Annotated in this window: 52 protein-coding genes (2 of these 52 cut by a window edge); 21 read left to right on the top strand and 31 right to left on the bottom strand. The window is 70.2% G+C overall.

Going from position 1 to position 56834, the window contains the following annotated elements; genetic code table 11:
• The 3 genes from treS to glgB all read left to right on the top strand — a co-directional run.
• A protein-coding gene (gene treS / locus ABZ880_RS21100) for a maltose alpha-D-glucosyltransferase (protein ID WP_361264966.1) crosses the window boundary here: on the top strand, window positions 1-1209 show its 3' portion. 492 nt of this gene lie to the left of the window's left edge; the window shows 1209 of its 1701 coding nt (coding positions 493-1701); its start codon lies beyond the left edge, outside the window; it ends in the stop codon at window positions 1207-1209.
• 96 nt (window positions 1210-1305) lie between these two features.
• Window positions 1306-2694 (top strand): maltokinase, encoded by a 1389-nt coding sequence (locus ABZ880_RS21095; RefSeq protein WP_361264963.1) that lies wholly within the window; start codon window positions 1306-1308, stop codon window positions 2692-2694.
• 32 nt (window positions 2695-2726) lie between these two features.
• The gene (glgB, locus tag ABZ880_RS21090) at window positions 2727-5369 is read left to right on the top strand and encodes a 1,4-alpha-glucan branching enzyme (protein ID WP_361264960.1); all 2643 of its coding nucleotides are present in this window, start codon (window positions 2727-2729) and stop codon (window positions 5367-5369) included.
• Window positions 5370-5418: 49 nt separating this feature from the next.
• Here the strand turns inward: glgB and ABZ880_RS21085 are convergent, their stop codons facing one another.
• The 6 genes from ABZ880_RS21085 to ABZ880_RS21060 form a co-directional block, all read right to left on the bottom strand.
• Window positions 5419-6822 (bottom strand): cytochrome, encoded by a 1404-nt coding sequence (locus ABZ880_RS21085; protein WP_361264957.1) that lies wholly within the window; start codon window positions 6820-6822, stop codon window positions 5419-5421.
• 104 nt (window positions 6823-6926) lie between these two features.
• Window positions 6927-9143 carry an ATP-dependent DNA helicase gene (locus ABZ880_RS21080; protein WP_361264954.1) on the bottom strand — a complete coding sequence of 739 codons (2217 nt, stop codon included), beginning with the start codon at window positions 9141-9143 and terminating at the stop codon, window positions 6927-6929.
• A 168-nt stretch (window positions 9144-9311) separates the two neighbouring features.
• Window positions 9312-9626 (bottom strand): thioredoxin domain-containing protein, encoded by a 315-nt coding sequence (locus tag ABZ880_RS21075; RefSeq protein WP_361264951.1) that lies wholly within the window; start codon window positions 9624-9626, stop codon window positions 9312-9314.
• Window positions 9623-10009: a MerR family transcriptional regulator gene (locus ABZ880_RS21070; RefSeq protein WP_361264948.1), complete on the bottom strand. Its 387-nt coding sequence runs from the start codon at window positions 10007-10009 to the stop codon at window positions 9623-9625. The genes ABZ880_RS21075 and ABZ880_RS21070 overlap by 4 nt, the downstream gene beginning before the upstream one ends.
• A 49-nt stretch (window positions 10010-10058) precedes the next feature.
• Window positions 10059-11648: an ATP-binding protein gene (locus ABZ880_RS21065; RefSeq protein WP_361264945.1), complete on the bottom strand. Its 1590-nt coding sequence runs from the start codon at window positions 11646-11648 to the stop codon at window positions 10059-10061.
• A 200-nt stretch (window positions 11649-11848) separates the two neighbouring features.
• Window positions 11849-12085 (bottom strand): hypothetical protein, encoded by a 237-nt coding sequence (locus ABZ880_RS21060; protein ID WP_361264942.1) that lies wholly within the window; start codon window positions 12083-12085, stop codon window positions 11849-11851.
• Window positions 12086-12581: 496 nt separating this feature from the next.
• Here ABZ880_RS21060 and ABZ880_RS21055 point away from each other — a divergent pair, with 496 nt between their 5' ends.
• The gene (locus ABZ880_RS21055) at window positions 12582-12773 is read left to right on the top strand and encodes a hypothetical protein (protein ID WP_361264939.1); all 192 of its coding nucleotides are present in this window, start codon (window positions 12582-12584) and stop codon (window positions 12771-12773) included.
• On the opposite strand, the gene ABZ880_RS21050 is transcribed toward ABZ880_RS21055, so the two are convergent.
• Entirely contained in the window at window positions 12770-13546 is a 777-nt protein-coding gene (locus tag ABZ880_RS21050) for a DUF2127 domain-containing protein (protein ID WP_361264936.1), read from the bottom strand. The genes ABZ880_RS21055 and ABZ880_RS21050 overlap by 4 nt on opposite strands.
• A 156-nt stretch (window positions 13547-13702) precedes the next feature.
• Complete coding sequence (locus ABZ880_RS21045; RefSeq protein ID WP_361265004.1) at window positions 13703-15115, bottom strand: cation:dicarboxylase symporter family transporter; 1413 nt, start codon at window positions 15113-15115, stop codon at window positions 13703-13705.
• A gap of 205 nt (window positions 15116-15320) precedes the next feature.
• Between ABZ880_RS21045 and ABZ880_RS21040 the strand changes: the two genes are divergently transcribed.
• Window positions 15321-16958 (top strand): sensor histidine kinase, encoded by a 1638-nt coding sequence (locus tag ABZ880_RS21040; protein ID WP_361264933.1) that lies wholly within the window; start codon window positions 15321-15323, stop codon window positions 16956-16958.
• A complete protein-coding gene (locus tag ABZ880_RS21035; RefSeq protein ID WP_361264930.1) occupies window positions 16955-17644 on the top strand; it encodes a response regulator in 690 nt (229 codons plus the stop codon). Before ABZ880_RS21040 ends, ABZ880_RS21035 begins: the two co-directional genes overlap by 4 nt.
• On the opposite strand, the gene ABZ880_RS21030 is transcribed toward ABZ880_RS21035, so the two are convergent.
• A complete protein-coding gene (locus tag ABZ880_RS21030) occupies window positions 17637-18170 on the bottom strand; it encodes a hypothetical protein (RefSeq protein ID WP_361264927.1) in 534 nt (177 codons plus the stop codon). The two genes, ABZ880_RS21035 and ABZ880_RS21030, sit on opposite strands and share 8 nt — an antisense overlap.
• A gap of 454 nt (window positions 18171-18624) precedes the next feature.
• Between ABZ880_RS21030 and ABZ880_RS21025 the strand changes: the two genes are divergently transcribed.
• The 3 genes from ABZ880_RS21025 to ABZ880_RS21015 are packed head-to-tail and all read left to right on the top strand — an operon-like array spanning window position 18625 to window position 21823.
• On the top strand, window positions 18625-20007 hold the full coding sequence (locus ABZ880_RS21025; protein ID WP_361264924.1) for an extracellular solute-binding protein: 1383 nt from the start codon (window positions 18625-18627) through the stop codon (window positions 20005-20007).
• A gap of 16 nt (window positions 20008-20023) precedes the next feature.
• A complete protein-coding gene (locus tag ABZ880_RS21020) occupies window positions 20024-20977 on the top strand; it encodes a sugar ABC transporter permease (RefSeq protein ID WP_361264921.1) in 954 nt (317 codons plus the stop codon).
• 6 nt (window positions 20978-20983) lie between these two features.
• A complete protein-coding gene (locus tag ABZ880_RS21015) occupies window positions 20984-21823 on the top strand; it encodes a carbohydrate ABC transporter permease (RefSeq protein WP_361264918.1) in 840 nt (279 codons plus the stop codon).
• Window positions 21824-21829: 6 nt separating this feature from the next.
• On the opposite strand, the gene ABZ880_RS21010 is transcribed toward ABZ880_RS21015, so the two are convergent.
• The gene (locus ABZ880_RS21010) at window positions 21830-22279 is read right to left on the bottom strand and encodes a PPOX class F420-dependent oxidoreductase (RefSeq protein ID WP_361264915.1); all 450 of its coding nucleotides are present in this window, start codon (window positions 22277-22279) and stop codon (window positions 21830-21832) included.
• A 343-nt stretch (window positions 22280-22622) separates the two neighbouring features.
• Between ABZ880_RS21010 and ABZ880_RS21005 the strand changes: the two genes are divergently transcribed.
• Window positions 22623-23252, top strand: coding sequence for an XRE family transcriptional regulator (locus ABZ880_RS21005; RefSeq protein ID WP_361265001.1), 630 nt, complete (start codon window positions 22623-22625; stop codon window positions 23250-23252).
• Between the two features lie 10 nt (window positions 23253-23262).
• Here ABZ880_RS21005 and ABZ880_RS21000 read toward each other — a convergent pair whose 3' ends face one another.
• A complete protein-coding gene (locus tag ABZ880_RS21000) occupies window positions 23263-24288 on the bottom strand; it encodes an ATP-dependent 6-phosphofructokinase (RefSeq protein WP_361264912.1) in 1026 nt (341 codons plus the stop codon).
• Window positions 24289-24524: 236 nt separating this feature from the next.
• Between ABZ880_RS21000 and pta the strand changes: the two genes are divergently transcribed.
• From pta to pyk, 3 genes are all read left to right on the top strand, one after another.
• The gene (pta, locus tag ABZ880_RS20995; protein WP_361264909.1) at window positions 24525-26624 is read left to right on the top strand and encodes a phosphate acetyltransferase; all 2100 of its coding nucleotides are present in this window, start codon (window positions 24525-24527) and stop codon (window positions 26622-26624) included.
• Window positions 26621-27823 (top strand): acetate kinase, encoded by a 1203-nt coding sequence (locus tag ABZ880_RS20990; protein ID WP_361264906.1) that lies wholly within the window; start codon window positions 26621-26623, stop codon window positions 27821-27823. Before pta ends, ABZ880_RS20990 begins: the two co-directional genes overlap by 4 nt.
• Window positions 27824-27941: 118 nt before the next feature.
• Window positions 27942-29372, top strand: a complete 1431-nt coding sequence (gene pyk / locus ABZ880_RS20985; RefSeq protein WP_361264903.1) for a pyruvate kinase — start codon at window positions 27942-27944, stop codon at window positions 29370-29372.
• A 97-nt stretch (window positions 29373-29469) separates the two neighbouring features.
• Here the strand turns inward: pyk and ABZ880_RS20980 are convergent, their stop codons facing one another.
• The 4 genes from ABZ880_RS20980 to ABZ880_RS20965 form a co-directional block, all read right to left on the bottom strand.
• On the bottom strand, window positions 29470-30786 hold the full coding sequence (locus ABZ880_RS20980; protein WP_361264900.1) for a hypothetical protein: 1317 nt from the start codon (window positions 30784-30786) through the stop codon (window positions 29470-29472).
• Complete coding sequence (locus tag ABZ880_RS20975) at window positions 30776-31333, bottom strand: DUF6114 domain-containing protein (RefSeq protein WP_361264897.1); 558 nt, start codon at window positions 31331-31333, stop codon at window positions 30776-30778. Before ABZ880_RS20975 ends, ABZ880_RS20980 begins: the two co-directional genes overlap by 11 nt.
• Before the next feature lie 144 nt (window positions 31334-31477).
• Window positions 31478-32110 carry a DUF6230 family protein gene (locus ABZ880_RS20970; protein WP_361264894.1) on the bottom strand — a complete coding sequence of 211 codons (633 nt, stop codon included), beginning with the start codon at window positions 32108-32110 and terminating at the stop codon, window positions 31478-31480.
• A gap of 646 nt (window positions 32111-32756) precedes the next feature.
• Window positions 32757-33737, bottom strand: a complete 981-nt coding sequence (locus ABZ880_RS20965; protein ID WP_361264891.1) for a tetratricopeptide repeat protein — start codon at window positions 33735-33737, stop codon at window positions 32757-32759.
• A 231-nt stretch (window positions 33738-33968) separates the two neighbouring features.
• Here ABZ880_RS20965 and ABZ880_RS20960 point away from each other — a divergent pair, with 231 nt between their 5' ends.
• A complete protein-coding gene (locus ABZ880_RS20960; RefSeq protein WP_361264888.1) occupies window positions 33969-34598 on the top strand; it encodes a TetR/AcrR family transcriptional regulator in 630 nt (209 codons plus the stop codon).
• A gap of 45 nt (window positions 34599-34643) precedes the next feature.
• Here the strand turns inward: ABZ880_RS20960 and ABZ880_RS20955 are convergent, their stop codons facing one another.
• The 4 genes from ABZ880_RS20955 to ABZ880_RS20940 form a co-directional block, all read right to left on the bottom strand.
• Entirely contained in the window at window positions 34644-36344 is a 1701-nt protein-coding gene (locus tag ABZ880_RS20955; RefSeq protein WP_361264885.1) for a methylmalonyl-CoA mutase family protein, read from the bottom strand.
• A gap of 74 nt (window positions 36345-36418) precedes the next feature.
• Entirely contained in the window at window positions 36419-36757 is a 339-nt protein-coding gene (locus ABZ880_RS20950) for a DUF3817 domain-containing protein (protein ID WP_361264882.1), read from the bottom strand.
• A gap of 43 nt (window positions 36758-36800) precedes the next feature.
• Complete coding sequence (locus tag ABZ880_RS20945) at window positions 36801-37310, bottom strand: MarR family transcriptional regulator (RefSeq protein WP_361264879.1); 510 nt, start codon at window positions 37308-37310, stop codon at window positions 36801-36803.
• 21 nt (window positions 37311-37331) lie between these two features.
• Window positions 37332-38600 (bottom strand): MFS transporter, encoded by a 1269-nt coding sequence (locus ABZ880_RS20940; protein ID WP_361264875.1) that lies wholly within the window; start codon window positions 38598-38600, stop codon window positions 37332-37334.
• A 77-nt stretch (window positions 38601-38677) separates the two neighbouring features.
• On the opposite strand from ABZ880_RS20940, the gene ABZ880_RS20935 reads away from it, so the two are divergent.
• Both ABZ880_RS20935 and ABZ880_RS20930 read left to right on the top strand, forming a co-directional pair.
• Window positions 38678-39661: a DUF5937 family protein gene (locus ABZ880_RS20935; RefSeq protein WP_361264872.1), complete on the top strand. Its 984-nt coding sequence runs from the start codon at window positions 38678-38680 to the stop codon at window positions 39659-39661.
• A 115-nt stretch (window positions 39662-39776) separates the two neighbouring features.
• Window positions 39777-40787 (top strand): glycoside hydrolase family 6 protein, encoded by a 1011-nt coding sequence (locus ABZ880_RS20930; protein WP_361264869.1) that lies wholly within the window; start codon window positions 39777-39779, stop codon window positions 40785-40787.
• Here ABZ880_RS20930 and ABZ880_RS20925 read toward each other — a convergent pair.
• The 7 genes from ABZ880_RS20925 to ABZ880_RS20895 form a co-directional block, all read right to left on the bottom strand.
• Window positions 40780-42729: a kelch motif-containing protein gene (locus ABZ880_RS20925; protein ID WP_361264866.1), complete on the bottom strand. Its 1950-nt coding sequence runs from the start codon at window positions 42727-42729 to the stop codon at window positions 40780-40782. The two genes, ABZ880_RS20930 and ABZ880_RS20925, sit on opposite strands and share 8 nt — an antisense overlap.
• Window positions 42730-42733: 4 nt before the next feature.
• A complete protein-coding gene (locus ABZ880_RS20920; protein WP_361264863.1) occupies window positions 42734-44566 on the bottom strand; it encodes a cellulose synthase catalytic subunit in 1833 nt (610 codons plus the stop codon).
• A 343-nt stretch (window positions 44567-44909) separates the two neighbouring features.
• Window positions 44910-45560 carry a TetR/AcrR family transcriptional regulator gene (locus ABZ880_RS20915; RefSeq protein ID WP_361264860.1) on the bottom strand — a complete coding sequence of 217 codons (651 nt, stop codon included), beginning with the start codon at window positions 45558-45560 and terminating at the stop codon, window positions 44910-44912.
• Complete coding sequence (locus tag ABZ880_RS20910; RefSeq protein ID WP_361264857.1) at window positions 45557-46243, bottom strand: DUF4166 domain-containing protein; 687 nt, start codon at window positions 46241-46243, stop codon at window positions 45557-45559. The genes ABZ880_RS20915 and ABZ880_RS20910 overlap by 4 nt, the downstream gene beginning before the upstream one ends.
• A complete protein-coding gene (locus ABZ880_RS20905) occupies window positions 46243-47001 on the bottom strand; it encodes a hypothetical protein (protein WP_361264854.1) in 759 nt (252 codons plus the stop codon). The genes ABZ880_RS20910 and ABZ880_RS20905 overlap by 1 nt, the downstream gene beginning before the upstream one ends.
• Before the next feature lie 159 nt (window positions 47002-47160).
• On the bottom strand, window positions 47161-47454 hold the full coding sequence (locus ABZ880_RS20900) for an MTH1187 family thiamine-binding protein (protein WP_361264851.1): 294 nt from the start codon (window positions 47452-47454) through the stop codon (window positions 47161-47163).
• Window positions 47451-47795, bottom strand: coding sequence for a DUF3817 domain-containing protein (locus ABZ880_RS20895; protein ID WP_361264848.1), 345 nt, complete (start codon window positions 47793-47795; stop codon window positions 47451-47453). The genes ABZ880_RS20900 and ABZ880_RS20895 overlap by 4 nt, the downstream gene beginning before the upstream one ends.
• A 159-nt stretch (window positions 47796-47954) precedes the next feature.
• Here ABZ880_RS20895 and ABZ880_RS20890 point away from each other — a divergent pair, with 159 nt between their 5' ends.
• From ABZ880_RS20890 to ABZ880_RS20875, 4 genes are all read left to right on the top strand, one after another.
• Entirely contained in the window at window positions 47955-48587 is a 633-nt protein-coding gene (locus ABZ880_RS20890; protein ID WP_361264999.1) for an AIM24 family protein, read from the top strand.
• Window position 48588: 1 nt separating this feature from the next.
• Window positions 48589-49239 carry an AIM24 family protein gene (locus ABZ880_RS20885; RefSeq protein ID WP_361264845.1) on the top strand — a complete coding sequence of 217 codons (651 nt, stop codon included), beginning with the start codon at window positions 48589-48591 and terminating at the stop codon, window positions 49237-49239.
• Window positions 49240-49241: 2 nt separating this feature from the next.
• Window positions 49242-50039, top strand: a complete 798-nt coding sequence (locus tag ABZ880_RS20880) for an AIM24 family protein (RefSeq protein WP_361264996.1) — start codon at window positions 49242-49244, stop codon at window positions 50037-50039.
• A gap of 95 nt (window positions 50040-50134) precedes the next feature.
• Window positions 50135-50611 (top strand): MarR family transcriptional regulator, encoded by a 477-nt coding sequence (locus tag ABZ880_RS20875; protein WP_232652354.1) that lies wholly within the window; start codon window positions 50135-50137, stop codon window positions 50609-50611.
• On the opposite strand, the gene ABZ880_RS20870 is transcribed toward ABZ880_RS20875, so the two are convergent.
• Both ABZ880_RS20870 and ABZ880_RS20865 read right to left on the bottom strand, forming a co-directional pair.
• On the bottom strand, window positions 50608-52035 hold the full coding sequence (locus tag ABZ880_RS20870; RefSeq protein ID WP_361264842.1) for a HAMP domain-containing sensor histidine kinase: 1428 nt from the start codon (window positions 52033-52035) through the stop codon (window positions 50608-50610). The two genes, ABZ880_RS20875 and ABZ880_RS20870, sit on opposite strands and share 4 nt — an antisense overlap.
• Entirely contained in the window at window positions 52032-52688 is a 657-nt protein-coding gene (locus ABZ880_RS20865) for a response regulator transcription factor (protein WP_361264839.1), read from the bottom strand. Before ABZ880_RS20865 ends, ABZ880_RS20870 begins: the two co-directional genes overlap by 4 nt.
• A gap of 180 nt (window positions 52689-52868) precedes the next feature.
• On the opposite strand from ABZ880_RS20865, the gene ABZ880_RS20860 reads away from it, so the two are divergent.
• The gene (locus ABZ880_RS20860; protein ID WP_361264836.1) at window positions 52869-53465 is read left to right on the top strand and encodes a PepSY domain-containing protein; all 597 of its coding nucleotides are present in this window, start codon (window positions 52869-52871) and stop codon (window positions 53463-53465) included.
• A 7-nt stretch (window positions 53466-53472) separates the two neighbouring features.
• Here the strand turns inward: ABZ880_RS20860 and ABZ880_RS20855 are convergent, their stop codons facing one another.
• The 3 genes from ABZ880_RS20855 to ABZ880_RS20845 all read right to left on the bottom strand — a co-directional run.
• Window positions 53473-54762, bottom strand: coding sequence for an MFS transporter (locus tag ABZ880_RS20855; RefSeq protein WP_361264832.1), 1290 nt, complete (start codon window positions 54760-54762; stop codon window positions 53473-53475).
• A gap of 173 nt (window positions 54763-54935) precedes the next feature.
• Window positions 54936-55892 carry a methylmalonyl Co-A mutase-associated GTPase MeaB gene (meaB, locus tag ABZ880_RS20850; protein ID WP_361264829.1) on the bottom strand — a complete coding sequence of 319 codons (957 nt, stop codon included), beginning with the start codon at window positions 55890-55892 and terminating at the stop codon, window positions 54936-54938.
• A 56-nt stretch (window positions 55893-55948) separates the two neighbouring features.
• On the bottom strand, window positions 55949-56834 hold the 3' portion of the coding sequence (locus ABZ880_RS20845) for an acetyl-CoA C-acetyltransferase (protein WP_361264826.1). Its footprint extends 317 nt past the window's final position; the window shows 886 of its 1203 coding nt (coding positions 318-1203); the start codon falls outside the window, past its right edge; the stop codon is at window positions 55949-55951.

Raw genomic sequence — 56834 nt, 5'->3', positions numbered from 1 at the left:
GCCTCCAACTGGACCTTCGACCCGGTCCGCAAGCAGTACTTCTGGCACCGCTTCTTCTCCCACCAGCCGGACCTCAACTACGAGAACCCGGCGGTCCAGGAGGAGATGATCTCCGCCCTGCGGTTCTGGCTCGACCTGGGCATCGACGGCTTCCGCCTCGACGCGGTGCCGTACCTCTACCAGGAGGAGGGAACCAACTGCGAAAACCTTCCGGCCACGCATGAGTTCCTGAAGCGGGTGCGGAAGGAGATCGACGCCTCCTACCCGGACACGGTGGTCCTGGCGGAGGCGAACCAGTGGCCGGAGGACGTCGTCGACTACTTCGGCGACTTCGAGAGCGGCGGGGACGAATGCCACATGGCGTTCCACTTCCCGGTCATGCCGCGCATCTTCATGGCCGTACGACGGGAATCCCGCTACCCCGTCTCGGAGATCCTCGCCAAGACCCCGGCGATTCCCTCGAACTGCCAGTGGGGCATCTTCCTGCGCAACCACGACGAGCTGACGCTGGAAATGGTCACCGACGAGGAACGCGACTACATGTGGGCCGAATACGCGAAAGACCCGCGTATGCGCGCAAACATCGGCATCCGCCGCCGCCTCGCACCCCTGCTCGACAACGACCGCAACCAGATCGAGCTCTTCACCGCTCTCCTGCTGTCGCTGCCGGGCTCGCCGATCCTCTACTACGGCGACGAGATCGGCATGGGCGACAACATCTGGCTCGGCGACCGCGACGCCGTACGCACACCGATGCAGTGGACACCGGATCGCAACGCAGGTTTTTCGTCCTGTGACCCCGGGCGGCTGTTCCTGCCGACCATCATGGACCCCGTCTACGGCTACCAGGTCACCAACGTCGAGGCGTCGATGTCGTCGCCCTCCTCGCTGCTGCACTGGACCCGCCGCATGATCGAGATCCGCAAGCAGAACCCGGCCTTCGGGCTCGGGTCCTACACGGAGCTCCAGTCGTCGAACCCGGCGGTCCTGGCCTTCCTGCGGGAGTACGAGGACGATCTCGTGCTGTGCGTGCACAACTTCTCGCGGTTCGCGCAGCCCACGGAGCTGGACCTGAGGATCTTCAACGGGCGGCACCCGGTGGAGCTGTTCGGCGGGGTGCGCTTTCCGGCCATCGGTGAGCTGCCGTACTTGCTGACCCTCGCGGGGCACGGCTTCTACTGGTTCCGGCTCCGCAAGGACCTCGCGTAGGAGTCCCGCAGAACCCGGGATGGGACGGTTTCCCCTGTCCCACCCGGGGCACGCATACGTAACACCCCGCCCACCCGGGGAAAGGAATGTGACGTTATGGCGGAAACTGTCACACTTTCCGGCAAGACCAGTCCTGGCCTGCTGGCGTCCCTGGACCCACTGCTCAGGGAATGGCTGCCACGGCAGCGCTGGTTCGCGGGCAAGGGACGTCCGGTCACCGGGTTCTCGCTGGTCGCGGCCACCGAACTGCTGCCGCTCGAGAACCGGCTCGGCCTGTACCACCTGCTGGTGCGCGCCCATCAGCCGCTCACGCTCGGTGCCGAACCGCATCCGGGCGACTGCTACCAGCTGCTGATAGGGGCGCGCGAGGCGCTGCCGCCCCGGTTGGCGCCCGCGCTGATCGGACACGTGGAGGAGGGCCCGCTCACCGGACGCACGGTGTACGAGGCCCTGTACGACCCCCGGCCCGCCGAGGTGCTCCTGGAGGCGCTGCGCTCCCAGGCCCGCATCGGCGGGCTGCACTTCGAGAAGGAGCCGGGCGACGAGATCCGGCCGGGCCTCGTCCCCCGGGTGGTGACCGCCGAGCAGTCGAACTCGTCGGTCGTCTACGGAGATACGTTCATCCTCAAGCTGCTGCGCCGCATCGTGCCCGGCGTCAACCCCGACCTGGAGCTGCCGCTGGCGCTCGCCCGCGAGGGCTGCCCGCGGGTGCCGGCGCCGACGGCATGGCTGCAGGCCGAGCTGGCCGGGGAATCGTATGTGCTCGGCGTGCTCCAGCCGTTTCTGCAGGGCGCGTCGGACGGCTGGGAGCTGGCGCTGCGCGAACTGGCCAAGGGCGAGGACTTCGCCGCCGAGGCGCGGGCGCTGGGCCGGGCCACCGCCGAGGTGCACACCGCGCTCGCCCACGCACTACCGACCGTCACGCTCGGCCACACCCAGCTGCAGGTGCTCGTCGACGGCATGATCGAGCGCCTCGACCTGGCCGCCCAGGCGGTGCCCTCGCTGCGGCCGTACGCGCCCGCGCTGCACTCTGCGTTCACGGCGCTGGCCGACCTGGCGGCGGAGGGCCGTACCTGGACCGCACAGCGCATCCACGGGGACCTGCACCTCGGGCAGTGCCTGCGCTCGCCCGCCGGTCAGTGGTGGCTGATCGACTTCGAAGGCGAGCCGTCGAAGCCGCTGGCCGAGCGGCGGATGCCACAGCCGACGTTGCGGGACGTCGCGGGGATGCTGCGGTCCTTCGACTACGCGGCCCATTCGGCCGGAGGGCATGCACAGGGCTGGGCCGAGGCATGCCGGGCGGCTTACTGTTCCGGGTATGCGGAGGTCAGCGGCCGCGATCCGCGCACCGACCCGGTACTGCTGCGCGCCTACGAGACGGACAAGGCGATCTACGAGGTCGTCTACGAAGCCCGCCACCGTCCCGACTGGCTGCCGGTACCCATGGCGGCGATCGAGCGTTACGCCACGTCCGACCTGATCTGAACGACCAGACTTTCGCCTAGGAGGCGCCGCCCGTGACCCCCCGCCCCACGCCCAGCGGTTCGGATCCGAAGAAGAAGGCCGAGGAGACGGCCAAGAAGGCCGCTAAGAGTGTGAAGAAGGCGGCGGAGAAGGCCGTCGCGCCGAAGCCGAAGAAGGCGACGGCCGACAAGGGGACGGCGAAGAAGGCCGCCACGAAGAAGACCGCCGTGAAGAAGGCTGTGGCTGAGAAGGCCGTAACCGCGAAGGCACCCGCAAAGAAGGCCGCGGCCGAGAAGACCGCGGTGAAGAAGACCGCGGCCGAGAAGACCGCGGTGAAGAAGATCGCCGCAGAGAAGACTCCGGCGAAGAAGGCGGCCGTCAAGAAGGCGGTGACGGCCAAGGCCGCCGCGCAGAAGGCGACCACCGCCGCGAAGAAGTCCGCCGTCAAGAAGACCGCCAAACCGGCCGGGAAAGCCGCCGCGAGCACGGCTGCGCCGCCGGCCGTCGTCTCGCCCGCCCTGGACGCCGGTGACCGCGAGCGGCTGCTCGCCGGTACGCATCACGACCCGCACGGGGTGCTCGGCGCCCACCCGGTGCCCGGCGGGGTCGCCTTCCGGGTGTTCCGGCCGTACGCGCTGTCCGTGACCGTCGTCGCCGGGGAGCTGCGGGCGGAGCTGCACGACGACGGGGACGGCTTCTTCTCGGGGCTGCTGCCGCTGTCCGAGGTCCCCGCGGCGTACCGGCTCCTCGTGGCGTACGAGGGAACGGTCCAGGAGGCCGAGGACACGTACCGCTTCCTGCCCACACTGGGCGAGCTCGACCTGCACCTCATCGGCGAGGGCCGGCACGAGTATCTGTGGCAGGTGCTCGGCGCGCACCCGATGACGCACCAGGGCGTGAGCGGCACCCGCTTCTCGGTGTGGGCGCCGAACGCCCGCGGTGTGCACGTGGCCGGCACCTTCAACTTCTGGGACGGCACCGGCCATCCGATGCGCTCGCTCGGCTCCTCCGGCGTGTGGGAACTGTTCGTGCCGGGGATCGGCGAGGGCGAGCTGTACAAGTTCGAGATCACCCGCCCCGACGGCTCGAAGACCCTGCGCGCCGACCCGCTGGCCCGCCGCACGGAGGCGCCGCCGAACACGTCGTCCGTCGTCACCGCCTCCCGCCACGAGTGGCACGACGAGGCCTGGCTGGAGCGCCGCGCGGACCGCCCCGCGCACAAGGCGCCGTTCTCCGTCTACGAGGTCCATCTTCCGTCGTGGCGCCCCGGGCTGACGTACCGTCAGCTCGCCGAGCAGCTCCCCGCGTACGTGAAGGACCTGGGCTTCACCCACGTCGAGCTGATGCCGATCGCGGAGCATCCCTTCGGCGGCTCCTGGGGCTACCAGGTCACCGGTTTCTACGCACCGACGGCCCGCCTCGGCACCCCCGACGACTTCAAGTACCTGGTCGACGCGCTGCACCAGGCGGGCATCGGCGTGCTGATGGACTGGGTGCCCGCGCACTTCCCGCGCGACGACTGGGCGTTGGCGGAGTTCGACGGACGGACGCTGTACGAGCACGAGGACCCGCTGCGGGCCGCGCACCCCGACTGGGGCACGCTGGAGTTCGACTACGGCCGCCGCGAGGTGCGCAACTTCCTTGTGGCGAACGCCATTTACTGGTGCGAGGAGTTCCACATCGACGGCCTGCGGGTGGATGCCGTGGCCTCGATGCTGTACCTCGACTACTCGCGCGAACCGGGCCAGTGGATCCCGAACGAGCACGGTGGCCGGGAGAACCTGGACGCGGTGGCGTTCCTGCAGGAGATGAACGCGACGGTGTACCGGCGGGTGCCGGGGGTCGTGACGATCGCGGAGGAGTCGACGGCCTGGGACGGCGTCACCCGCGCCACGCACCACCGGGGGCCGGGCGGCTTCGGGGGCCTGGGCTTCGGCCTGAAGTGGAACATGGGCTGGATGCACGACTCGCTCGACTACATGAGCCACGAGCCGGTGCACCGCAAGTACCACCACAACGAGATGACGTTCTCGATGGTGTACGCGTACAGCGAGAACTATGTCCTGCCGATCTCGCACGACGAGGTGGTCCACGGCAAGCGCTCGCTGGTGTCGAAGATGCCCGGCGACTGGTGGCAGCAGCGCGCCAACCACCGTGCCTACCTGGGCTTCATGTGGTCGCACCCGGGCAAGCAACTGCTCTTCATGGGCCAGGAGTTCGCGCAGGGTGCGGAGTGGTCGGAGGCGCACGGCCCGGACTGGTGGCTGCTGGACCCGGCGTACGGGGCGGAGCCCGACCACCGCGGGGTGCGGGACCTGGTGCGCGACCTCAACACGGTCTACCGGCACTCGCCCGCGCTGTGGGAACAGGACACGGACCCGGCCGGCTTCCAGTGGATCGTGGGCGACGCGGCGGACGACAACGTCTTCGCGTTCCTGCGACTGGCGACGGACGGCACCCCCCTGCTGTCGATCTCGAACCTCTCCCCGGTCGTCCGCCACGACTACCGCCTGGGCGTCCCGGACGACGTCCCTGCCTGGCACGAATGCCTGAACACCGACGCGGCCCGCTACGGCGGCGGCGACATCACCAACCCGGACATCATCAAGCCGGAACCCCAGCCGTGGCACGGCCGCCCGGCGAGCGTCCGCCTGACGCTGCCGCCACTGGCGACGGTGTGGCTGCGTCCGGCCTGATCGGAAGGGTGCGGCCGGCCTGAACCGCAGGTGGCCGCTCCCAGCCGTCCTACTTCGCGCCGAACATCAGCCGACGCAGCGCCGCCAGCAGGCCCTTCGCCTGACTGTCGGCGCCGCGGCCGTTGTCGGTGGGCGCCGTGTGCTCGCGCGGTCCCGGCCCGGGCGGACGCACCCGGCCACTCAGCTCGTACCGCACCGGCAGCACCTTCAGCCCCCGCACCACCGGCCCCGACCGCCACGGCAACTGGTCCGGCGGCAGCGTGAGTTCGGCCTTGCTGAAGTGGTCGAAGACCCGCCCCACCGCGGTGGTCACGATCATGCCGCCCAGCTCGCGCGCCGCGCTGGGGCAGCCGTGCGGTCCCGCGCCCCACCCCAGATGGGCGCGCGTACTGACCGTCGACCCGACCATCGGCGACGACCCGATCGCCAGCAGGTCCTGGTGCGCGGCCGCCGCCGACGGCGAGACGACATCCCCGGCCCGCACCCAGAAGTTGCCCAGCCGCACGTCCCGCGCCGCGAACCGGAAGCACATGTTGGCGACGGGAGGGTTCACCAGCGCCGCCCGGTTGATCGTTTCGCCGAGCTGCCCCGCCGACAGACTGCGCCGCACGGTCGCGTTGCCGCGCAACACCTCCAGCAGGGTGTTCATCACCATGTTGCCGGTGATGTCGTTGAGATAGACCGCGTTCATGAACAGCTCCCGGCCCAGCTGTTCGTCCGACATCCCCGGATCCGCGAGCAGCATGTACGACGTCAGGTCGTCCCCCGGCCGCGCCCGGCGGTGCGCCACGAGCCGGGTCATCGCCGCCAGCGCCCGCCCGGTCGCGGGCCCCGCGTCCGGCCCGCCGTCCAGCATCCGCCACAGATCCATGACCAGCTCGTCGCCGAGCTCCACCGGACAGCCGAACAACTTCGTGGTGACCATCAGCAGCAGCGGTCTGGTGTACTGCGCGCCCAGGTCCGCGAACCCGGCCGCCCCCGACTCCGCCGCCAGCATCCCCACCAGCTCGTCCGCAAAGCTCGCGACGGTCGCCCGCAGCTCCCAGCCCTGCGGACTGCGCGCCTCCTGGAAGGGCCCCAGCGCCGAGTGCAGCGAGGCGCGGGCCGCCCGGTGCTCGTCCTCGTCCATGAACATGGTCTGCCGCACCTCGTAGCCGGCGAGCAGCGGCCAGTCGTACGGCAGCCGTCCCTCGGCCCGTGCCCGCCAGTACCGGATGTCCCGCCGCCACAGGCTCTCGTTCCGCAGGACCTCCAGCACCTCGCGGTAGTCGAGAACCAGCCACGCGGGCACGCCCATCAGAGCGACAGGCGCGACCGGCCCGTACTGTCGTCGCAGCCGCTGGTACACCGCCCCCGGATCGACGTCGAACTCCGAGGTGAGCAACGGCTGGACGGGAAGCGACTCGAGCGACGGGCTGTCGGCCGGCGCGGTCGCGTACGGATGGGCTTCCATAACGCACACGCATACCGCACCGACCGTGCACGAGCAGTGACCGTGGCGCGAACTGTTACGCCTTGGTGATACCCGGTGACCCGGGCCGTGGTGGAACCTGTGATTCAGGTGGTGACCAGCCCCTTCGGCAGCCGACCGGTGTGCAGCACCCCCAGCCGCTGCGTGGCCCGTGTCAGCGCCACGTACAGATCGCTCGTGCCGTACCGCGCCGGCTCCACCACCAGCACCGAGTCGAACTCCAGCCCCTTCGACTGCCGCGGATCCAGCAGTACGACGGTCCGCGTCAGGTCGGGCTCCGCGCCCGCCGTCACCCCGTCCAGCCGTGCGGCCAGCTTGCGGTGCAGATAGCGCGGGGCGATGACCGCGAGCCGGCCCTCGGCGGGGGTCATCTCCTTGACGGCCTCGGCCACCGCCCCCGGCAGGTCGTCGGTCGCGCGCACCCAGGGCCGTACCCCTGTGGAACGCACCGAACTCGGCGGTTCGAAGTCGGGGTTCTCGGCCCGCACCACGCCCGCCGCCAGGTCCATGATCTCCGCGGGCGTGCGGTAGTTGACGCCCAGGCGGGTGTGCTCCCAGCGGTCCTCGACGTACGGGGCGAGGATGTCCGCCCAGGAGCCGACGCCCGCCGCCTCCGCGGTCTGCGCCGGGTCGCCGACCAGCGTCATCGACCGGGTCGGGGTGCGCCGCATGAGCAGCCGCCACGCCATCGGTGACAGCTCCTGCGCCTCGTCGACGATGATGTGCCCGAACGCCCAGGTCCGGTCGGCCGCCGCGCGCTCGGCGGCGCTGCGGTGGTCGTCCTCCTCCTGCCGCTCGGCGAACCGCTCGGCGTCGATGATGTCGTGCGCGGACAGGACCTCGGAGTCCTCCTCGTCCTTGTCCTCGAACTCGTAGGTCCGGGAGGCGTACGAGACGTCCAGCACGCCCTGCGCGTACGCGACCTGCGTCTCCCGCTCCCGCTCCGCCAGCGCCCGCGCCAACCGCTCGTCCACGCCGAGCAGTTCGGCCGCCTCGTCCAGCAGCGGTACGTCCGACACCGTCCATGCCCGGGTCACCGGGCGCCGGATGGCGGCCGCGTCGTCGTCGGAGACATAGCCCACGGGGTCGGCGAGGAAGTCCGCGACCAGCCGCTGCGGGGTCAGGCGCGGCCACAACTGGTCGATGGCGGCCCAGACTTCGCGGTTCTCGGCGATCTCGTCGCGGATCTGGGTGATGTCGCTCGGGTCGAGCAGACTCGTGCCGTCGTACGGGTCGGTGCCCACGCGTTCGGCGTATAGCTCGGTGAGGGTGTTGAGGATGTGGCCCTCGAAGTGCTCGCGCGCCACGTTGTGCGGCAGGTCGGCGGCGCGGGTGCGCTCGCGGGCGACCTTCACCAGGCCGTCGTCGAGCATCAGGACCTCGCGGTCGTGCTCGATCGCGATCACCGGGTCGGGCAGCGCCTGCCAGTCGCGTACGACGTCGGCCAGCACGTCCGCCATATCGGCGCGGCCCTTCACCGCGGCGGCCGCACGGGTGTCGGCGGCCGTCGCCTTCACGCCGGGGAACAGCTCCCCGACCGTCGCGAGCAGCACACCCGTCTCGCCCAGCGAGGGCAGCACCTCGCCGATGTAGCCGAGGAAGGCGGGGTTGGGGCCGACGATCAGCACGGCACGCTTGGCGAGCAACTCCCGGTACTCGTACAGCAGGTACGCGGCCCGGTGCAGCGCGACGGCCGTCTTGCCGGTGCCCGGGCCGCCCTCGACCACCAGCACTCCGCGGTGCGGGGCGCGGATGATCTCGTCCTGCTCGGCCTGGATGGTCTGCACGATGTCGTGCATACGGCCGGTGCGGGCGGCGTCGAGCGCGGCGAGCAGCACGGCGTCGCCGGTGGGGTCCTCGTGGCCGGTCCGTTCCTGGTCGCCCAGGTCGAGGATCTCGTCGTGCAGGGCGGTGACCCGGCGCCCCTCGGTGGTCAGATGCCTGCGCCGGCGCAGGCCCATCGGGGTGTGACCGGTGGCCAGGTAGAAGGGCCGGGCGACATTGGCCCGCCAGTCGATCAGGATCGGCGTGCGCTCCGCGTCGTCCGTACGCAGTCCGATACGGCCGATGTGGTGGCTCGTGCCCGCGGTCAGGTCGATCCGGCCGAAGCAGAGCGAACCGTCGACGGCGTTCAGCGCGGCGAGCAGCCCGGACCGCTCGGCGACCAGGATGTCCCGCTCCAGCCGGGCCTGCATCGGCGTGTTGCCCTGCGCGAGCGCGTCCGTGACACCGGCCTCGGTGTCCCCGCGCAGGGCGTCCACGCGCGCGTACAGTCCGTCGATGAATTCCTGCTCGCGCTGCAATTCATTGTCTGGAAAACCGGTGTTTGACAATTCCGCTCCCGCCCGGATATACTGTGCCTACTGAACTTCTTTGCGACCCAATCTTCTTGAAGTCGCGAACCATTGAATATACGCAAAGAAATCCCCCGGGCGCAATTACCCCGGGGGATTTCTTCATATTCGGCGAGGTCAGAGCACGTCGGCGATTTCCTCCAGCAGCCGCCGCTTGGGCCGCGCCCCCACCATCGCCTTGATCGGCTCACCGCCGCGGAAGACCATGAAGGTGGGCATCGACAGCACCCTGTACGCGTTCGTGGTCTCCGGATTGGTGTCCACGTCAAGCTGCACGACCTTGAGCCGGTCGCGCTCCTCCTCCGCGAGGGCGTGCAGCACCGGCCCCATCTGCCGGCACGGCGGGCACCAGTCGGCGGTGAACTCCACCAGCACCGGCAACTCGGACCGGATCACCTCGGCCGCGAAATCCGCGTCCGTCACATCGATCACAGCTCCTGCCCTCCCAGTTCGCACAACGGTGGTGGCTCCTCGACGGTCGCCAGCCGCACGCCGATCTCCGCCCGTACGGCCTGCAACTCGCCGATCAGCGCGTCGAGTTCGGCCAGCTTGCGTCGGTAGACCGCGAGCGAGGCCGGGCACGAGTCGCCCTCCGGGTGCCCGGCCCGCAGACACTCCACGAACGGCCGCGTCTCCTCCAGGTCGAACCCGAAGTCCTGCAGCGTCCGGATCTGCCGGATCAGCTTCAGGTCGCTCTCGTCGTACGTCCGGTAGCCGTTCCCGGAGCGCCGCGCGGGCAGCAGGCCCCGCGACTCGTAGTACCTGAGCGTCCGCGTCGTGGTCCCGGCCCGTGCGGCCAGCTCGCCGATTCGCATGCCTACGAACGTAATCCTTGACGCCGACGTCAGGGCAAGGGCGGATTCCTCAGCGGCGGGGCGGGCGACCGGGGCGAGGGCCCAGCAGCCACTCCCCCGACGGCGGTCCCCCGTGCACCTCCATGTCGTCCTCCTCCTCGTCCTCGTCGTCCTCCGAGAACCACTCCTCGTCCTCGCTGCCGTCCCGCACGCCCAGCAGCCGGCGGGTGAGCCGGTCGCGGTCGGACAGGAGCTCGTCGAGGGCCTCGCGGACGTCGGCCGGTTCGGTGCGGGGCGACTCGCGCTCCGCCGCGATCAGCACCGACCGCCGTACGAGTTCCTTGGTGAAGGACGCCGTCGTGCCCTCCGTACGGGCCACCACCTCCTCGGTGATGTCCTCGCCGAGGGCGAGCCCACAGCCGTAGAGCGCGAGAAGGGCGGCGCGGCCCTCCGCGTCCGGCAGGGGGATCTCCACGGCGAGGTCGACTCGGCCCGGGCGCTGGACGAGGGCCGGTTCGAGGAGGTCGGCCCGGTTGGTGGTGAGGAGGAAGGCCACGTCGGCGTCGTCGCCGAGGCCGTCCATCTCGTTCAGCACCTGGAAGAGCAGGGGCTGTTCGCCGTTGCCGTAGTCGCGGGCCTCGGCGATCAGGTCGCAGTCCTCCAGGACGACGAGCGCGGGCTGGAGCATACGGGCCATCGCGCACGCCGGGGCGATGGCGTCGATGCTCTCGCCGGAGAGGATCACCACCGTGAACTGCGGAAGGTGGGAGAGGAGGTAGCGGATCGTGTGGGTCTTGCCGGTGCCGGGAGGGCCGTAGAGGAGGAGACCGCGGCGCAGGTGCTGGCCCGCGGCGCGGAGCTGTTCGCGGCGGCGGGCCACGCCCACGACCTGGCGTTCGACGCGCTCCAGGAGGCCGGCCGGCAGCACGATGTCGTCGCGGGTCAGGCCGGGGCGGCGGTGGAAGCGGAACGGGCCGAGGCCGTGCCCGAACTGGGAGCCCTCGAAGGAGAGGACCTGGCCGCGGAAGATGTTGTGCTCGCGCATCAGGGCGTCGAGCTCGGCGAGCAGCCGGTCCGCGAACTCCTTCTCCGCCGCGAGGACTTCGACCTCGACCTTGTTGCGTCCGTACTCGTCCTGCGGGCCGCGCAGGAGGACGGCGAAGCGCTCCTCGCCCTCCGTGCCGAGGTAGAACCCGCAGGAGACGCAGGGCAGTTCCTCGTCCGGGGAGACCGGCATGTGCGCGTAGTCGACGGCGCCGACCACGAAGCGGTCGTAGCGGTCCGCGGCCTCGATGATGTCGCCGAGGGTGAGCTCGCCGTGGTGCTGGGCGCCACGCATGCCGATCAGCTCGTGGGAGCGGCCCTCCGCGGCGAACCAGCGCTCCAGGGCGAGGTGGACGTTGGGCAGGTCGTAGGGCGGGTACGCCGCCTTCACCACGGGGCGGTCCGTCGGCGCCGAGCCCAGGTGGTCGCGCAGTCGCTGAGCGAGGTCACGGCTGCCGTCGGCGTCGCTGCGCTTCGGGCGGGCGACCGCCGTCAGGAACTCGTGGAACAGCTCGTTGATCCGCTCGAGCGAGAGCGGCGAGGGCTCGCGCCCGGCGCCGTACTTCGCCTCGTACTGCTCGCTGCTGAGGATCTCCACCCCGTCGGGCTCCCCCATGTCCGCCTCCGTGCGTCCGGCCGTGCCCCCGAGCCTCTCCAGCCTGGGGCCCAACCGCCCAACGGGTCAAAGGATTTGGGGCAAGTGCCGCCAAACGGTCCAGTCGGCCGCTCGAGACCGGTCGTCCGAAGCGGCGGGCCCGGCTTCGGGCCCGCCGCTTCGTTCCCCCGCGGCTCCCCCGTTCGATTCCCCCGTGGCCCTCACTGCTCGTGCGCGCCGGCCCGCCCGAACCAGGTGCGGGCCGCCTCCGGTCGCCCGGTGAGCAGCAGGAGCAGGGCGGCGATCGGGCCGCGGATCTCCTCGCCCTCGCCGCGCGTCCACGCGATGTCGGTGGCGACGAGCCGGGCCTTCGGGAGGGGCCACGGCCGGGGCGGTACCCGCATGGTCCACACCCGGTCGGCGGCGTCGCGGGCGGCCTCGGGGGGCATCTCGCGCATTCGGCCGAGCGAGGGCGATGTCCTGGCCGTGGACGAGGACGTCGAGCAGGGACTCGCGGGGCGTGGTGAGCATCGCCATGCGGCGGGAGCCGACGATGGAGCGCAGGTTGGCGACGATCGCCTCGACGGGTGCCCGGCCTTCACGGACCGAGGCGTCGTGGATCATCCGGTCGATGTTCCCGCGTCCCGGACCAACTCCCGCAGCACCCAACGGTAGTTGGAACGCGCCCCCGTAGTCGGATGCGCGGCGACATCCCGCACCCGCCAGTCCCCGCGCGGGCGCTGCGCTTGCGAAAGCGCGGGATGCCGCCGGAGCGTTCGCGGGGGAGCCGGCGCGGAGCTGTATCGACGTGCGGCTCCGCCGCGTGGCGCGACCAGCCACCACGAACCCGGGGCCGACGGCCAAGCGGCAAGGTGCAGTGTCGATCGCCCAACCAGCGGAGCGCGCCCACGGGCTACGACGACTTCACGCCCGCCCAGGCCCGGGTCCTGCAGCGTGTCGCGCCGGACGGCGCGGCTCACGGAGCTGGCCGAGCAGGCGCAGATCACCAAGCACGCCAAGGAGATCGCCGACGGTGTCGTCGCCGAGGTCGAGAAGGAGTGGCAGGCCCACCTCGGCAAGCGACGGATGAAGCAGCTGCGCGAGGCGCTGACGCTCTTGCGGGAGATCACCGATCCCTGGGCCTAGACGGCGTGAGTTGCCGGAACCCCGGCCGACTCCTCCACCTCGAGCAGCGACGCGCTCCGGCGTTCCGCCTCGAAGGCCTTGTGGCCGCCCCGGAGGCCGAACAGGCGCTTGGCCAGGAGGATGTAGAGGACGGCCAGGATGTTGAGGACCAGCGTGCCGATCTTCAACCAGCTGACGTGCTCGGTGAGTTCGTAGATCTCCAGGGGGAGGAACGCGGCGGTGGCGACCACGGTGAGGTACTCCGCCCAGCGCTTGGCGTACCAGAGCCCGACCGCCTCGACCAGTTCGATCAGCGCGTAGGCGAGCAGCAGCGCGGCCACCAGCAGCAGGGTGTTGTGCTTGTAGCCGAAGGTCTTCTGGATGGTGCCGACGACCGGTGAGTGGTCGAGGTCGTAGTGGAAGTGCTTGAAGACCGGCCGGAAGACGTCGAGGTACTCGTCGAACAGCCTGCGCACCGAGTCCTGGCTGTTGCTGAACTTCCAGACCGCCAGCGCCACCAGCACGATGAAGACACCGCGCACGGCCCGTTCGATCGCCAGGAACCGCAGGATGAACAGGTCGCGCAGGACCTTGCCGCGCGGCACGAGGGGCGCCTCGGCGGCCGGTCCCGAACCGTGCGGCTCGCCGAGCGCGAAGTCACCGCAGCGCAGGCAGCGCCAGACGTCTCCGAGGGCGGTCTCGGCGTGCAGTCGCACGCGGAGGCGGGGGTCGTCCGGCGCGTAGGTGACATGACCCTTGCGTGCACACGTCCGCCGGTCCCAGTCGATCTTCATTCCCCCGTGCCTCCAAAAACGAACGTGCCGCACCAGTACTGGACCGGCGCGGCACGCTAGTGGACTTCGGTAAGAGATCGGTGAGGATCGGGAAGGACCGGACGGCTGAGCGACGGGGGGACACCCAGCCGTCCGGCGACTCGGTGGCGGGGCGGGCTACGCCTTCGCCAGTTCCTTCTCGCCGCCCTGCTCGGGCACCTCGGCGCGGACGTCCTCGTGCTCGTCCTGGAGGGTCGTCTCGTCGAAGGGCAGATCGCCGGCGAGGACCGCCTTGACGCGCTCCTTGTCGATCTCCTTGGTCCAGGTGCCGACCAGGACGGTGGCCACCGAGTTGCCCGCGAAGTTCGTCAGGGCGCGGGCCTCGCTCATGAAGCGGTCGATGCCGACGATCAGACCGACACCGTCCACCAGGGCCGGCTTGTGCGACTGCAGACCACCGGCCAGCGTGGCCAGACCGGCGCCGCTGACACCCGCCGCGCCCTTCGAGGCGAGGAGCAGGAAGAGCAGCAGCGGGATCTGCTCGCCGATGGACATCGGGGTGCCCAGGGCGTCGGCGATGTAGAGGGACGCCATGGTCATGTAGATCATGGTGCCGTCGAGGTTGAAGGAGTAGCCGGTCGGGACGGTGATGCCGACGACGGGCTTGCTGACGCCCAGGTGCTCCATCTTCGCGATGAGCCGCGGCAGCGCGGACTCGGAGGAGGAGGTGGACAGGATCAGCAGGAACTCCCGGGCCAGGTACTTGAAGAGCACGAAGATGTTCAGCCCCGCGACCACCCGCAGCAGCGTGCCGAGCACGATGAAGACGAACAGCACACAGGTGACGTAGAAGCCGAGCATCAGTACGGCGAGGCTCTTGAGCGCGTCGAGACCGGCGGAACCGACCACGGCGGCGATGGCGCCGAAGGCACCGATCGGGGCGGCCCACATCACCATGGCGAGGATGCGGAAGACGAGGCGCTGGATGTGCTCGAGACCGCGCAGGATCGGCTGTCCGGCCGAGCCCATGGCCTGCAGCGCGAAGCCGGTGAGCAGCGCGATCAGCAGCACCTGCAGCACCTGCTCCTGGGCGAAGGCGGAGAGGAAGGTGACCGGGATGATCGACAGGACGAACTCGACCGGCGGCAGCGCCTCGTCGGAGACCTGGTCGTGGCCGGAGGCCTTGATCGCGTCGGTCAGGTGCAGCCCGTCGCCCGGGTGCAGGATGTTGCCGACGACCAGCCCGATGGTCAGCGCGACCAGGGACATCACCAGGAAGTAGCCGAGCGCGATACCGCCGACGGCGCCGACCTTGGCGGCCTTCCGTACCGATCCGATGCCGAGCACGATGGTGCAGAAAATGATCGGCGCGATCATCATCTTGATCAGGCTCACGAAGCCCGTGCCGAGCGGCTTGAGCTCGACGCCCACCTCCGGCCAGATCAGGCCCACGGCGATACCGAGCGCCACCGCTGCGATGACGGCGATGTAGAGATAGTGGGTGCGGTCCCGCTTGACTGCGGGTGCGGCAGGTGCCGTATCGGGGGTGCTGGCGGCCACGGCTGCCCTCCTTGACGTCGTCGTCGGCATCACCGGCGTGCGGCTCACGTCCGGGGAATGGGGAGATGGGGACGGGGGTGCGGATCTCTGTGCTTTCGGTGCCGGAAGCGTTGGCCGGAACCGATTGGCCCGCTTCCGCTCTCGCACTCAATGCGGTGACTATCCCGTGCCCTGTGAGGCCGGTCACCCTTCCGTTCATTTAGTTCACACTTAACGTGCGAGGCACACTGACGACATGCACATGCGCGTCCCGAGACCTCGCAGCCTGGCCGCCCAGCTCTTCGCCATGCAGGCGGTGCTGATAGCGGTCGTCGTGGCCGGATACGCGCTGTTCACGTACGTCAGCGACCAGCACCAGGCCGAGGACGCGGCGCGCCGCCAGGCCCTGGCGGTGGCCCGCTCGATCGCGGACTCCCCGTCCGTACGGGAGGCGATCGCCACCCCCCACCCCAGCGCCGAGCTCCAGCCGTACGCGCTGAAGGTGATGAAGGACGCCGACGTCGACTTCGTGACGATCATGAACCCCAAGGGCATCCGCTGGACCCACCCGAACCCGAAGCAGATCGGCAAGCACTTCGTCGGCAACATCCAGCCGGCCCTTCGCGGCACGCCCTTCACCGAGACCTACACGGGCACCCTGGGCGCCTCGGTCCGCGCGGTCACCCCGATCAAGGACGGCAAGGAGATCGTGGGTCTCGTCAGCGCGGGCATCAAGGTCAAGGCGATCAGCAAGCAGGTGCAGAGCCAGGTCTCGGCGCTGCTCGGTGTCGCGGCCGGCGCCCTGGCGCTCGGCGCGATCGGCACGTACGTCGTCAACGCGCGCCTGCGCCGCCACACCCACGGCATGAACGCGGCCGAGCTCAGCCGGATGCACGACTACCACGAGGCGGCGTTGCATGCGGTGCGGGAGGGGCTGCTGATGCTGGACGGGCAGTACCGGGTGGCGCTGATCAACGACGGTGGGCGGGAGTTGCTGGGGCTGCCGGGCGAGGAGGACGTGGTCGGCAGGTCGGTCGCTGAACTGGGCCTGCCGGCTCCCCTCACGGGAGCGCTGCTGGCTTCCGAGCCTCGGGTGGACGAGGTGCATCTGACGGCGGACCGGGTGCTGGTGGTGAACACCTCGCCGGTGTCGGGCGGCGAGCGCCGGGGCACCGTGGTGACCCTGCGGGACGTGACCGAACTGCAGTCCCTGATGGGTGAGTTGGACTCCGAGCGCGGCTTCACCCAGGCCCTGCGCTCGCAGGCGCACGAGGCGGCGAACCGGCTGCACACGGTGGTGTCCCTGATCGAGCTGGGCCGCGCCGAGGAGGCGGTGGACTTCGCGACGGCGGAGCTGGAGCTGGCGCAGGCGCTGACCGACCAGGTGGTGGCGGCGGTGAGCGAACCGGTCCTTGCGGCCCTGCTGCTGGGCAAGACGGCCCAGGCCAACGAGCGGGGCGTGGAGCTGGTGGTGTCGGAGGACAGCCGCCTCGACGACGGGCTGCTCCCGGAGTCCCTGCCCTCGCGCGACCTGGTGACGATCCTCGGCAACCTGATCGACAACGCGGTGGACGCGGCTCAGGGCAGCGTCGGCGCGCGGGTGACGGTGACGGCGTACGCGGAGGGTGCCGAGCTGGTGATGCGGGTCGCGGACACCGGCACGGGGGTGGATCCCGCCCATGCCGAGCTGGTATTCCAACGGGGGTTCTCGACGAAGCCGGCCGGACCCGGCGGGCGGGGGCTCGGGCTGGCGCTGGTGCGGCAGGCGGTCACCCGCCAGGAAGGGACGTTGACGGTGGCGGAGGGCACGGACAGTGGCGCGGTGTTCGAGGTGCGGCTGCCGCTGCGCACGGCCGACCTGACCGGGCAGGCCGGCGTGAGAGGTGAAGTATGACGACCCAGCAGCCCATCCGTGTCCTGGTCGTGGAGGACGACCCGGTGGCCGCCGACGCGCACGTCATGTACGTCGGCCGGGTGCCGGGCTTCGTGGCCGTCGGCAAGGCGCACACGGGCGCGGAGGCCCGCCGCCTGCTGGACCGTACGCCGGTGGACCTGCTTCTGCTGGACCTGCACCTGCCCGATGTGCACGGCCTGCAGTTCGCACGCTCCCTGCGGGCCGCCGGGCACCACGCGGACGTGATCGCGGTGACGTCGGCGCGGGATCTGACGGTGGTGCGGGAGGGGGTCTCGCTGGGCGTCGTCCAGTACGTACTGAAGCCCTTCACCTTCGCGACCCTGCGCGACCGCCTGGTCCGCTACGCCGAGTTCCACGCGGCGGCGGGCGAGGCGAGCGGCCAGGACGAGGTGGACCGGGCACTGGCGACGCTGCGGGCACCGTCGCCGGCGGCCCTGCCCAAGGGGTTGAGCGCGCCGACGCTGGAGCGGGTCACGGTGGCACTGCGCGACTGCACGGAGGGGTTGACGGCGACCGGGGTGGCGGAGGCGGTGGGCATCTCGCGGATCACGGCCCGCCGCTATCTGGAGCACCTGGTGGACGCGGGGCGGGCGGCGCGGAGTCCGCAGTACGGGACGGTGGGGCGGCCGGAGCTGCAGTACCGGTGGGTGAGCAGCCCTAACTGAACGGCCTTGCGTACAGCACGACTTGCACCCCGAGGCCGATGACGGCGAGCGCTTCGAGCGCCGAGAGGAACAGCAGCCCGGCGGTGGTCTGTCCCGCGGCCCAGTACACGGTGAGGCCGGCGAGGGGGACGACGCAGAAGGCCAACAGGTCGACGGCGCACTGGATGGCTTTACGGGAACGCCGGCGGGCGTCACCGCGGTGCACCGTCTCCCAGGCGAAAGCCCCCTCGGCATGGGCGAGTTGGGCCAGCCGCGGGCCGAGATCGTCACGGACGAACCTGCCGATCGCGGAGATCTTCTCGTCGTTGACGAGGTAGGTCCAGCCGAGGACGACGGTGACGGGCGGGAGCGCGAGCAGCATGGCGGGCTGCCTGGCCTGGGCGGCCGCGGCGATGACTGCGGCGACGACGGCGAGGGTGACGTAGAGAAGGTTGTCCCGGAAGCCGATACGGGACTTCTGCTCGTCCTTGACGGTCTGGTACTCGGCGAGGAGCAGTTGGCCGGTGGTGACCCCTTGTTCCGGCATGCGTTCCCTCTCCCCCCGGTCGGTGCGTCGGTGCGTCGGTGCCAACACGACGTCTGTGCAGGTCACTTGGAAGTACCTTAAAGGGGTGACGCAACCCACTGCGGCGGTGCTGACCGCGTTGTCGTCGGAGTACACGGCGGTACGGGGAGGGCTCGGACTCCGAGGAGGGGCCCCATCGGGCGACGTACGGAGGGGATCACCTCGACTTCCGGGGGAGCGTCCTCAGCGGGCCGTTCGTTGCCAAGCGGGTTGAACGGGGGTACGAGGGGCGGTAGTTCGGGACCGGGCGGCCAACCGGAGGCGGCCACCCCGCTCACCCGATCGAGGCCTGTGCCCACGGGCGCCGCCCCGCCGACGCCCAATCCCGCGCACACGCATTGACCTGACTAGACCACTCCACTTACGTTCACCGGGCAGTCATCCCGGCCACAACGAAGTGAAGCCGCAGGAGGTCATGCCCGTGCGCCCCACCGCCGCCTTCCCCCTCCTCTCCGCCCTCCTCACCACCGCCCTCGCCGCAACAACCCTCACCGCCTGCGGCAGTGGCTCCGGCAGCAGCCCCGACACCGTGAAGGTCTCCTTCAAACAGTCCACGGACAACTCCATCAAGGTGATGGACGACTTCCTCGCGGACGTCAAGAAGCAGTTCGAGAAGAAGTACCCCGGCAAGAAGGTCGAGCTCGTCCCGATCAAGGCCCCGGACTCGGAGTACTACACCAAGCTCCAGCAGATGCTCCGCTCCCCCAAGACCGCCCCCGACCTGGTCTACGAGGACACGTTCCTCATCAACTCGGACATCACCAGCGGGTACTTGAAACCCCTCGACCCGTACCTCGCCAAGTGGCCGGACTGGAACCAGTTCATCGACACGGCGAAGACCGCGGCCAAGGCCGAGGACGGCAAGACGTACGGCGTCCCGGACGGCACCGACACCCGGGGCCTCTGGTTCGACAAGGGCATCTTCAAGAAGGCCGGTCTGCCCACCACTTGGCAGCCGAAGAACTGGGCGGACATCCTCTCCGCCGCCCGCACCATCAAACGGAAAGTCCCCGGCGTCACCCCTCTCAACGTCTACACCGGAAAACCCGCCGGTGAGGCCGCCACGATGCAGACCTTCGAGATGCTGCTCTACGGCACGGGTGACGGCAGCTCGGACCCCCTGTACGACAAGGCCTCCAAGAAGTGGATCGCCGGCAGCCAGGGCTTCAGGGACTCCCTCGCCTTCGTCGAAACGGTCTACCAGGAGAAGCTCGGCACCGACGTCGCCACCGCCCTCGACCCCAACATCCAGACCATCGTCCGCGGCGAGATGCTCCCCAAGGGCAAGCTCGGCATCGCCCTCGACGGCTCCTGGCTCCCGCAGGACTGGCTGAAGGGCTCCGGGCACGAATGGCCGCAGTGGTCCGGCGAGTTGGGGCTCGCGTACATGCCGACCCAGCACGGCCAGGCCCCCGGGAAGGTGAGCATGTCCGGCGGCTGGACCTGGGCGGTCCCGGCCAAGGCGGGCAATCCCGACCTGGCCTTCGACTTCATCAAGACGATGCAGACCAAGGCGAACGCCGAGAAGTGGTACATCGCCAACTCCGGTATCGCGGTACGGAAGGACGTCGCGGGCGACCCGTCGTACGCGTCCGCCCAGCCCGGCATCAAGTTCTTCACGGACCTCGTCGCGAGCACGCACTACCGGCCGGCGTACCCGGCGTATCCGAAGGTCTCCACGGCCGTCCAGGAGGCGATGGAGGGCGTGACGACGGGCGACACGTCGGTCGACAAGGCGGCGAGCGGTTACGACGACGCGCTCAAGGACGCCACGGACAACCAGGTGATCAAGAAGTGAGCGGCGGCACCCACCCATGACCGCCGCAGCAGCACCGCACGCGACGGACGGCCCGGAGATCTCCAAGACCCCTCCGGGCCCGACGCCCCGCCCGCCCTCCCGCCGCTCGAAGACCCTCCGCGCCCTCACCCGGGCCCTCCCCGTCTCCCCGGCCCTGATCCTGCTGCTCCTCTTCCTCGCGGGCCCGATCGCCTACTGCGCGTACATCGCCTTCACCGACCTCCAGCTCACCGGCCAGGCCCACTCGTCCTTCGTCGGCCTGGCCAACTTCCGCAAGGCCTTCGGCGACGAGGAGTTCCTCAACGCCGTATGGCTGACCCTCGTCTTCACGGTCGTGTCCTCCCTCCTCGGGCAGAACACCCTGGGCCTGGCGCTGGCGGCCCTGATGCAGCGGGCGTCGCAGCCGGTCCGCACGCTCACCGGCGGCATAGTGATCACGGCATGGGTCCTGCCGGAGGTGGTCGCGGGCTTCCTCCTCTACGCCTTCTTCCGCCGCGAGGGCACCCTGAACGCCATCCTCGACGGGCTCCATCTCCCGTCCCAGAACTGGCTGTTCACCCTGCCGATCCTGGCGGTGTCCTTCGCGAACGTCTGGCGGGGAACGGCCTTCTCGATGCTGGTCTACTCGGCGGCCCTGAACGAAATCCCCAAGGAGATCACGGAAGCCGCCGAGGTCGACGGTGCCGGCGGCTGGCGCCGCATGTGGCACATCACGCTCCCGATGATCCGCCGCTCCATCGGCACCAACCTGATGCTCAACACCCTCCAGACCCTGTCCGTCTTCGGCCTGATCTGGGTGATGACACGAGGCGGCCCGGGCGACAAGAGCCAGACCCTCCCCCTCTTCATGTACGAACAGGCCTTCCAGAACAGCATGATCGGCTACGGCACCGCAGTCGCCCTGCTCCTGCTCCTGGTCGGCTCGCTGTTCTCCCTGGTCTACCTGCGCCTGCTGCGAACGGAGGTCTGACACACCATGGCCCTCACTCTCGCCTCCCGCCGCCGCAGCCGCCGACTGGCCGCGGACGCGGGCCTGCTGGCGGTCGCCGCCGCCTTCGCACTCCCCCTGGCCTGGGTCCTGCTCTCCTCGGTGGACCCGCACGCGGACCTCAGGGTGAAGGCCCCCGACGGCCTCACGCTCGACAACTTCGACGCGATCCTGACCTCGGACATCACCTTCACCCCCCTCCTCAACAGCCTGATCCTGTGCGGCGGCGCGACCCTGCTGACGGTGGTGTGCGCGGCGCTGGCGGCGTACCCCCTGTCCCGCTTCCGCTCGCGCCTGAACCGCCCCTTCCTCCTGACGATCCTCTTCGCGACGAGCCTGCCCATCACGGCGATCATGGTGCCGGTGTACGCGCTGTTCGTTCAGGTGAACCTGATCGACACCGTGCAGGGCACCATCCTGTTCTTCGCCGCGTCCCAACTCCCGTTCGCCATCTGGCTGATGAAGAACTTCATGGACGGCGTACCGAAGGAACTGGAGGAGGCGGCATGGACGGACGGGGCCTCGTCGATGCAGTCGCTCGTAAGGATCGTGCTGCCCCTGATGGGTCCGGGCGTGGCGGTGGTCACCGTCTTCTCGTTCGTCGTCATGTGGGGCAACTTCTTCGTCCCGTTCATGCTCCTGCTGACACCCGACCAGATGCCGGCATCGGTCAGCATCAACGAGTTCTTCGGAAACCGGGGGATGGTGGCCTACGGCCAGCTGGCGGCGTTCTCGATCGTCTACTCGACGCCGGTGATTCTGCTGTACGTGCTGATCGCCCGGCGGCTCGGCGGCGGGTTCGCGCTCGGGGGTGCCGTCAAGGGCTGACCCCGCTCACGACGAGGGCAGCACCCCCGGCCGGAACGGCTCCACCCCCACGACCCGCCGCACCCGCACCGGCTCGATCAGCAACATCACCCGCCGCTCCCCGGGCAGCAGCCACGGGTACCGCTCCTCCCCGATGTACTTCGTCGTCAGCCGGTCCATCGCGCGCTCCGCCTCCTCCCCCTCGACGAACCGCACCACCCGCCCCCGTATCTCCACCCGGTCGTAGGGGTTCTCCGTGTCGTGGTGGGACAGCGAGACGTTCGGATTGCGCCGCAGGTTCTGCTCCTTCACACGGCCGATCGACGTGTTGACCATGACGTACTCGCCTTCGAGGTCCGCCCACATGGGCGAGACCTGGGGCGCGCCGTCGGGGCCGACCGTGGCGAGGTGCCAGAAGTTCGGGGCCAGGAGGCGTTCGCGAATATGCCCCTCCACCTTGCCATTCACCTCGTACATGAAGATCACGTCCTCTCCGGCCGCCCGTCCGGACGGGCCGACGCCATCCTCGCCAGCGCTGCCGCCCCGCCGACAGACGATCTTCGGCCACCGGGAACGGACGTCCGAAACCGTACGTTCCTACAATCCGTGATACTGGCCGAACAGACCGTAGTCATCGCACCGTCGCGCCCCTAGCTTGTGCCCCGTGCGCCATCCCTCTCCCCGCCCGAACCGCCAGGACCGCCCAAGCCGTCAGAACCACCCCGACCGCCACAACCGCTCGGACCGCCCGAACCAGCCCGCCCCCTCGACGCCGCCCTTCAACGCCCCCGCCGCCCGCCGACTGCGCGCCGCCCTCAACATGGGCCCCGAACACGTCGCCTTCGGCTTGCGCGCCTCGTACGGACTGCCCTACGTCACCCCGGATCTCGTCCTCGCCTGGGAACGCGGGCTCACGGGACCCACCAGCGCCGAACTCACCGCTCTCGCAGGTGTGTTGTGGTGCTCCCCCGGTGAACTCCTCGGCAAGCCGCGGACCTTGCGCGAGCACCGCATCGCCCGCGGTCTCGCGCCCGACGACGTCGCCCGCACCGCCGGCCTCGAACTCCTCGCCTATCTCCACATGGAGGAGCACAACGCCTGGCGCGGCAACGAACGCCAGTCGGCCGCACTCGCCGACCTGCTCCAGCTCTCGCTCCCGGACTTCATCACCGTCACCGGCCGCGAGGCGAAGCTCGCCGATCTGCTCCGCAGCGCCGTCACCACACGCTGGCAGGCCTACGTCCGCCCGGTCGGCAAGATGGTGCCCCTGGACCGGCGCCTCCTGGAGGACACCCTCCAGGAGCTGCACCAGGACTACCAGGGGCAGATGGCCGCCACGCTGAGCTGGGGCGACGGAGACGCCGCGAGCGATGCCGGCGAGGCCGGACGGGACTTCCTGGACCGGATCGTCGACCTCTTCTGGGCAGCCGTCCAGGACAACACCACCTGAAACGGCGGTGCTAGAACACCGACTCCGCCTCGTCCATACGGTCCTTCGGGACCGTCTTCAGCTCGGTCACCGCCTCCGCCAGCGGCACCATCACGACGTCCGTCCCGCGCAGGGCCGTCATCCTGCCGAACTCGCCCCGGTGCGCCGCCTCCACCGCGTGCCAGCCGAAGCGGGTGGCGAGGACTCGGTCGTAGGCGGTCGGGACGCCGCCGCGCTGCACATGGCCGAGGATGACCGGCTTGGCCTCCTTGCCGAGCCGGCGCTCCAGCTCGTACGCCAGCGCCGTACCGATGCCCTGGAAGCGCTCGTGGCCGAACTTGTCGATGTCGCCCTTGCCGTAGTCCATGCTGCCCTCGGCGGGGTGTGCGCCCTCCGCCACGCAGACGACCGCGAACTTCTTGCCGCGGGCGAAGCGCTCCTCGACCATCTTGACGAGGTCGGCCGGGTCGAAGGGGCGCTCGGGCAGGCAGATGCCGTGCGCGCCGGCGGCCATGCCGGACTCCAGCGCGATCCAGCCCGCGTGGCGGCCCATGACCTCGACGACCATCACGCGCTGGTGGGACTCGGCGGTCGTCTTCAGGCGGTCCATCGCCTCCGTGGCGACGCCGACCGCGGTGTCGAAGCCGAAGGTGCGGTCCGTGGAGGAGATGTCGTTGTCGATCGTCTTCGGTACGCCGACCACCGGCAGGCCCGCGTCGGACAGCATCCGCGCCGCCGTCAGCGTGCCCTCGCCGCCGATCGGGATCAGGGCGTCGATGCCGAACTCGTGGATCATGTCGGAGGCGTTGGCGCAGGCCTCGCGCAGCCGGTCGCGCTCCAGGCGGGAGGAGCCGAGGATGGTGCCGCCGCGGGCCAGGATGCCGCTGACGGAGTCCAGGTCCAGGGTGCGGAAGCGGCCGTCGAGCAGACCCGCGTAGCCGTCCTCGAAGCCGATGACCTCGTCGCCGTACGTGGTGACCGCTCGGTGCACGACCGATCGGATCACTGCGTTCAGACCAGGGCAGTCGCCGCCGGCGGTGAGAACTCCGATGCGCATCGTGCTGTGTCTCCTGCTCGCTGTTGATACCGGTGAGCCAGTCCGATTGTTTCATGCCCCACAGGCGGCTGCCGTTTCCCCCGGGACAGGCCCCGGGCGCCGGTCAACGGGCCGATGCCGGCGGGCGCCTTATCCAGCCCCGGGGGTATTGTCAAGAGGGTTCCGCTCACCCCGGTGGGCGATTTTCGCGAGCCCTCACCGCCGACGACAGACGCCAGACGAAACGGAGAGCACGCGTGACGCGCAGCGTGTACGTGACCGGAATCGACCGCGGCGACGGCCGCCAGGTCGTCGAGCTGGGGGTCATGGAGCTCCTGACCCGCCAGGTCGACCGGGTGGGGGTGTTCCGGCCGCTTGTCCACCACCAGCCCGACCGCCTGTTCGAGCTGCTGCGCGCCCGCTACCGGCTCGCCCAGGACCCGGCCACCGTCTACGGCATGGACTACCACGAGGCCTCCGCCCTCCAGGCCGAGCGCGGGGCCGACGAGCTGGTGTCCACGCTCGTCGACCGGTTCCACCGCGTCGCGCGGGACTTCGACGTGGTCCTCGTCCTGGGCACCGACTTCGCCGACACCCAGCTGCCGGACGAACTGTCCCTCAACGCCCGGCTGGCGAACGAGTTCGGCGCGTCCGTGATCCCCGTGGTGGGCGGCCGCAAACAGACCGCCGAGTCCGTGCTCGCCGAGACGCGCAACGCCTACCGGGCGTACGAGGCGCTGGGCTGCGACGTCCTGGCGATGGTGGCGAACCGGGTCGCCCGCGAGGACCGTGACGAGATCGCGGGCAGCCTCGACGGCCGGCTCCCGGTGCCGTGCTACGTCGTCCCGGACGAGCCCGCCCTGTCCGCCCCCACCGTCTCCCAGATCGGCCAGGCCCTCGGCGCCAAGGTCGTCCTCGGCGACGACTCGGGGCTGGCGCGCGACGCCCTGGACTTCGTCTTCGGCGGTGCGATGCTGCCGAACTTCCTGAGCGCCCTGACCCCGGGCTGTCTGGTCGTCACCCCGGGAGACCGCGCCGACCTGGTCGTCGGCTCGCTCGCCGCGCACAGCGCCGGCACCCCGCCGATAGCCGGCGTGCTGCTCACCCTGAACGAGGTCCCGAGCGACGAGATCCTCACCCTCGCCGCCCGCCTCGCACCCGGCACCCCGGTGCTCTCGGTGGCCGGCAACAGCTTCCCCACCGCCGCCGAACTCTTCTCCCTGGAAGGGAAGTTGAACGCGGCCACGCCGAGGAAGGCGGAGACCGCGCTCGGCCTCTTCGAGCGGTACGTCGACACCGCCGACCTCAACAGGCGCGTCTCCGCCCCGAGCAGCGACCGCCTGACGCCCATGATGTTCGAGCACAAGCTCCTCGAGCAGGCCCGCTCCGACAAGCGCCGGGTCGTGCTCCCCGAAGGCACGGAAGAGCGCATCCTGCACGCCGCCGAGGTGCTGCTGCGCCGCGGCATCTGCGACCTCACCCTGCTCGGCCCGGTCGACCAGATCCGCAAGAAGGCCGCCGACCTCGGCATCGACCTGGGCGACTGCCGGCTGATCGACCCGGCCACCAGCGAGCTGCGCGACGCCTTCGCCGAGCAGTACGCCGCCTTCCGCGCCCACAAGGGCGTCACGGTCGAGTTGGCGTACGACGTCGTCTCGGACGTGAACTACTTCGGCACGCTGATGGTCCAGGAGGGCCTGGCCGACGGCATGGTCTCGGGCTCGGTCCACTCGACCGCCGCGACGATCCGCCCGGCCTTCGAGATCATCAAGACCAAGCCGGACGCCGACATCGTCTCGTCGGTCTTCTTCATGTGCCTCGCCGACAAGGTCCTCGTCTACGGCGACTGCGCCGTGAACCCCGATCCCGACGCCGAGCAGCTCGCCGACATCGCCACGCAGTCCGCCACCACGGCCGCCCGGTTCGGCGTGGAGCCGCGGATCGCGATGCTGTCGTACTCGACGGGTACGTCCGGCTCGGGAGCCGACGTCGACAAGGTGCGGGAGGCGACCGAGCTCGTCCGTGAAAGGCGCCCCGACCTGAAGATCGAGGGGCCGATCCAGTACGACGCCGCCGTGGAGCCGTCGGTCGCGGCCACCAAGCTGCCGGGCTCCGAAGTCGCGGGGCAGGCAAGCGTGTTGATCTTCCCCGACCTCAACACCGGCAACAACACCTACAAGGCCGTGCAGCGTTCGGCCGGCGCGATCGCCGTCGGTCCGGTGCTGCAGGGTCTGCGCAAGCCGGTCAACGACCTGTCCCGGGGCGCCCTCGTCTCGGACATCGTCAACACCGTCGCCATCACGGCGATCCAGGCCCAGTCCCCTCAGTCACCGAGCGAGAAGGCAACCGTCCAGTGAGCGCGTCCCGCGTCCTCGTCCTCAACTCCGGCTCCTCGTCGGTGAAGTACCAGCTGCTCGACATGCGCGAAGGCGGCCGGCTGGCGGTGGGCCTCGTCGAGCGGATCGGCGAGGAGACCTCGCGGCTGAAGCACACACCGGCCGGCGGCGCCTCCCGTGAGTGGAGCGGGCCGATCGCCGACCACGAGGCCGCGCTGAAGGCCGTGTCGGAAGAACTGGCGAAAGACGGGCTGGGACTGGACTCGCCCGAGCTCGCCGCGATCGGGCACCGGGTCGTGCACGGCGGGAAGGCCTTCACCGAGCCGACGGTCATCGACGACGCCGTACTCGCCGAGATCGAGCGGCTCATACCGGTGGCCCCGCTGCACAACCCGGCCAACCTCACCGGCATCCGCACCGCCCGAGACCTGCGCCCCGACCTCCCCCAGGTCGCCGTCTTCGACACCGCCTTCCACACCACGATGCCGGAGTCGGCCGCGCGCTACGCGATCGACGTGCAGACCGCCGACGAGCACCGCATCCGGCGCTACGGCTTCCACGGGACCTCGCACGCGTACGTCTCCCGGGCCACCGCCGAGCTGCTCGGCAAGGCGCCCGAGGAGGTCAACGTCATCGTGCTGCACCTCGGCAACGGGGCCTCCGCGTCGGCCGTACGGAAGGGCCGGTGCGTGGACACCTCCATGGGGCTCACGCCTTTGGAGGGGCTCGTGATGGGTACGCGATCCGGGGACATGGACCCGGCCGTCATCTTCCATTTGATGCGTGTTGGCGGAATGTCCACGGACGAGATCGACACTCTTCTCAACAAGAAGAGCGGGCTGATCGGGCTGTGCGGTGACAACGACATGCGGGAGATCCGCCGCCGGGTCGACGAAGGCGACCAAGAGGCGAAGCTCGCCTTCGAGATCTACATTCACCGTCTGAAGAAGTACATCGGCGCCTATTACGCCGTGCTCGGTACGGTGGACGCGATCGCGTTCACCGCGGGGGTCGGCGAGAACGCGGCGCCGGTGCGGGAGGCGGCCGTCGCGGGCCTGGAGACCCTGGGCCTGGCGGTGGACGGCGCGCTCAACGCCATACGCAGCGACGAGCCGCGGCTGATCTCTCCCGAGGACGCACGGGTGAAGGTCGCCGTGGTGCCGACCGACGAAGAACTGGAAATCGCGACGCAGACCTACGCACTGGTCGGGCGGTATTGATATGCGGCTCCGCCGCTTGGCAACTCATCAGTAACCGCAACTGAGCGCGGTTCCGCCCATTTGCATCTTCCGCCAGACGGAATATTCCGCGGCGAAACAAACCGATAGGATCGCCCCCATGCGCCGTTCGAAAATCGTCTGTACTCTCGGCCCCGCGGTCGACTCCCACGAAATGCTGGTCTCGATGATCGAGGCCGGAATGAACGTGGCCCGGTTCAACTTCAGCCACGGCACCCACGCCGAGCACCAGGGCCGGTACGACCGCGTCCGTGCCGCCGCCAAGGAGACCGGCCGGGCCATCGGTGTCCTCGCCGACCTCCAGGGCCCGAAGATCCGTCTGGAGACCTTCGCCGAGGGCCCGGTCGAGCTCGAGCGGGGTGACGAGTTCGTCATCACCGTCGAGGACGTCCCCGGCGACAAGACCATCTGCGGTACGACGTACAAGGGCCTGCCCGGTGACGTCGACCGCGGCGACCAGATCCTGATCAACGACGGCAACGTCGAGCTGAAGGTCCTGGACGTCGAGGGCCCGCGGGTCAGGACGATCGTCATCGAGGGCGGTGTCGTCTCCGACCACAAGGGCATCAACCTGCCCGGCGCGGCCGTGAACGTGCCCGCGCTGAGCGAGAAGGACGTCGAGGACCTCCGCTTCGCGCTGCGCATGGGCGCCGACATGGTCGCGCTGTCCTTCGTCCGCGACGCCAGGGACGTGGCCGACGTCCACAAGGTGATGGACGAGGAGGGCCGCCGGGTCCCCGTCATCGCCAAGGTGGAGAAGCCGCAGGCGGTGGACAACATGGAGGACGTCGTGATGGCGTTCGACGCCGTCATGGTGGCCCGCGGCGACCTGGCCGTCGAGTACCCGCTCGAGAAGGTCCCCATGGTGCAGAAGCGCCTCATCGAGCTGTGCCGCCGCAACGCCAAGCCGGTGATCGTGGCGACCCAGATGATGGAGTCGATGATCACCAACTCCCGTCCCACGCGCGCCGAGGCGTCCGATGTCGCCAACGCGATCCTGGACGGCGCGGACGCGGTCATGCTGTCCGCCGAGTCGAGCGTGGGCGCGTACCCGGTCGAGACCGTGAAGACGATGTCGAAGATCGTCGCCGCGGCCGAACAGGAGCTGCTGAGCAAGGGCCTGCAGCCGCTGGTTCCGGGCAAGAAGCCGCGTACGCAGGGTGGTTCGGTCGCCCGTGCGGCCTGCGAGATCGCCGACTTCCTCGGCGGCCGGGGCCTGGTGGCCTTCACGCAGTCCGGCGACACGGCCCGCCGGCTGTCGCGCTACCGCGCCCAGCAGCCGATCATCGCCTTCACGACCGACGAGAACACCCGCAACCAGCTGGCGCTCAGCTGGGGCGTGGAGTCGCACGTGGTGCCGTTCGTGAACACCACGGACGAGATGGTCGACATGGTCGACCAGGAGATCGCCAAGATCAACCGCTTCAACCCGGGCGAGATCGTCATCATCACCGCCGGCTCGCCCCCCGGCGTCCCCGGCACCACCAACATGCTCCGCGTCCACCACATCGGCGGCGGCCAGGGCAACTGACGTAGCCGCAAAGGCACTTGTACGGCGCTGAGGGCGCCCCCTGAAGCAGGGGGCGCCCTCAGTGTGTGCGGCTCCCGAACGGGCCCTGTGGCGGCGCTCAGCCGGTTCCGTCGGTCGTGTACACGTGCATCCCGGGCACATGCAGGGTTCCGCCGAACTGGGCGGCCTGGACGACCTTCACGTTGGTGAAGTAGATCAGCGGGATGTTCAGCGGCGGCGGGTTGTCCGGGCTGAACGTGATCGGGATCAGACCGAACAGGTTCCCGGAGATGGACTCCGTGTACATCGTGGTGGCGCCACCGGTGATCGTGGACGTCGTACCCGAGCCGGCCTGCACGTGGTACGTCTTGCCCTGCTGGGTGTCCTTGACCGTCTGGTGCAGGTCGCCGATGTCGGTGCCCTTGGAGATGACGTACTTCAGCACCTTCTTCTTGGTGCCGTTGGCCGTCTTCACCTCCACGATGCCCTGGTAGTCGGCGCCCTTCAGGGTCAGCGAGCTGGCCGACAGGTACCAGGGGTCGTCCGCCACCGGCACCTTGTTGTCGACGCCGCTCTCGTCGTCCGTGGCGGCCGGGCAGTTCTCCGCGTCCGTGGAGGAACTCGCCGACGGGCTCGCGGAGGAGGTGGCCGCGTCGGCCGCCTCCTCGGCCGCCTTGGTGGCCTCCTCGGCCGCCTTGGTCGCCGTGTCGGTGGTGTCCTTCACGGTGTCGCCCACCGTGTCGGTGACCTTCTTGGTCGTGTCCTTCACGGTGTCGGACGCGCTCGAGTCCGAGGAGTCCTTCGACGAGTCGCTCGCCGAGGACGACGCGGACGCGGACGGCGTCGGGCTCGCGCTGGACGTGGAACTGTCGCTGCCGCCGGTGAAGATGCTGCCGATCGCGGTGCCGATGTCGTCCAGCAGACCGCCACCGCTGCTGCTGCTCGCGGACGCCGAGGGGCTCGGCGTCGCGGTGTCGCCGCTCGACGTGTCCTTGCTCGAACTCTCCGACGCGGACGGCGTGGGCGTCGCCTTGTCGTCGGAACCTGAATCCGACGAAGAGGTCTTGCCGGAGTCCGTGCTCTTGTCCGAGTCGGCGGAGGACGTCGCCGACGGGCTCGGCGTCGCGCTCTCCTTGTCGGCGGAGTCACCGGACGCCGAGGCCGAGGAGTCGTCCAGCGCGGCGACACAGTCCTTGTACTCGTCGGCGGTCAGGCTCTTCGACGAGGTGGAGCCACCGCTGTCGGCGAGCGCGAGCGAGGACGTGAACCCCATTCCCATGAGGACCGCCGTCGGCATCGCCGCCATGGCTATCGCCTTGCCGGCCGGCATGTGGAACTTGCTGAACAGCGGCTTCTTGGGTGCCGCATGGCGCGGCCCGGTTCTCACACGGGACTCGTCCACATCAGTCCCGTGTGTCACCTTGTCAGCCGGCACTGTGCCTCCCGTTCGCCCCGTTCGCCGGGCTCGTTCCTGACAGATCGTTCGGCTCGCCCACCACGGGCTTGAGGATCGTGGTGTCCGGGTCCAGGGCCTCGGGGCCGTCGCCCGTTCCCGGCGTCTCCTCCTGCGCGGCCTCCGCGGGCGGCTCGCCCGGCGCCCACGCCACGGCCATGGCCCCGCCGACCAGCGAGAGCAGGAAGCCCATCAGGAAGCCGCCGATGTTGGACACGGGGATGGACACGAGCCCCAGCAGGATCGCCGCGACACCCGCGAAGACCCGTACGTGCTTCTGGAACCAGAGGCTGATGCCCAGGACTACGAGCAGCACACCGATGATCAGGGAGCCGGCGCCGCCGGTGGTGGCCATCGCCAACGTCAGGTGGCCGACCTGGAGGTGCGCGTACGGGAAGTACATGATCGGAAAGCCGGCGAGCAGGACGAACAGTCCGGCCCAGAACGGCCGCGTACCCCGCCAGGCGCGGAACTGCAGCCTCCGGCGGCTGAACTGGCCGACGGGTGCGGCAGGAGTCTCGGCGCTCATGGAAAACAGCTCCCTGGTGCGGCGTTGCTGTGGTGATGAAGCTTGGTGGTGGTGCTGTGGTGGCGAGTTGTAGTGCGTGTGAAGAATGTGGTGGAAGGTGGACGGGCGGGGGCGCCGTCGGCTCCCCCGCCCGTCACCGAGCGCCTAGTAGCACTCGTGAGTGCCCGTCTTGACGGACATCTTCAGCCCACTGAGCTTGAAGGTTCCGGCGGTGGTCGCCCACGCCGTCTGCTTCACGCCGACCAGCGAGGCGTGCTCGGCCTGCTGCGCGAACCCGTACGGGTTCGCGGCGTCGCCGCTGTGGATGCCGGGACCCTTGCTGGCGTCCTTGGCCGCCACACCGATGTCGATGTTCGTGAACGTCGCGTCGGCGCTCAGGTCATCGAGGTCGATGTACAGGTTGTTGGCCTCGACCGGCTTGTCGCCGCCGCCCGCCTTCAGGATCAGGCTGACGCTACCCAGAATCGGGACGTCCGGGGTGACCACGGACTGGCACAGGCCCTTGATCGACGCGGACTTGAACGCCGAGACCGCGACCGGGTGGACCGTCTTCTTGCCGTCGAGGGTGTACCCCGAGTCAAGGGCCCCGTACTGGGAGAAGCCGTCACCTTCCAGCTGGTCGGCCGTCACCTTGAACTGCTGGCCGGACACGCTGAACGACGCGGCGAGAGCGCCCTGCGCGAGGGCGACACCTATCGCGGCCGTAGCGGCGACGCTGGGCACCATGACCACAGCGAACCGCTTCCATCTGGTCCCGCCACGCACCTGGGACTCCATATTTCCTCCTTCTCGGACGTACATCTCCTGACCCTGACTGCCCCCAGTTGGCGGCTCAGCCGGGCAGGGATGGGAGAAGTGCTACGTCCTCGGGAAGGAGAGCGCCCGCCTCGGAGGCGCGAACCGCGCACCGATCACCGGCGATCACCCCCGAGCGACAACCACTGGTCGCGCCTGACACGCATCACGCACAACCTTGCTGGACAGGCTTCGCCGGGTGGGCGAAGACCCCCCTGTCCAAGAGCCGGCATCCGGGACGCCGTCTCTGCTCGGTGGGGACCCAGGAGCTCCCGCGGACCCAACCGGCTGCCGGGGTACGGGAATGGACCGAGCGTCGCCGATCGTGGTGCATTCTCGCCGCCCGCACAAGGGGCTTCGTTACTGGGTAGTAACGGCGGGATAACCGAACAACGACCCACAGGTCTCGGGTAGCGACGGAGGGTGCAGTCGAGGGGGAGGACAAAACTATTGATCGTTGGACAGAATCCGACAGATCAACGCCCGTAACTTACTGGGAGTAACAGCGGCCGCGTTTACCAAGATTTGGTAAAGCGCGGCCGCACTGACGTTCCCCCGGCAAATCTTTCACTTGGGCATCACATGACGTGGCGTTTAGCGACTGGTCAGAACCGGGCCGCCGCCCCGCTCAGAACAGTGCGCGAGCAAGCGCCCGACGGGCCGCCGCCACACGCGGATCATCCGCCCCAACAACCTCGAAGAGCTCCAGCAGTCGCAGACGTACCGTGTCCCGGTCGTCACCCGCGGTGCGCTGGACGGTCTCGATGAGCCGACCGAACGCGTCCTCCACATGACCGCCGACCAGATCCAGGTCCGCCGCGGCGATCTGCGCCCGGACGTCGGCCGGCTTCTCGGCCGCGTCCTTGCGCGCCTGCTGCGGGTCGAGGCCCTGCACCCGCTGCAGCAACTCGGCCTGGGCGAGCCCGAGTTTGGCCTCCGGGTTGGCCGGGTCCTCACTCAGCACGTTCTTGTACGCCTGCACCGCACCGCCGAAGTCCCCTGAATCCAGGGCCCGTACGGCTGCCTCGAGCAGCGCGTCGTACGGCCCGGCCGGCACCGGCTCGGCCGCAGGCCGGCCGCCGCCCGGCTCGGCGTCCGGGTCGACCGTGAGGCCGGTCAGGCCGAAGCGCTGCTCGGCGACCTGGACCAACTGGTCGAGGGTCTGGCGGATCTGGGCCTCACCGGCGGCCCCCTGGAAGAGCGGCAGCGCCTGGCCGGCGACGACCGCGAACACCGCGGGGATCCCCTGGACCCCGAACTGCTGCATCAGCATCTGGTTGGCGTCGACGTCGATCTTGGCGAGCAGGAAGCGGCCGGCGTACTCGACGGCGAGCCGCTCGAGGACCGGGCTCAGCTGCTTGCAGGGCTCGCACCACTCGGCCCAGAAGTCGATGACTACGGGTACCTCGGTGGACCGCTGCAGGACGTCGCGCTCGAACCCGGCCTCGTCGACCTCGATGACGAGGTCGGCCGGGGAGACGGCTCCCGTGCCGCCGCCCTGCCGGGCCGCTTCGGCGCGGGCCTGCTCCGCCTTCGTCTTGGCCTCCTGGGCCGCCTTCACCGCGGCGAGGTCGACGACTCCGCTCATGGACATGTTCCGTGGCTGCATGCGTCTATCCTCCCCCGTCTGCGCGCGCAAGTGAAAAGCGTTGTGAAAGCCGGTCGTACTGTTCGCTGTCGGACGCCGGGTCCCCACCCCACGCCCAGTGGTCGTCGCCCGTGGATCCGCTCACGAGCTTTCGCTACGAGTCGTAGCGTAATGGCACCGGGTGCCTTCGGAACACCACCCCCCGGTGATCTCCCTCACGGCCTCACAGGAACCGCCGGTTATGGTCGTGGGATGCAGAGCCGCACTCCCGCCCCACGGGCCACAGGACGCCCGCGCAGCGCTGCCGCGGACGCCGCGATCCTGGCGGCCACACGGGAGGCGCTGGTCGAGCTGGGCTGGTCGAAGCTCACCCTGGGAGACGTGGCGACGCGGGCCGGGGTTGCAAAGACGACCCTGTACCGCCGCTGGGCGGGCAAGAACGAGCTGGTGGTCGACGCGGTGGCCGAGCTCTTCGACGAACTGACCCTCCCCGACCGCGGCACCCTGGCCGCCGACATCGAGGGCGTGGTCCTGCAGTTCGCGGCGATCCTCGCCCGTCCGGAGGCCAGGAGCGGCCTGATGGCGGTGGTCGCGGAGTCCACCCGCGACGACGCGCTGCGCGCACGGATCCGCGAGTCGATCGTGGAGCGCCAGAAGCGCCTGGTCCTGGAGGGCCGCTCCCGCGCCCAGACCCGTGGCGAGCTGCCCCCGGAGACGGATCCCGGGGAGGCGGCCCGCACGGTCGACCTGATCTTCGACGTGGTGGCCGGCGCGGTGGTCCACCGCACCCTGGTGAGCGCGGAACCGGCCGACGAGGAGTGGGTGCGGAGTTTCACGCGGGTGCTGCTGCTGGGGCTGTCGGGAGCCTCCCAGGCCGTCTAATCAGCGGACGGCCCGGGAAGGGAGGGTCCGCCCGGAGGGGACGGTCTAGAAGCCCGCCGGCTCGGTGTACACCCCCCACTCGTCCCGCAGCACCCCGCAGATCTCGCCGAGGGTCGCCTCCGCCCGCACCGCGTCCAGCATCGGCCCGATCATGTTCGCTCCGGACCTGGCGGCGGCCAGCATGCCGTCCAGGGCGGTGCGTACGGCGGTCTCGTCCCGGGCGGTCCTACGGGCGCCCAGCACCCGTACCTGCTCCCGCTCGACCTCGTGGCTGACCCGCAGGATCTCCAGGTCGCCGGTGACGGATCCGTGGTGGACGTTCACGCCCACGACCCTCTTGTCGCCCTTCTCCAGGGCCCGTTGGTACTGGAAGGCCGACTCGGCGATCTCGCCGGTGAACCAGCCGTCCTCGATCCCGCGCAGGATGCCGGAGGTGACGGGCCCGATGGGGTGCCGCCCGTCGGGATGCGCCCTGAGTCCGCGCTCCTTTATCTGCGCGAAGATCTTCTCCGCGTCCGCCTCGATCCGGTCCGTCAGCTGCTCGACGAACCACGAACCGCCCAGCGGATCGGCCACGTTGGCGACGCCGGTCTCCTCCATGAGGACCTGCTGCGTGCGCAGCGCGATCTCCGCGGCCTGCTCGCTCGGGAGCGCGAGGGTCTCGTCGAGGGCGTTGGTGTGCAGCGAGTTGGTCCCGCCGAGCACCGCGGCGAGCGCCTCCACCGCCGTTCGCACCACGTTGTTGTACGGCTGCTGGGCGGTCAGCGAGACTCCAGCGGTCTGCGTGTGGAAGCGCAGCCACTGCGCCTTCTCGGACTTGGCCCCGTAGACGTCCCGCATCCAGCGCGCCCAGATCCGGCGCGCGGCGCGGAACTTGGCGATCTCCTCGAAGAAGTCGACGTGTGCGTCGAAGAAGAAGGAGAGCCCCGGCGCGAACACGTCCACGTCCAGCCCGCGGCTGAGTCCCAACTCGACGTATCCGAAACCGTCCGCGAGCGTGTAGGCCAGCTCCTGCGCGGCCGTGGCCCCGGCCTCCCGGATGTGGTACCCGGAGACGGACAACGGCTTGTAGGCAGGAATCCCGGCCGCGCAGTACTCCATGAGGTCGCCGATCAGCCTCAGATGGGGCTCGGGCTGGAAGAGCCACTCCTTCTGGGCGATGTACTCCTTGAAGATGTCGGTCTGGAGGGTTCCGTTGAGCACCCCCGGATCCACGCCCTGCCGCTCGGCGGCGACGAGGTACATGCAGAAGACCGGCACGGCGGGACCACTGATGGTCATGGAGGTGGTGACGTCCCCCAGCGGGATGTCCTTGAACAGCACCTCCATGTCGGCGGCGGAGTCGATGGCGACCCCGCAGTGACCGACCTCCCCGAGCGACCGCGGATCGTCGGAGTCCCGCCCCATGAGGGTGGGCATGTCGAAGGCGACGGACAGACCCCCGCCTCCGTTGCCGAGGATCATCTTGTACCGCTCGTTGGTCTGCTCGGCGTTCCCGAACCCGGCGAACTGCCGGATGGTCCACGTCCGCCCCCGGTATCCGGTCGGATACAGCCCGCGCGTGAACGGGTACTCCCCCGGCCACCCGATCCGCTCGAACCCCTGGTACGCATCCCCTGGCCGGGGCCCGTACACCGGCTCCACCGGATCCCCGGAGAGCGTACTGAAGTCGGCCTCACGCTTGCGCGAAGCGTCGTACCGGGCCTGCCACCGTCGGCGGCCCTCTTCGATGGCGTCAGCGTCCATACCTTCAAATTTACTAGGACGTCCTAGTAACTGTCGACGGGGGACCGCCGGACGCGTACCAGTGCGGCGGCGGGTTACGCCTTGGCGACCGCCGGTGACTCCTCGGCGACCTTGGCCTCGAGCTCGTGGCTGACCTTGCGCTCGACGAAGAAAGCGGCCGTGGGAATCGTTCCTGCAAGCAGCACCCACAGTTGCTTGCCGACCGGCCACTTCGCCTTGGAGCCCAGGTCGAAGGCGAAGACGAGGTAGACGACGTAGAGCCAGCCGTGCGCGATGCCCACGATGCGGGTGAAGTCGTCGGCGCCGTCGAGGTGGAGGCCGTACTTGGCGATCACACCCAGGGTGAGAACGATCAGCAGCACACCGGTGACGTAGGCCATGACGCGGTAGCGGGTCAGCACGCTCTTCTTCATGCCGTCGAGCGTAACCGCCCGTTCCGGGAGATCTTGGCCCGGGTCACTCCTCGTCGAAATCGCTCGCCGCCACCCGAAGCGGTCGCAGCATTGCGAAGATTTCTGCGCACTCCTCCGCGTCGTAGACGCCCAGGCCGAAGTCCATGGCCATCAGGTCGCGGGTGGCTGCCTCCACGACCTCGCGGCCCTTGTCGGTGATGGAGGCGAGGGTGCCGCGGCCGTCGTTGGGGTTGGGGCGCTTGGCGACCAGGCCCGACTTCACCAGGCGGTCGACGGTGTTGGTGACCGACGTCGGATGGACCATCAGGCGTTCGCCGATCTTGGACATCGTCAGCTCACCCTCCTTGGAGAAGGTGAGCAGCACCAGCGCCTCGTACCGCGCGAACGTCAGCCCGTACGGCTTGACCACCGCGTCGACCTCGGCGAGCAGGATCTGGTGCGCGCGCATGATCGAGGTGATCGCCGCCATCGACGGCACGTTTCCCCAGCGCCGCTTCCACAGTTCGTCGGCGCGGGCGATGGGATCGAAGGGAAGACTGAGCGGCTTCGGCACGCCACTGACCTTACCGGCCGGTCACATGGTGGTCAGCCCCGTCTCGTCTTTCGGTCGGGTCCGGTCCGCTTCCCAGGCGAGCAGGGCGCAGCACCCCGCGCCGAGCACCCCGGCACCCGCCACCGTCGCGGCCACTCCGGCGAACTCGGCGACGACACCGGCCAGTGCCATTCCCACCCCCTGGATCGTCATCAGCCCGGCGGTGAGCAGGGTCATCGCCCGGCCGCGCAGCTCCTCCGGCACGGCCCGTACGAACCACTGGTCCAGGCCCAGCGTGTACGCCGACCCGGCGCCCGACAGCAGCAGAAGGGCCAGCGACGCCGCGAGGCCGGGGTGGAGGGCGTAGCCGACGTACGGGAGGAGCGTGACCACGACCAGGGGGAGCGCCATGCGTTCGCGGGTGGCGGGGCGCAGCCGGGAGCCCGCGTACAGCTCGCCGGCGATCGTGCCCACCGGCAGCGCGCACATCAGGAGGCCGAGTCCCACGGAGCCGGTGGACAGGTCGTGGGCGTAGGGGGCGGCCAGCGCCTCCGGGGCGACGGAGAACATCGGCGGGACCCAGAAGAGCAGGAGCAGGGCGCGGACTCGGCGGTCGGCCAGGACCTGGCGGGCGCCCGCCAGGGAGTCCCGCACCAGGCGGGTTCCGGCGTTGGCGCGCGCGGGTCTGCGGCGGGTGCCGAAGCGGAGCAGCAGGGCGGACGCGCAGAACGTGCCGACCGTGATCAGCAGCGCATGCCGCGGCGACACGACGATCAGCAGCAGGCCGCCCAGGCCGAACCCGACCAGCAGCGCGCTCTGCGACACGATCCGCAGCAGGGAGCGGCCGAGCACGAACAGATCGCCGTCGCCGAGGATGTCCGCGAGAGTGGCCGTCCTCGTCCCCTGGAACACCGGCGCGACGACGGCCAGGCAGCAGCGGAGGGCCAGCAGTACGGCGATGTGCGTGCCCGGCACCACCATCAGCGCCACGCATCCCGCGCACACCAGGTCGCACACCACCAGCACGCGCCGGGCCGGAAAGCGGTCGGCGACCCCCGCGAGCAGGGTCCCGCCGACGACGTACGGCAGAAAGCCCAGCGCGAAGGCGAGCGCGCTCAGCAGGGGCGAGCCGGTGAGGTCGTAGACCAGGACGGAGAGGGCGATCTCGCTGACGATCAGGCCGAGGAGCGAGAGTGCATGGGCGGCGAAGACGGCGCGGAACTCGCGGACGGCGAAGACGTCGAGGTAGCGGCCGTCGGCGGGAGGAGCGGGGGCGGGCAGGGTCGTGGTGCCCTCGGGTTCGTCCGGCATGACGGCAGCGTGCACGCGCGCGCACCGGCCGCCGTAGAGTTTCGGCTGCAACCGAATATTACGGAGGAGGGGCGGTCATGCCCTCGCGTCTGCACTTCGGGGAGGACGACTTCCTCCGGTGCCGCTTCGCCGTGTCCCCGCTGTGGGAGACGCAGGAGGTCGTGCGCATGCTCAAGCGGCCGGAGCGGCAGGGGTACCACGCGCACTGGCTGCGGCGGACGGGCAGGGCCGCAAGCTCGCTCGACCTCACCGGTCTGTGGCTGCTGATGCCGCGGCGCGGTCACTGTCCCGACTGGCTCTGCCCGCCCCCGATCGGACCGGCCGCCACCTTCGAGGAGGAGATCGCCGCCGTACGGGCGAGCTACCCGGAGGCGGCCCGCGCGGACACGGCGAAGTCTCTCGCGGACACCCCGGGCGCCCTCGACTCGCCCGAGGGCCGCAGGTGGCTGGCGGACCCGGCCCGCATGATCCGGGAGCTGTCCGACGCGATGGAGGAGGCCTGGCGCACGCTCGTCGCCCCGGACTGGCCCCGACTGCGCACCCTCCTGGAGGCCGACGTCTCCTTCCACTCGCGGCGGCTGGCCGAGGTCGGCCTCGGCGGGCTGCTGCCCGAGATCAGCCGTCGCTTCGGCTGGCACTCCGGCACGCTGACCGTGGAGTTCAGGGGCGAGCACGAGCGGCACCTCGACGGGCAGGGCCTGGTCCTGATGCCCAGCGTCTTCATCTGGCCGGACGTCGTGAGCACCTTCGAGCCGCCCTGGCAGCCGACCCTCGCCTACCCCGCCCGCGGCATCGGCGGCCTGTGGGCCGAGCCCGCGGGCCGCACCCCCGACGTTCTCGTACGACTCCTCGGGCGCGGCCGGGCCGCCGTGCTCGGCGCGCTCGACGAACCCGCCACGACGAGCGCGCTGGCGCACCGCCTGGGTCTCGCGCCGTCGTCCGTGTCCGCGCATCTGACCCTGCTGCGCGACGCCGGACTGCTCACCGCGCGGCGCTACGGCCATCAGGTCCTGTACGAGCGGACGCCGCTGGGGATCGCGCTGGTCTCGGGAGACGGCTGACCACGGGCGATCGCCGCAGCCATGTCGATTCCGGCCGCTCCAACTCCCTTGTGACACGATTTCAGACGATCATTCCGATTTGTCATCGAACGTCACCTCCGCCCAAGGGAGCAGCATGCCCCGGCTGATCCACACCCTCGCGGCTCTCGCGGTCCTCGGGCTCGCGGCGGGCTGCTCGTCCGCGTCCGACGTCGACGAGGCATCCGTGGCGGGCGCCGCCTCGAAGAAGGCGAGCCGCACCGTCTCCCCGGTCTTCTGGGTCGACCCGGACGGCCCGGCCGCCACCCAGATCCAGACGTACCGGCGGGACGGCCGCGCCAAGGACGCCGACCTGCTCGCCCGGATCGCCGACGAGCCGGTCGCGCTGTGGCCGGCCGGCGAGGTCGACCCGGGCCCCGAAGTGAAGGCGGCGGCCGCGGCCGCGAGCGGGCAGGGACGTACGGCGCTCTTCGTGGCGTACGACATCCCGCACCGCGACTGCGGCCAGCACTCGGCGGGCGGCGCGGCGGACGCGGCCGCCTACCGGTCGTGGATCGGGAAGTTCGCGGACGCGCTGGGCGACGGCAAGGCCCTGGTCGTCCTGGAACCGGACGCGGTCTCGCACATCGTGGACGGCTGCACTCCGGACGCGTACCACGACGAGCGGGAGCAGCTGCTGAGCGAGGCGATCGTCCGTCTCAAGCAGCAGCCGCACACCAAGGTGTACCTGGACGCGGGCAACCCGGCCTGGATCCAGGACCCCTGGAACCTGGTCGACCCGCTGAAGAAGGCGGGCATCGAGAAGGCCGACGGCTTCTCCCTCAACGTCTCCAACTTCCAGACGAACGAGCGCACCAAGGACTACGGCCGCAGGCTCTCCGAGGATCTCGGCGGCAAGCACTACGTCATCGACACCAGCCGCAACGGCAACGGCCCGCTGCCCGGCGTCTGGTGCAACCCGCCGGGCCGAGCGCTGGGCACCCGCCCGACGACCGACACCGGCGAGCCCGCCCTGGACGCCTATCTGTGGATCAAGCGGCCCGGGGAGTCGGACGGGACGTGCGAGGGCGGGCCGGCCGCCGGGCAGTGGTGGCCGGAGTACGCCCTGGAGCTGGCGCGCAACTCCAAGGACCAGTCGGCTACCTGACCTGGATCCACCTGGCCTCGGACGGCGTGCCCTGCGCGTCCGTCACGAACAGCATGTACCAGCCGGGCGGAACCAGGGTCGGGTCGCTCGGTACGTCGACCGTCACCGAGTGCGCGTCCTTGGTCAGGCCGAGCTCGATGGACCGCTGCTCGACATCGGTCGTGTGGGTGACCGCGCTGGGCCGCATGAGCCGGGCTTTCACCACCCGCTCGGGGTGGTCGGTCCGGAAGGTCGCGCGACGGCGTCCGTCCAGCTCCTGCGGGCCGTCGTCCAGTACGGGACGGTCCTTGCCGTTCCTGTGCAGCGCGGGCGGTGTGAAGACCTCCATGCGCTGCTCGAAGTGGCCGAGCTTGGTGTTCTGCTGGTCGTCGAAGAGCGGATCGGAGCCGAAGGTGGCGACCCGGCCGTCGGGCAGCAGCAGCGCCTCGGAGTGGTAGTTGCGGCCGACGGTGGGCGCGGCCGCCTCGCGGAAGGCGTTGCCCTTCGGGTCGTAGAACTGCGCCTTGAAGATGTTGCTGGCGCTGCGGCCGCGGTAGTCCGCGGAGCCGTTGGTGGTGAACACCGTGTCGTCCGGCATGATCACACTGTTCAAGTACCGCGTGCCCTGCGGGAGTTCGGGGCCGTCCTGGAAGACCGGGTTGTCCTTCTTCAGGTCGACGACGGCCGTGCGCGGGGTCGACTTCTTGGACTCGCCGACGCCTCCGCCGCCCAGGATCATCACCTTCTGGTCCTGCGCGGGCGGCAGCAGCAGCGAGGACGAGGTCTCCGTCTGCTGCGGGTCCCTGAGGCCCGGGACCTTCCGGAAGGTGTTGGTCCGCAGGTCCCACAGGCCCGGCTCGCGGCCCTGGTCGGCGGGACCGTAACCGGCGTTGGAGGCCGGGTAGAAGAGCGTGCCGCCCTTTGTGAGGAAGAGGGCGGGGTACGTGGGGAAGTACCGCTTCGGACCGAACGACCACTTCTTGGTCCGGGGGTCGTAGATCTCGTTGTCCCCGGGGTCGATCACGCCGAGTTCGTCCAGGCCCGACGCCGCGAGCACCCGTCCGTCCTCCAGGCCGACGAGCGTCGGGTACCAACGGGCCTTCTTCATCGGCTCGACGGGCACGTACCGCTCGGCCCGGGGGTCGAACTCGTAGGCGGCGCGGATCCCCTGGAAGTCCTCCTTGTCGAGGGTGATCCGCTCGCTCAGCCCGTACGTGTTCTTCGCGTCCCTGCCCTTCAGCCCTACGACGGCGTACTGCGACCCCGCGTCGGCGACCGACCTCGCCCCCTTCTCGGCGGCCTCGACGAAGACGCGCGCCTCGCCGGCCGTCACCTGGGCCGGCCGGCGCTGCGTCGCGCCGCGGGGGGCCCTTGCCGCACGCTGCTGCGCCTTCGGGACGGTGACGTCGAACTGGCTGACGTACTCGAGGCCGCCGGGCGACCGGAAACGGGTGCCCTTCCTCAGGTGGACCGCCTTCACGGGGTTCTCGTTCTTGACGCGCATGCCGCCGCCGGCCCGTTTCACCTCGCCGCCGAGCAGTTCGTAGCGGGCGGTGCCGCCGGCCACGAGAAGGCGGCCGTCCGGGAGTTGGGCGTGACCGGAGCAGAAGAAGTCGGCCGGGGTCGGGATCTTCTTGAAGGTGTTGTTCTTCGGGTCCCACAGGACGGTGTCGAAGGACCCGGCGTTGAACTTCTTCTGCTCGTTGCCCGATCCGGCGACGATGAGCACCTTGCCGGTGTGCAGCAGCGCGGCGTGGATGGCATTGGTCCGGTAGCGCTTCGGGATGTCGACCCGGCTCCAGGAGCCGTACTTCGCCCGGTACTCGGGCTGGGCGATCTTGTACGCGTAGTACTGCTCCTCGGCGAAGTCGAGTGCGGCCGGCGCGTTGAGGCCGGCCAGGAGCACCATGCCCCCGATGCCGAGGACGGTCTTCTTCGTCTTCTGGGACAGCCGGTGGGCCATGGCGCTAGTCGCCTCCTGTCGGGGAGCCGGAGATCGAGGAGCCGGACATGGGCGAGTCGGGCAGCGGGCAGCCGGAGGCCTGGGAGCCGACGGCGCCGGTGGCGAGGACGGGCTCCGCGGGTTCGACGACCTCCGCGGTGCGGTGCAGGGCCCGCCGCTCCCACCGATCCTTCAGCAGCTCGGAGCACCACACCGCGACCGGCGACAGGGCGATCGCCATGGCGAGGACCGCCCAGGTACGCATGGCCGCATGGGTGTGGTCGAGCACGACCGAGACGGCCAGCGAGGCCGCGAGGAACCCCGCCCACAGGAGGTGGATACGGAAGGTGAGCAGCCGGTCGGCACTGGCGTCCGCGCCCTTGGGGGTGACGACGAACCGGCTGGGCCGGCGCAGCAGCGCCTCGCAGAAGGACTTGAGGTAGATCGGCGCGGACAGCGCGGACATGGCCATGCCGGCGAGACCGCCGGACCCCTCCGGCTCGTGGGGCGAGACGTTGTGCCGCCGGTTCCACAGATACAGCCCGATCTGCAGGGCGGCGGCGTCGCTGTAGAGCATCAGCCACACCGAGACGGAGACCTCCGTGCCGGAGGCCCCGAACCACAGGAAGAGAAAGCAACTCAGGCTGCCGAGCAGCCAGTTGACGGCGGTCATCGGGTAGTACACGAGCATGAGGCTGTACGAGAAGAGACGCCCCGGGGGCATGGTGAACAGCCCCTTCCAGTACTGCTTGAGCAGCGTCTCGTACGTCCCCCGGGACCAGCGCAGCTGCTGCGTGAAGAAGTCGGTCCAGGAGGCGGGCCCTTCACCGACGGCGAGCACGTCGGGCGTGTAGACGGACCGCCAGAAGCAGCCGGTGTCGGGATTCCGCCGCCGATGCATCTCGAACCCGGTGGCCATGTCCTCGGTGATGGAGTCGTACAGCCCGCCGATCTGCTGCACGGCGGCCATCCGTACGACGTTGTTGGTGCCGACGAACATGGGTGAGCGGTAGCGGTTGCCGGCCCGCTGGATCAGTGCGTGGAAGAGGAACTGCTGCGACTCGGCGGCCTTGGTGACGGGATGCTCGTCGTAGTTGCCGTACACCTGAGGCCCCACCACAAAGGCCACATCGGGGTCCCGGAAGTAACCCATCATCCGCTCAAGAAAGTTCGGCAGCGGAACATGATCGGTGTCGACGGAGGCGAAGAACTCGTACTCGCCCCCGTGCTTGGCGATCCAGGCGTTGTAGTTGCCGTGCTTGGTCAGGGCCTTGTGCGCACCCTGGGGCCGGTTCCACTCGGGAACCCCGCGCCGGGTGAAGTGCCGGACGCCGAGCTCCGCGCACACCGCCTTGACCTGCTCGTCGTCGCCCTCGTCGAGGAGCCAGACGTCGAGGTGCCCGGGGTGGGTGATCCGCACGGCGCCCTCGAGAGTGGCGCGGACCATGGACAAGGGCTCCTTCCCCGGGACGTACGTCGTCAGGAAGGCGACGCGGGTGCCGGGTTCGGGGGCGACCGGGAGGGGGTCGCGGGCGACCATCGTGGCGTGCGCGACGGAGGCGACGTTGACGACCATGAACAGCTCGATGAGCCCGATCGCGACGAGCATCGTGACGTCGAGCCCGACCATCCACTCCTGACCGCCGTCGCGCTCCACCCAGTGGGAGGGCCACACGAGGTAGACGAGGAGCACGCCGGTCAGCAGCGGCGCGAGGGTCATCAGGGCGACGGCTCGTATCGCGTGCGGCTCGCGGGACAGGAGAGAGGTGTACTGAACCCGGTACGACGCACCGGTCGCTTCCGTGAGCGGTCCGGCGAGTCGGCTGTGGGGGTCGTATTCGTAGCCCTCCGACCGCACGGCGCCCTCCAGTGATGAAGCGTGAGCTGGGAATGAATACCGGTCACTTCACACAAAAGTCGACATACGGCGGGCTGTCGAACCGGGGGCGGCCAGGCGGGTGGGGTATGGGCGGGTGTGTGGGTGGGTCGAACCCGCTCAGCCACACCCAGCCCGTCCGGCGTTTGAGGACGAGACCCCTTCAAGACCGATCGGGTCCGGGGCGGAGCCCCGCGGGGGGGTGCGAGGGACGAAGTCCCCGCCGGGGTCCAGGGGCGCAGCCCCGGCGGGGTCGAAGGGGCAGCGCCCCTGGGGACGGGACGGGCAGGGGCGGCGGGGGCGAGAAACTCCCCCGGCCACACCGTCAGCGGCGGCCCGTCCGGCGAAGCCGGTGCCGTACCGCCCGTTGCGCCACCGGCCCGAGCTCCTCCAACGCGGCGACGAGAACGCCCAGTTGCTCCAGCGCACCCAGGGCCGCATGCGCCCCCGCCGGATCCACACCCTCGTACAGCTCGATCCCCACGAACGACGCCGCAACCGCCCGTGCCAGCCCCGCCGGATCGCTGAACTCCCCGAACGGCGTCTGCGCCAGCACCCGCGTCAGCACCTTCTCGATCTCCACGATCCAGAGCTCGAGCCCGGCCGCGGTGGCGGGCCCGAGCGTGTCATGGGTCTGCGCGCCGGCGAGCAGCTGACCGAGCAGCGCGACATGACCCCCCGCGCGCTCCTCCTCGTGGATCTGCCGCCCGACGGCGAGCAGTTCGGACAGCGACCCGACCGCGGACATCCGGTCCCGGTACCGCGCCACCGCCTGCTCGGCGCCGTACCGGCAGGCGGCGGCGAGGAGTTCGTCGACCGAGCCGAAGTGGTAGAAGACCAGCGCCTGGTTGACCCCGGCCGCCGTCGCGATCGTGCGGGCCGAGGTCTTCGCGATGCCCTGCTCGGTGAGCACCCGCAGCGCGCCCTCCAGCAGCTTCGCCTTCGTCTCCTGCGACTTGGCCGTCTCGGGACTCACGCGCGCGACTCCTCGCGGACCGGACGCAGCCCGGGCCGTACGCCACAGGTCCGGATGTCCGTGTACGTCGCCTCGAAGGAGCCCTCGTAGCCGAAGAGCGGCCCGAAGTACCGGTTCACCACCCGGACCTGGATACGGAAGCGCCCGGCGGAGTCGTCGTACGACTCACGAACCTCCGCCGTCGCACCGATGAGTTCGGGCACCCGCACGTCCACCACTCCCTCCCGGAACCGGTGTTCACCGGACCGGATCAGCAGCGAGCCGTCGGGCTCGGCGTGGAAGTGGAGGTCGCTGGCCAGGTGCTGGTGCGTCCCGAGGTAGTCGAGGATCCGGTCCCCCTTGGGACTCAGCACCATCTGGGCGTCGAAACGGCGGGCACGGCCGGGCAGGTCGAAGGTGCGCACGAAGGTCACCGTCTCACGACCGTGGCCGTCGGTGTACGGCACGTTCTCGATCACGAACGGCACCCTCCGACCCGCCCGCGGCACAAGGATGTTGCGGGTGGTCCCGAGCGCCAGGAACGGCTTCACGAACGCCCGGCCGTGCCAGATACGGTCCATCACGCCCCGCCCGGTGCACGCCTCACCGCTCGCCAGCCCGACCGAGAAGCGGCGCTGCAGCTGGGGGTGGAGGCGCTCGAAGTCCGCGCCCATGACCGTACGGAAGATCGATGTCGTGGTCATCACCGGCTCTCCAGGGCGCAGAGGAGTCGAGGGGCACGCACGCGCGTGGGCGGTGTGCGCAGACAGCGGCGGGCCGCCGGGGTGGTGGCCAGCGGCGGCGCGAGGAGGGCCAGGGAGAGCGCCACCAGGGCGAGCAGCGGAGTCGCGAAGAAGAACAGCGGTGCCAAGGGTCCGGTCAGTCGGAGCAGGCTGCCGCAGCCGAAGCCGGTGCAGGCGAGGGTGATCGTCAGGGCCCGCGCCAGCAGTTCGAGGAGCCAGTTCGTGCGCGCCCGCTCCGGGGTGATCCCGCGCTCAAGCCACAGCCGCAGACGGTCGAAGGACCACGCCGTCGCCCACCCCATGAGCGGACGGAACATGACCCGGTCGGCCAGTGCGCCGAACGCGCCCCACCGCGGCCGGTAGTCGTAGCCGGTCAGGAAGCGGACTCCGTCGCCGTCGGGGACGTATCGCCAGTAGCCGCTGCCCTGGGCCAGCAGCGAGAGCGGGTGCGGGGAGGAGAAGCTGAGCGCGGAGGTGCGGGTGCCGTCCGGACGCTCCCGCTCGCCCGCCGAGACGCCGGTGCCGGCGACCGTCAGGAAGGGCAGCACGCGCGTGGCGTACCGGAAGCGCTGCGGCTCGCCCTCCGCGCGCGGGAGGTACTCGATCTCGGTGAAGCGGAGGTCCCAGCGCTGGTGCTCGGCCGGTTCCTGCGTGCGGGTCCAGAGGTCGTCGAGCTCGGCGCGGATCCGCGCCTCGATGTAGAGCCCCGTATGGCCCATGTGAATCCCCCAGGTCAGCCAGTGGTTTGAGCGACTGCTCAAACAGCCTGGGCATGAAAGTACACCTGTTTGAGCGATCGCTCAAACAGTAGGCACGAGAAAACCCCGACCCGCGTGGGCCGGGGTTCTGCATGGGCCGGGGTTCTGCATGCGGAGGCTCTACTCGGCGAGGTGCCGCTCCACCGTCTCCACCTTCGAGGTGAGCCCGTCGGTCACGCCGGGCCGGATGTCCGCCTTGAGGACCAGGGACACCCGCGGCGCCCGCTCCTCGACGACGGCGACGGCGCGTTTGACGACGTCCATGACCTCGTCCCACTCGCCCTCGATCGAGGTGAACATCGCGTCGGTGCGGTTCGGCAGCCCGGACTCCCGTACGACGCGGACGGCGTCGGCGACGTACTCCCCCACGTCCTCGCCGACCCCCAGCGGCGTCACTGAGAAGGCGACGATCATGCGTTCACGACCCCTTCCTTGCGGGCGCGGGAGGCGATGACCTCGTCCTCGGCGGCGCGCTTGAGCCTGCGCTCGGCGAAGAAGCCGCCGGTCGGCAGGACGGAGAGGACGAAGTAGAGGGCCGCGGTGCCGAAGCTCCACTTGGTGCGGTTCCAGGCGTCGGCCCAGAAGATCACGTACAGGATGAACAGGACACCGTGGACCATGCCCATCACCGGCACCGCGTTGAAGTCCGTGGTCCGCTTCAGGACCGAGCAGACCAGCAGGAGGAGGAACGAGACGGCCTCGGGGGCCGAGACGAGGCGGAGGCGTCGGAGGGCAGTGGCGGTCTTGAGGTCCACGGGTCACCTTCGGTGGGAGACAGGTCGCTCTTTGTGAACGGAAGCACAAGCGTTCGCCCATTGTGACAAACCGTTGCCCTCAGGGTGCGTTCAGGGTCCGTCTCCACCCGCAGGCCCTGTTCGCCGTACCGGCCCGGCCTATACCTTCGCAGCGTGGCGATGTTCCGACTTCAAGGCAGCAAGGTGCTGGCCGTCGACATGACCGGGGACGCCGTGAAGGCGAAGAACGGCTCGATGGTCGCGTACGACGGGCAGATGGCCTTCAAGAAGCTGAGCGGTGGCGGTGAGGGCCTGCGGGGCATGGTGACGCGGCGGCTCACCGGCGAGCAGATGACCGTGATGGAGGTGAAGGGGCACGGGACGTGCTGGTTCGCGGACCGGGCCTCGGAGATCAACCTCGTCAATCTCCAGGGGGACAAGCTGTACGTGGAGTCGAGCAATCTGCTCGCGACCGACGCCGGCCTCAGGACCGGCACCACGTTCACGGGGCTGCGCGGCGCCTCGCAGGGCAACGGGCTGTTCACGACGACCGTCGAGGGCCACGGCCAGGCGGCGATCATGTCGGACGGCCCGGCGGTGGTGCTGCGGGTCACCTCGCAGTACCCGCTGACCGTCGACCCCGGCGCCTACATCGGGCACCAGGGGAATCTGCGGCAGTCCTTCCAGTCCGGTGTGACGTTTCGCACGTTCCTCGGGGAGGGCGGCGGCGAGGCCTTCCAGATCCGCTTCGAGGGGGACGGGCTGGTGTACGTACAGCCCAGCGAGCGGAACACGATCGCGGGGGATGTGTGACATGGCCTTCCGTGAGATCAACTCCAAGATGGTCGAGGCGACGGTCCTGCCCGGCCAGCGGCTGTTCAGCCAGCGCGGCGCGATGCTCGCCTACAAGGGCGAGGTGTCCTTCACGCCGAACATGCAGGGCGGCCAGGGCGGGATCATGTCGATGATCGGCCGTCGGGTCGCCAACGAGGCGACGCCCCTGATGAGCGTCGAGGGCAGCGGCACGGTCCTGTTCGGGCACGGCGGCCACCACGTCCAGGTCATCAACCTCACCGGCGACACGCTCTACGTGGAGGCGGACCGCCTGCTCGCCTTCGAGGGCACGCTCCAGCAGGGCACGATGTTCATGGGCTCACAGGGCGGAGTCATGGGCATGGTCCGCGGCCAGGTCACCGGCCAGGGGCTGTTCACCACCACCCTCAAGGGGCACGGCTCGGTCGCGGTGATGGCCCACGGGGGCGTCTTCGAGATCCCGATCACACCCCAAAGGCCCGTCCACGTCGACCCGCAGGCCTACGTCGCCCACCATGGCGACGTTCGCAACAAGCTGTCCACGGCACTGGGCTGGCGCGACATGGTGGGGCGCGGCTCCGGCGAGGCCTTCCAGCTGGAGCTCAGCGGCAACGGCGCGGTGTACGTCCAGGCCTCGGAGGAGAAGCTGTGAGCATGTACGGGGCTCCGGGCGGCGGCCCGACGGTCTACGACCCCATGACCCTGCCGGTCGACGACAACGTCAACAAGTACACCTTCTGCGTGGAGCTCAAGGGGAGCCAGTGGTTCCTGCAGAAGGGGAAGATGATCGCCTACTACGGCTCGATGGAGTTCAACGGCATCGGGCACGGCCGACTCGACCGACTTGTCCGTACGTCCTTTCATTCGCCTCTGCACGCCAGCGACTGGGTCGTGGCGGAGGGCTCGGGCAAGATGCTCCTCGCCGACCGGGCGTTTGACGTGAACTCGTACGACCTGGAAGACGGCAACCTGACCATTCGCTCGGGCAACCTGCTCGCTTTTCAGCCAAGTCTCGCGCTCAAGCAATCAATCGTGCCGGGTTTTCTGACACTGATCGGAACCGGAAAGTTCGTGGCCGCATCTAACGGTCCGGTGGTGTTCATGGAACCCCCGATCCGGGTGGACCCGCAGGCGCTCGTCGGCTGGGCCGACTGCCCGTCGCCGTGCCACCACTACGACCACGGCTACATGACGGGCCTGATGGGCGGTCTACGTGCGATGACGGGCCTCGGCGGGGCCTCCGGGGAGGAGCACCAGTTCGAGTTCGTCGGAGCCGGCACCGTCCTGCTCCAGTCGTCCGAGACCCTCATGGCCGAGCAGGCGGCGGGGGCGGTTCCGCACGAGCCCGGAGTGCCCGGTGGCGGCGGTACATTCACAGGGCCCTCACAGCAACCCGGCGCACCGCGCCTTCCCGGACAGCTGGGGGACCTCCAGCGTCGCTTCGGGCTGTGAGCGGTAGTCTGCGGAGTGTGACGTCGAACGTGTGCGCGCCAACGTCACACCACCCTCACTAGTTCGCATTTCAACATTTTAGGTAGACTTCATTCATGGAGACCGAGACGGCCACCCGCTGGCTGACCGATGCGGAGCAGTGCGCCTGGCGCACCCACCTGGAGGTCAACAGGCTGTTGACGTACCAGCTCGAGAGGGACCTGCAGCCGTTCGGCCTGACAATGAACGACTACGAGATCCTGGTGAACCTCTCGGAGTCGGAGGACGTACGGATGCGGATGAGCGACCTCGCGTCCGCCACCCTCCAGTCCAAGAGCCGCCTCTCCCACCAGATCACGCGGATGGAGAACGCGAACCTGGTCCGCCGCGAGAACTGCGAGTCCGACCGCCGCGGGCTCTACGCGGTCCTCACGGAGCACGGCATGGAGACGATGCAGAAGGTCGCGCCGCATCATGTGGCGTCCGTCCGCAGGCACTTCATCGACCTGCTGTCCCCCGAGGCCATGGCGGAACTCGACAAGGCCCTGAAGCCCATCGCGGAACACCTCCGCGGGCAGCGGGGGCGCCCCTAACGCTCAGACGAGACCATCGGCAGGCGGAGTTCGAACAGGGCTCCGCCTGCCGGTGCGTTCCGGACCGTGAGCGTGCCGCCGTGTCGTACGGCGACGTCGCGGGCGATGGCGAGGCCGAGGCCCGCGCCGCCGTCGTCGCGGCTGCGGGCGGCGTCGAGCCGTACGAACCGCTCGAAGACCCGCTCGCGGTCCTCCTCGGGCACCCCGTCCCCGTCGTCGGCGACCTCGAGCACGGCGTGGTCCCTGTTCCGCCGTACGGACACGGTGACCGCCGAACGGGCGTGCCGCTGGGCGTTGTCGAGCAGGTTGGCCAGCAGTCGCTCCAACTGGCCCCGGGATCCGGCCACTTCCACCGTGTCCACGGTGTCCGGCGTCACACCCTTTCGCTGGGCCGCCTCCTCCCGGGCCAGCGCGCCCAGGTCGAAGCGTGCGTCGGCCGGCCGCTCCCCCGCGTCCAGCCGGGCGAGCAGCAGCAGGTCGGCGGCGAGGCGCTGCAGTCGTACGGTGTCCTCGACGGCGCCCTCCAGGTCCAGCAACCCGCGGTGTGCGACGCCCACTTCGAGCTGGGTGCGCAGGGAGGCGATCGGGCTGCGCAGTTCGTGGGAGGCGTCGGCGACGAAGCGGCGCTGGCGTTCCACGGAGGTCTCCAGGGCGGCCAGCGTCTCGTTGGTGGTGCGGGCCAGGCGGGCGACCTCGTCGTGGGTGTCCGGGACGGGGACGCGGCGGGCCAGGTCCTCGGAGGCGGTGATCGCGGCCATCTCGCCGCGGATGCCCTCGACGGGGCGCAGCGCACGCCGGGTGACCAGCCATGTCACGCCCGCGACGACGCCGAGCAGCAGCGGGAACCCGATCAGCATGACCGTCTGCGCGGTGCGGACGGCGCCCTGTTCGGCGGAGAGCGGGGCGCCGGCGTGGACGGTGAGCTGGCCCTTGCCCTCGACCTCGACCCGTACGGCGGCGAAGCGGTAGTCGGCCCTCTCGCCGTCGATCGTGGCGGAGCCGTTGGTGAAGGTGGTCCTGTCGTCGATCTCGCCGGGTTCGAGGGCGGATTCGTGGTCGTCCGCGTCGTCGTCGGCATCGTCGCCGGCGCTTGCGGATGCGCTCGGCTGCGGCTTCACGGCGTCCGTGTCCGTGCCGCTGATCCTCTCCAGGTCCTCGCTGACCGCGACCAACGTGCCGTTGGCGTCGACGACTTGGACCGGCTCCTCGTCCCCGTCCAGGGACAGCTCGTCGTAGCGCTTCCCCACGGCCAGATCGGTGGCGACCGACCGCGCGGTGCGCTCCGCCTGCGTGCCCGCCTGGCCCAGCAGGTTGGACCGCAGGGACAGCAGTACGGCGGCCCCGGCGGCGACCAGCGCCACGGCGACGACGAGGGTGGCGGCGAGGGTCGCCCGGGCCCGAACGGAGCCGAACAGACGCCTCATCTCTCGGTCTCCAGGCGGTAACCGGCGCCCCTGACCGTCCGGATGAGCCCGGCGCGCAACTTGCGCCGCAGCGTGCTGACGTACACCTCGACGATGTTCGGATCGCCCTCGTACGCGAAGTCCCAGACGTGCTCGAGGATCTCGGCCTTCGACACCACCGCCCCGGCCCGCACCACGAGCTGCTCCAGCACGTCGAACTCCTTTGCGGTGAGGGTGACTTCGTCGTCGCCGAGGAAGACGCGGCGGGCGGCGGTGTCGACCTTGAGGTCGCCGTGGACGTGCACGGGGGAAGCCCCTGAGCCCTGACGCCTCCTCAGCAGCGCCTTGATACGGGCGACGAGGACGACGTACGAGAACGGTTTCGTCAGGTAGTCGTCCGCGCCGGTGTCCAGGCCCTCCGCCTCGTCGTACTCGCCGTCCTTGGCGGTGAGCATGAGGATCGGGACGTCGTTCCCGGCGGCCCGCAGGGCGGAGCAGACGCGGTAGCCGTTCATGCCGGGCAGCATGATGTCGAGGATCAGCAGGTCGTACGACGACTCGCTCGCCCGGTGCAGACCCTCCAGGCCGTCATGGACGACGTCCACGGCGTAGCCCTCGGCGGTCAGGCCCTTGGCCAGGGACAGGGCGAGGCGGCGTTCGTCCTCGACGATCAAGCATCGAAAGGGGTGGCGCGCAGCGCCTCGAGCAGGGTGGTGGTGGGTGACGGGCGGGCGCATGCAGATCAGGGTCGCAAACCGAAGCTGAAGTGATCTTCAGGCGGCTTCAGGTTCCGCTCAGTGTCGGTCGGCGAGTGTGGTTCCCGTCGAAACCCAAGCGACTCGGGAGGAACCCCCATGAAGCGCAAGATCGTCATCGCCGCCGTCACCGCGTCCCTCGTGATCGGCGGGGGTGCGGCGGTCGCCTTCGCCGACGACGAGGCGCGCACCGGCGGCGCGGAGGTGCACGTGGCCGAGACGGACGACAGCACCGGCAGCGGCGGCGAGGCGGTTGCCACGCACACCACCGCCGCCGACGCCATCGCCGCCGCGCTTGAGCACACGCCGGGCACCGCCGTCGCCGCCGACCGGGACGACGACGGCGCGGGCGCCTGGGAGGTGGACGTCGTCAAGGGCGACGGCGCCGAGCACACGGTCCGGGTCTCCCCCGACACCGGCAAGGTCCTCGGCGCCCACCGCGACACCGACGACGACGGCCGCGACGACCTTGCCGTCCTGAAGGGCACGAGCGTGGACGTCCGCGAGGCCGCACTGGCCGTCGCGCCGAAGGGCACGGTCACCGACGTCGACCTGGACGACGACGGCCCGGCGGCCTGGAGCGTCGAGACCGCCAAGGGCGAGTGGAGGGTCGACGCGCACTCGGGCAAGGTCATGCAGGACCGCGACGCCTCGGACCACGCCGACCGGAACGACCAGGACGGCGACGACGACTGACCTGCCGTCACACGGCGGGCACCGCCTCCTCGCCGTCCCGTTCCGGCACCGTGCGAGGGGCGCTCGGCCCACGGCCGCCCCTCGCCGTTGCCAGTGCCGTCAGCAGGGCCGCCGCCCCGGCCACCGCGAAGCACAGCGCCGTCGGCGCCGCGCCCAGCAGCAGCCCGGCTCCGGCCGCGCCCGCCGTGATGCCCGCGTTGACGCCCGTGTTGACCCAGGCACCGGCGCGGACCCGTGCCTCGGGGGCGGCCGCGTCGTCGGCGATCAGATAGGCGGTGGTCAGGGCCGGCGCGACGAAGAACCCGGCGGCCGCGAGAGCGAAGGCGAGCGTGCCGAGGCCGGTGGCGAGCCCGGCGGCGCCCAGCGCCAGCCCCATGCCGGCCACCGCGAGGGGCAGCCGCACCCGGGCCGGGAGACGCCAGGAGACCGCCCCGTTGAGCAGACCGCCGACAGCGCTGCCGCCCGACAGCGCGGCCAGCGTCCAGGCCACGGCGTCGTCGCCGTAGTGCCGCTGCTGGGCGAAGGCCACGACCACCAGGTCGGCCGCGCCCAGCGTGAGCCCCACGCCCGCGGTGGCGACGACCGGCTGGAGGATTCCGCGCAGCACGCTCCGGCCGCGCCGGACAGCGCCCCGCCCGAGGAGGCGTCCCCGCCGGCGCACGGCCCCTGCAGCGGCGCGCATCGTCCGCAGGGCCGGCGAGGTCGCGAAGCCGGCGGTCCCCGCCACCATCAGGCCGGTCCCGAGGACGATCCCGGCCGCCGGCGGGGCGAACCCGACGACCACGCCGACCAGCAACGGCCCCGAGACGAAGAGCAGTTCCTCGGCGACACCGTCGAGGCTGTAGGCACGCTGCAACAGCGCACGGTCCGGGGCGAGTCGGCCCCACACCGCGCGCATGGTCGGGCCCAACGGCGGAGTGCAGGCGCCGGCCGCCGCGGTCACCGCACCCAGGACGAGCGGCGAGGTCGCGCCCGGGCGCCAGACCAGCCCGGTCAACAGGCCGAGCAGCCCGGCGTAGACGGCGACCATGGGGACGAGCGCGCGGCGCGGCCCGTGCCGGTCGATCAGGGCCGCGCGGGCGGGGGACAGGAAGACGCTGGTGCCGCCGAACAGCGCCATGACGGTGCCCGCCACCGCGTACGACCCGGCGGAACGGGTCACGGCGAGCATCACGGACAGCGGGACGACGCCGTACGACAACCGGCCGAGCAGGGCGGCGGCGAAGGTACGGCGGGCATGCGGAATGCGGAGGACGACGGCATACGACGGCCTCCGTGCAACTGACGTGGAAGACACGGGAGTTCAGTTCCTCGACTCGAGGCGGAAAAGGGACGCCTGATCGCCGCGCGTCGGCTGCGGTCGGTCACCGTGTGCCGTGCGCGGGCCGGGCGTGCCCTATGCCAAGAGGAGGTACATGTCGATCAACGTATCAGCGGGGGCGGGGAGTCGGCCACGGAATTACCCGGGGCTCAACTCTGCGTCAGGCCTGCCACCAGCTCGTCCGCCGCGCGGTACGGGTCCAGCTCCCCGCCCACGATCCGCTCCGCCAGCGCGCTGAGGCGGCGGTCGCCGTGCAGGTCGCCGATGCGTTCGCGCAGGGCCGTGACGGCGATGGTCTCGACCTCGCGGGAGGCGCGGGCGAGGCGGCGCTCGGCCAGGACGCCGCGCTCCTCCATCCAGGCCCGGTGCTTCTCCAGGGCCTCGACGACCTCGTCGATGCCCTCGGCGCGCGCGGCGACCGTCTTGACGATCGGCGGGCGCCAGTCGCCGGGGCCGCGGGACTCGCCCAGGCCCAGCATGTGGTTCAGCTCCCGGGCGGTGGCGTCGGCGCCGTCCCGGTCGGCCTTGTTGACGACGTAGACATCGCCGATCTCGAGGATTCCGGCCTTCGCGGCCTGGATGCCGTCGCCCATCCCCGGGGCCAGCAGGACCACGCTGGTGTCCGCCTGGGAGGCGATCTCGACCTCCGACTGGCCGACGCCGACCGTCTCGACCAGGATCACGTCGCAGCCCGCCGCGTCCAGCACACGGATCGCCTGCGGGGCGGCCCAGGCGAGGCCGCCGAGGTGGCCGCGGGTGGCCATGGAGCGGATGTAGACGCCGGGGTCGGAGGCGTGCTCCGACATCCGCACCCGGTCGCCGAGGAGCGCACCGCCCGAGAAGGGCGAGGACGGGTCGACGGCAAGGACGCCGACCCGCCTGCCCTGCTTGCGGTACGCCGTCACCAGCGCGGACGTCGACGTGGACTTGCCGACGCCCGGAGAGCCGGTCAGACCGACCACGTACGCGTTGCCCGTGAGCGGCGCCAGCGCCTCCATGACCTCCCTGAGCTGCGGGGACGCCCCCTCGACCAGCGAGATCAGCCGGGCCACGGCCCGCGGCCGGCCTTCCCTGGCCTGGGTCACCAGAGAGGAGACGTCCTGCATCACAGCTCCGTTCAGAGATCACGTACGTAGGTGCGCTCAGGCTTGCGCAAGTGCACTCAGGCCTTGGGTACCCGCACGATCAGCGCGTCACCCTGACCACCGCCGCCGCACAGCGCGGCCGCGCCCACGCCGCCGCCCCGCCGCTTGAGCTCCAGCGCCAGGTGCAGCACCAGACGGGCGCCGGACATGCCGATGGGGTGGCCCAGGGCGATCGCGCCGCCGTTCACATTCACCTTTTCGGTGGACACGCCGAGGTCCTTCATTGACTGGACCGCTACGGCCGCGAAGGCCTCGTTGATCTCGATCAGATCCAGGTCGGAGACGTCCAGGCCCTCCTTCTTCAGGGCGTGCAGGATCGCGTTGGACGGCTGGGACTGCAGCGAGTTGTCCGGGCCCGCCACATTGCCGTGGGCGCCGATCTCGGCGATCCAGTCCAGGCCCAGCTCGAGCGCCTTGGCCTTGCTCATCACGACCACGGCCGCCGCACCGTCCGAGATCTGCGAGGCGGAACCGGCCGTGATCGTGCCGTCCCTGGTGAACGCCGGGCGCAGCTTGCCCAGGGACTCGGCGGTGGTGTCGCCGCGGATGCCCTCGTCCTTGCTGAAGACGACCGGCTCGCCCTTGCGCTGCGGGATCTCGACCGGGGTGATCTCCGCCTCGAAGATGCCGTTCTTCTGGGCGGCGGCCGCGCGCTGGTGGGACAGGGCGGCGATCTCGTCCTGCTCGGGGCGCAGGATGCCGAGGCGGGTGTTGTGCTTCTCCGTGGACTCGCCCATGGCGATGTTCTCGAAGGCGTCGGTGAGGCCGTCGTGGGCCATGGCGTCGATCATCTCGATCGCGCCGTACTTGAAGCCCCCGCGGGACTTCGGGAGCAGGTGGGGCGCGTTGGTCATGGACTCCTGGCCGCCCGCGACGATCACGTCGAACTCGCCGGCGCGGATC

Origin of the sequence: Streptomyces sp. NPDC047043 (assembly GCF_040644055.1) — a bacterium.
GTDB lineage: Bacteria > Actinomycetota > Actinomycetes > Streptomycetales > Streptomycetaceae > Streptomyces.
Note: the sequence above shows the minus strand (reverse complement) of the source record. Positions and strands in the feature narration are given on the sequence as shown.

Coding starts and splice junctions, on each gene's coding strand:
- ABZ880_RS21095 (WP_361264963.1), top strand. CDS start 1,306: ATGGCGGAAACTGTCACACTTTCCGGCAAGACCAGTCCTGGCCTGCTG.
- ABZ880_RS21085 (WP_361264957.1), bottom strand. CDS start 6,822: ATGGAAGCCCATCCGTACGCGACCGCGCCGGCCGACAGCCCGTCGCTC.
- ABZ880_RS21070 (WP_361264948.1), bottom strand. CDS start 10,009: ATGCGAATCGGCGAGCTGGCCGCACGGGCCGGGACCACGACGCGGACG.
- ABZ880_RS21065 (WP_361264945.1), bottom strand. CDS start 11,648: ATGGGGGAGCCCGACGGGGTGGAGATCCTCAGCAGCGAGCAGTACGAG.
- ABZ880_RS21060 (WP_361264942.1), bottom strand. CDS start 12,085: ATGCGCGAGATGCCCCCCGAGGCCGCCCGCGACGCCGCCGACCGGGTG.
- ABZ880_RS21050 (WP_361264936.1), bottom strand. CDS start 13,546: ATGAAGATCGACTGGGACCGGCGGACGTGTGCACGCAAGGGTCATGTC.
- ABZ880_RS21045 (WP_361265004.1), bottom strand. CDS start 15,115: ATGCCGACGACGACGTCAAGGAGGGCAGCCGTGGCCGCCAGCACCCCC.
- ABZ880_RS21040 (WP_361264933.1), top strand. CDS start 15,321: ATGCACATGCGCGTCCCGAGACCTCGCAGCCTGGCCGCCCAGCTCTTC.
- ABZ880_RS21035 (WP_361264930.1), top strand. CDS start 16,955: ATGACGACCCAGCAGCCCATCCGTGTCCTGGTCGTGGAGGACGACCCG.
- ABZ880_RS21030 (WP_361264927.1), bottom strand. CDS start 18,170: ATGCCGGAACAAGGGGTCACCACCGGCCAACTGCTCCTCGCCGAGTAC.
- ABZ880_RS21025 (WP_361264924.1), top strand. CDS start 18,625: ATGCCCGTGCGCCCCACCGCCGCCTTCCCCCTCCTCTCCGCCCTCCTC.
- ABZ880_RS21020 (WP_361264921.1), top strand. CDS start 20,024: ATGACCGCCGCAGCAGCACCGCACGCGACGGACGGCCCGGAGATCTCC.
- ABZ880_RS21015 (WP_361264918.1), top strand. CDS start 20,984: ATGGCCCTCACTCTCGCCTCCCGCCGCCGCAGCCGCCGACTGGCCGCG.
- ABZ880_RS21010 (WP_361264915.1), bottom strand. CDS start 22,279: ATGTACGAGGTGAATGGCAAGGTGGAGGGGCATATTCGCGAACGCCTC.
- ABZ880_RS21005 (WP_361265001.1), top strand. CDS start 22,623: ATGGGCCCCGAACACGTCGCCTTCGGCTTGCGCGCCTCGTACGGACTG.
- ABZ880_RS21000 (WP_361264912.1), bottom strand. CDS start 24,288: ATGCGCATCGGAGTTCTCACCGCCGGCGGCGACTGCCCTGGTCTGAAC.
- pyk (WP_361264903.1), top strand. CDS start 27,942: ATGCGCCGTTCGAAAATCGTCTGTACTCTCGGCCCCGCGGTCGACTCC.
- ABZ880_RS20975 (WP_361264897.1), bottom strand. CDS start 31,333: ATGAGCGCCGAGACTCCTGCCGCACCCGTCGGCCAGTTCAGCCGCCGG.
- ABZ880_RS20970 (WP_361264894.1), bottom strand. CDS start 32,110: ATGGAGTCCCAGGTGCGTGGCGGGACCAGATGGAAGCGGTTCGCTGTG.
- ABZ880_RS20965 (WP_361264891.1), bottom strand. CDS start 33,737: ATGCAGCCACGGAACATGTCCATGAGCGGAGTCGTCGACCTCGCCGCG.
- ABZ880_RS20960 (WP_361264888.1), top strand. CDS start 33,969: ATGCAGAGCCGCACTCCCGCCCCACGGGCCACAGGACGCCCGCGCAGC.
- ABZ880_RS20955 (WP_361264885.1), bottom strand. CDS start 36,344: ATGGACGCTGACGCCATCGAAGAGGGCCGCCGACGGTGGCAGGCCCGG.
- ABZ880_RS20950 (WP_361264882.1), bottom strand. CDS start 36,757: ATGAAGAAGAGCGTGCTGACCCGCTACCGCGTCATGGCCTACGTCACC.
- ABZ880_RS20940 (WP_361264875.1), bottom strand. CDS start 38,600: ATGCCGGACGAACCCGAGGGCACCACGACCCTGCCCGCCCCCGCTCCT.
- ABZ880_RS20935 (WP_361264872.1), top strand. CDS start 38,678: ATGCCCTCGCGTCTGCACTTCGGGGAGGACGACTTCCTCCGGTGCCGC.
- ABZ880_RS20930 (WP_361264869.1), top strand. CDS start 39,777: ATGCCCCGGCTGATCCACACCCTCGCGGCTCTCGCGGTCCTCGGGCTC.
- ABZ880_RS20925 (WP_361264866.1), bottom strand. CDS start 42,729: ATGGCCCACCGGCTGTCCCAGAAGACGAAGAAGACCGTCCTCGGCATC.
- ABZ880_RS20910 (WP_361264857.1), bottom strand. CDS start 46,243: ATGACCACGACATCGATCTTCCGTACGGTCATGGGCGCGGACTTCGAG.
- ABZ880_RS20905 (WP_361264854.1), bottom strand. CDS start 47,001: ATGGGCCATACGGGGCTCTACATCGAGGCGCGGATCCGCGCCGAGCTC.
- ABZ880_RS20900 (WP_361264851.1), bottom strand. CDS start 47,454: ATGATCGTCGCCTTCTCAGTGACGCCGCTGGGGGTCGGCGAGGACGTG.
- ABZ880_RS20890 (WP_361264999.1), top strand. CDS start 47,955: ATGTTCCGACTTCAAGGCAGCAAGGTGCTGGCCGTCGACATGACCGGG.
- ABZ880_RS20885 (WP_361264845.1), top strand. CDS start 48,589: ATGGCCTTCCGTGAGATCAACTCCAAGATGGTCGAGGCGACGGTCCTG.
- ABZ880_RS20880 (WP_361264996.1), top strand. CDS start 49,242: ATGTACGGGGCTCCGGGCGGCGGCCCGACGGTCTACGACCCCATGACC.
- ABZ880_RS20875 (WP_232652354.1), top strand. CDS start 50,135: ATGGAGACCGAGACGGCCACCCGCTGGCTGACCGATGCGGAGCAGTGC.
- ABZ880_RS20870 (WP_361264842.1), bottom strand. CDS start 52,035: ATGAGGCGTCTGTTCGGCTCCGTTCGGGCCCGGGCGACCCTCGCCGCC.
- ABZ880_RS20860 (WP_361264836.1), top strand. CDS start 52,869: ATGAAGCGCAAGATCGTCATCGCCGCCGTCACCGCGTCCCTCGTGATC.
- meaB (WP_361264829.1), bottom strand. CDS start 55,892: ATGCAGGACGTCTCCTCTCTGGTGACCCAGGCCAGGGAAGGCCGGCCG.